This window comes from Halobacillus trueperi, assembly GCF_003386945.1.
GTDB lineage: Bacteria > Bacillota > Bacilli > Bacillales > Halobacillaceae > Halobacillus > Halobacillus aidingensis.
On sequence record NZ_QUAE01000003.1, the window covers coordinates 56,577 to 113,482 of the forward strand.

At 44.3% G+C, this 56,906-nt stretch carries 59 protein-coding genes, 1 tRNA gene, 1 other RNA gene and 1 pseudogene (1 of these 62 only partly in view); 18 read left to right on the top strand and 44 right to left on the bottom strand.

All coding sequences use genetic code 11. The features are described from left to right. Positions 1-47 precede the first annotated feature (47 nt). Both DYE48_RS05120 and DYE48_RS05125 read left to right on the top strand, forming a co-directional pair. A complete protein-coding gene (locus DYE48_RS05120; protein ID WP_115822689.1) occupies positions 48-587 on the top strand; it encodes a flavodoxin family protein in 540 nt (179 codons plus the stop codon). A gap of 83 nt (positions 588-670) precedes the next feature. Next, a complete protein-coding gene (locus DYE48_RS05125; protein ID WP_115822690.1) occupies positions 671-1,084 on the top strand; it encodes a VOC family protein in 414 nt (137 codons plus the stop codon). 30 nt (positions 1,085-1,114) lie between these two features. On the opposite strand, the gene DYE48_RS05130 is transcribed toward DYE48_RS05125, so the two are convergent. The 3 genes from DYE48_RS05130 to DYE48_RS05140 all read right to left on the bottom strand — a co-directional run bounded on the left by DYE48_RS05130 (position 1,115) and on the right by DYE48_RS05140 (position 4,604). Beyond that, positions 1,115-1,687 (bottom strand): histidine phosphatase family protein, encoded by a 573-nt coding sequence (locus DYE48_RS05130; protein WP_115822691.1) that lies wholly within the window; start codon positions 1,685-1,687, stop codon positions 1,115-1,117. A gap of 860 nt (positions 1,688-2,547) precedes the next feature. Further along, positions 2,548-4,248, bottom strand: a complete 1,701-nt coding sequence (ilvD, locus tag DYE48_RS05135) for a dihydroxy-acid dehydratase (protein ID WP_115822692.1) — start codon at positions 4,246-4,248, stop codon at positions 2,548-2,550. A gap of 197 nt (positions 4,249-4,445) precedes the next feature. Then, positions 4,446-4,604 carry a DUF1540 domain-containing protein gene (locus DYE48_RS05140; RefSeq protein WP_089651397.1) on the bottom strand — a complete coding sequence of 53 codons (159 nt, stop codon included), beginning with the start codon at positions 4,602-4,604 and terminating at the stop codon, positions 4,446-4,448. Between the two features lie 255 nt (positions 4,605-4,859). Between DYE48_RS05140 and murB the strand changes: the two genes are divergently transcribed. Then, positions 4,860-5,780, top strand: coding sequence for a UDP-N-acetylmuramate dehydrogenase (murB, locus tag DYE48_RS05145; RefSeq protein ID WP_115822693.1), 921 nt, complete (start codon positions 4,860-4,862; stop codon positions 5,778-5,780). A 121-nt stretch (positions 5,781-5,901) separates the two neighbouring features. Here murB and DYE48_RS05150 read toward each other — a convergent pair whose 3' ends face one another. After that, the gene (locus DYE48_RS05150) at positions 5,902-6,396 is read right to left on the bottom strand and encodes a lactoylglutathione lyase family protein (RefSeq protein ID WP_115822694.1); all 495 of its coding nucleotides are present in this window, start codon (positions 6,394-6,396) and stop codon (positions 5,902-5,904) included. A gap of 17 nt (positions 6,397-6,413) precedes the next feature. Then, a complete protein-coding gene (locus tag DYE48_RS05155) occupies positions 6,414-7,394 on the bottom strand; it encodes a zinc-binding dehydrogenase (protein ID WP_115822695.1) in 981 nt (326 codons plus the stop codon). 152 nt (positions 7,395-7,546) lie between these two features. On the opposite strand from DYE48_RS05155, the gene DYE48_RS05160 reads away from it, so the two are divergent. Then, positions 7,547-7,918 (top strand): winged helix-turn-helix transcriptional regulator, encoded by a 372-nt coding sequence (locus DYE48_RS05160; protein WP_115822934.1) that lies wholly within the window; start codon positions 7,547-7,549, stop codon positions 7,916-7,918. Positions 7,919-7,947: 29 nt separating this feature from the next. On the opposite strand, the gene DYE48_RS05165 is transcribed toward DYE48_RS05160, so the two are convergent. Next, positions 7,948-8,553: a YpjP family protein gene (locus DYE48_RS05165; RefSeq protein ID WP_115822696.1), complete on the bottom strand. Its 606-nt coding sequence runs from the start codon at positions 8,551-8,553 to the stop codon at positions 7,948-7,950. Positions 8,554-8,829: 276 nt separating this feature from the next. On the opposite strand from DYE48_RS05165, the gene DYE48_RS05170 reads away from it, so the two are divergent. The 3 genes from DYE48_RS05170 (at position 8,830) to DYE48_RS05180 (ending at position 11,597) form a co-directional block, all read left to right on the top strand. After that, complete coding sequence (locus DYE48_RS05170; RefSeq protein WP_115822935.1) at positions 8,830-9,456, top strand: spore coat protein; 627 nt, start codon at positions 8,830-8,832, stop codon at positions 9,454-9,456. Positions 9,457-10,161: 705 nt separating this feature from the next. Next, positions 10,162-10,779: a LysE family transporter gene (locus DYE48_RS05175; protein WP_115822697.1), complete on the top strand. Its 618-nt coding sequence runs from the start codon at positions 10,162-10,164 to the stop codon at positions 10,777-10,779. A gap of 62 nt (positions 10,780-10,841) precedes the next feature. Then, positions 10,842-11,597 (top strand): YqcI/YcgG family protein, encoded by a 756-nt coding sequence (locus DYE48_RS05180; RefSeq protein WP_115822698.1) that lies wholly within the window; start codon positions 10,842-10,844, stop codon positions 11,595-11,597. On the opposite strand, the gene DYE48_RS05185 is transcribed toward DYE48_RS05180, so the two are convergent. Further along, positions 11,586-12,902 carry an amino acid permease gene (locus DYE48_RS05185; protein ID WP_115822699.1) on the bottom strand — a complete coding sequence of 439 codons (1,317 nt, stop codon included), beginning with the start codon at positions 12,900-12,902 and terminating at the stop codon, positions 11,586-11,588. The genes DYE48_RS05180 and DYE48_RS05185 overlap by 12 nt on opposite strands. 121 nt (positions 12,903-13,023) lie before the next feature. On the opposite strand from DYE48_RS05185, the gene DYE48_RS05190 reads away from it, so the two are divergent. Further along, entirely contained in the window at positions 13,024-13,968 is a 945-nt protein-coding gene (locus DYE48_RS05190; RefSeq protein ID WP_425269289.1) for an arginine deiminase family protein, read from the top strand. A gap of 108 nt (positions 13,969-14,076) precedes the next feature. Beyond that, positions 14,077-14,514, top strand: a complete 438-nt coding sequence (locus tag DYE48_RS05195) for a YndM family protein (protein WP_115822701.1) — start codon at positions 14,077-14,079, stop codon at positions 14,512-14,514. 116 nt (positions 14,515-14,630) lie between these two features. On the opposite strand, the gene DYE48_RS05200 is transcribed toward DYE48_RS05195, so the two are convergent. From DYE48_RS05200 to smpB, 3 genes are all read right to left on the bottom strand, one after another. Next, positions 14,631-15,056, bottom strand: a complete 426-nt coding sequence (locus DYE48_RS05200) for a universal stress protein (protein WP_115822702.1) — start codon at positions 15,054-15,056, stop codon at positions 14,631-14,633. 341 nt (positions 15,057-15,397) lie between these two features. Next, positions 15,398-15,760: a transfer-messenger RNA gene (gene ssrA / locus DYE48_RS05205) on the bottom strand. A gap of 98 nt (positions 15,761-15,858) precedes the next feature. Continuing rightward, positions 15,859-16,323 carry an SsrA-binding protein SmpB gene (smpB, locus tag DYE48_RS05210; protein WP_089651385.1) on the bottom strand — a complete coding sequence of 155 codons (465 nt, stop codon included), beginning with the start codon at positions 16,321-16,323 and terminating at the stop codon, positions 15,859-15,861. 157 nt (positions 16,324-16,480) lie between these two features. Between smpB and DYE48_RS05215 the strand changes: the two genes are divergently transcribed. Both DYE48_RS05215 and DYE48_RS05220 read left to right on the top strand, forming a co-directional pair. Next, positions 16,481-17,353: a GNAT family N-acetyltransferase gene (locus DYE48_RS05215; RefSeq protein ID WP_115822703.1), complete on the top strand. Its 873-nt coding sequence runs from the start codon at positions 16,481-16,483 to the stop codon at positions 17,351-17,353. Between the two features lie 87 nt (positions 17,354-17,440). Then, positions 17,441-17,860 carry a Thoeris anti-defense Tad2 family protein gene (locus tag DYE48_RS05220; RefSeq protein ID WP_115822704.1) on the top strand — a complete coding sequence of 140 codons (420 nt, stop codon included), beginning with the start codon at positions 17,441-17,443 and terminating at the stop codon, positions 17,858-17,860. A 41-nt stretch (positions 17,861-17,901) separates the two neighbouring features. Here DYE48_RS05220 and rnr read toward each other — a convergent pair whose 3' ends face one another. The 4 genes and pseudogenes from rnr to secG all read right to left on the bottom strand — a co-directional run bounded on the left by rnr (position 17,902) and on the right by secG (position 22,066). Next, positions 17,902-20,190, bottom strand: coding sequence for a ribonuclease R (gene rnr / locus DYE48_RS05225; RefSeq protein ID WP_115822705.1), 2,289 nt, complete (start codon positions 20,188-20,190; stop codon positions 17,902-17,904). A 40-nt stretch (positions 20,191-20,230) separates the two neighbouring features. Further along, entirely contained in the window at positions 20,231-20,974 is a 744-nt protein-coding gene (locus DYE48_RS05230) for an alpha/beta hydrolase (protein ID WP_115822706.1), read from the bottom strand. 372 nt (positions 20,975-21,346) lie between these two features. Further along, positions 21,347-21,448: pseudogene (locus DYE48_RS21350) on the bottom strand (DnaA N-terminal domain-containing protein); the annotation flags it as partial. 384 nt (positions 21,449-21,832) lie between these two features. After that, positions 21,833-22,066 (bottom strand): preprotein translocase subunit SecG, encoded by a 234-nt coding sequence (secG, locus tag DYE48_RS05245; RefSeq protein ID WP_089651380.1) that lies wholly within the window; start codon positions 22,064-22,066, stop codon positions 21,833-21,835. A gap of 366 nt (positions 22,067-22,432) precedes the next feature. On the opposite strand from secG, the gene DYE48_RS05250 reads away from it, so the two are divergent. The 6 genes from DYE48_RS05250 to ytzI all read left to right on the top strand — a co-directional run bounded on the left by DYE48_RS05250 (position 22,433) and on the right by ytzI (position 28,268). Then, positions 22,433-23,182, top strand: coding sequence for a DeoR/GlpR family DNA-binding transcription regulator (locus tag DYE48_RS05250; protein WP_115822708.1), 750 nt, complete (start codon positions 22,433-22,435; stop codon positions 23,180-23,182). Continuing rightward, entirely contained in the window at positions 23,179-24,093 is a 915-nt protein-coding gene (gene pfkB, locus DYE48_RS05255; RefSeq protein ID WP_115822709.1) for a 1-phosphofructokinase, read from the top strand. The genes DYE48_RS05250 and pfkB overlap by 4 nt, the downstream gene beginning before the upstream one ends. A gap of 15 nt (positions 24,094-24,108) precedes the next feature. Then, positions 24,109-25,983, top strand: coding sequence for a PTS fructose transporter subunit IIABC (locus DYE48_RS05260; RefSeq protein ID WP_115822710.1), 1,875 nt, complete (start codon positions 24,109-24,111; stop codon positions 25,981-25,983). Between the two features lie 55 nt (positions 25,984-26,038). Then, the gene (locus tag DYE48_RS05265) at positions 26,039-26,305 is read left to right on the top strand and encodes a phosphocarrier protein HPr (RefSeq protein WP_035506024.1); all 267 of its coding nucleotides are present in this window, start codon (positions 26,039-26,041) and stop codon (positions 26,303-26,305) included. A 4-nt stretch (positions 26,306-26,309) separates the two neighbouring features. Further along, positions 26,310-28,028, top strand: coding sequence for a phosphoenolpyruvate--protein phosphotransferase (ptsP, locus tag DYE48_RS05270; RefSeq protein WP_115822711.1), 1,719 nt, complete (start codon positions 26,310-26,312; stop codon positions 28,026-28,028). Positions 28,029-28,106: 78 nt separating this feature from the next. Next, the gene (gene ytzI / locus DYE48_RS05275) at positions 28,107-28,268 is read left to right on the top strand and encodes a YtzI protein (protein ID WP_089651375.1); all 162 of its coding nucleotides are present in this window, start codon (positions 28,107-28,109) and stop codon (positions 28,266-28,268) included. 8 nt (positions 28,269-28,276) lie between these two features. Here ytzI and DYE48_RS05280 read toward each other — a convergent pair whose 3' ends face one another. The 11 genes from DYE48_RS05280 to DYE48_RS05330 all read right to left on the bottom strand — a co-directional run bounded on the left by DYE48_RS05280 (position 28,277) and on the right by DYE48_RS05330 (position 37,775). Continuing rightward, complete coding sequence (locus tag DYE48_RS05280; RefSeq protein WP_115822712.1) at positions 28,277-28,867, bottom strand: nitroreductase family protein; 591 nt, start codon at positions 28,865-28,867, stop codon at positions 28,277-28,279. 10 nt (positions 28,868-28,877) lie between these two features. Further along, positions 28,878-29,459, bottom strand: a complete 582-nt coding sequence (locus DYE48_RS05285) for a YdcF family protein (protein WP_115822713.1) — start codon at positions 29,457-29,459, stop codon at positions 28,878-28,880. Between the two features lie 90 nt (positions 29,460-29,549). After that, positions 29,550-30,836 carry a phosphopyruvate hydratase gene (gene eno, locus DYE48_RS05290; protein WP_115822714.1) on the bottom strand — a complete coding sequence of 429 codons (1,287 nt, stop codon included), beginning with the start codon at positions 30,834-30,836 and terminating at the stop codon, positions 29,550-29,552. A gap of 13 nt (positions 30,837-30,849) precedes the next feature. After that, entirely contained in the window at positions 30,850-32,388 is a 1,539-nt protein-coding gene (gpmI, locus tag DYE48_RS05295) for a 2,3-bisphosphoglycerate-independent phosphoglycerate mutase (protein WP_115822715.1), read from the bottom strand. After that, a complete protein-coding gene (gene tpiA, locus DYE48_RS05300; RefSeq protein ID WP_115822716.1) occupies positions 32,381-33,142 on the bottom strand; it encodes a triose-phosphate isomerase in 762 nt (253 codons plus the stop codon). Before tpiA ends, gpmI begins: the two co-directional genes overlap by 8 nt. Positions 33,143-33,161: 19 nt before the next feature. Then, positions 33,162-34,343, bottom strand: coding sequence for a phosphoglycerate kinase (locus tag DYE48_RS05305; protein ID WP_089651369.1), 1,182 nt, complete (start codon positions 34,341-34,343; stop codon positions 33,162-33,164). A 179-nt stretch (positions 34,344-34,522) separates the two neighbouring features. Next, positions 34,523-35,530 (bottom strand): type I glyceraldehyde-3-phosphate dehydrogenase, encoded by a 1,008-nt coding sequence (gap, locus tag DYE48_RS05310; protein WP_089651368.1) that lies wholly within the window; start codon positions 35,528-35,530, stop codon positions 34,523-34,525. A 38-nt stretch (positions 35,531-35,568) separates the two neighbouring features. Next, the gene (locus DYE48_RS05315; protein WP_115822717.1) at positions 35,569-36,597 is read right to left on the bottom strand and encodes a sugar-binding transcriptional regulator; all 1,029 of its coding nucleotides are present in this window, start codon (positions 36,595-36,597) and stop codon (positions 35,569-35,571) included. 151 nt (positions 36,598-36,748) lie between these two features. Continuing rightward, positions 36,749-36,970 (bottom strand): glutaredoxin family protein, encoded by a 222-nt coding sequence (locus tag DYE48_RS05320; protein WP_115822718.1) that lies wholly within the window; start codon positions 36,968-36,970, stop codon positions 36,749-36,751. A gap of 243 nt (positions 36,971-37,213) precedes the next feature. Further along, positions 37,214-37,438: a hypothetical protein gene (locus DYE48_RS05325; RefSeq protein WP_115822719.1), complete on the bottom strand. Its 225-nt coding sequence runs from the start codon at positions 37,436-37,438 to the stop codon at positions 37,214-37,216. Between the two features lie 261 nt (positions 37,439-37,699). After that, a tRNA-Arg gene (locus DYE48_RS05330) sits at positions 37,700-37,775 on the bottom strand. A gap of 950 nt (positions 37,776-38,725) precedes the next feature. Here DYE48_RS05330 and clpP point away from each other — a divergent pair. After that, on the top strand, positions 38,726-39,313 hold the full coding sequence (clpP, locus tag DYE48_RS05340; RefSeq protein ID WP_089651364.1) for an ATP-dependent Clp endopeptidase proteolytic subunit ClpP: 588 nt from the start codon (positions 38,726-38,728) through the stop codon (positions 39,311-39,313). A 100-nt stretch (positions 39,314-39,413) separates the two neighbouring features. Here clpP and DYE48_RS05345 read toward each other — a convergent pair whose 3' ends face one another. From DYE48_RS05345 to DYE48_RS05445, 19 genes are all read right to left on the bottom strand, one after another. Next, positions 39,414-39,668 carry an HPr family phosphocarrier protein gene (locus DYE48_RS05345; RefSeq protein WP_089651363.1) on the bottom strand — a complete coding sequence of 85 codons (255 nt, stop codon included), beginning with the start codon at positions 39,666-39,668 and terminating at the stop codon, positions 39,414-39,416. A 130-nt stretch (positions 39,669-39,798) separates the two neighbouring features. Next, positions 39,799-40,755 (bottom strand): DNA-binding protein WhiA, encoded by a 957-nt coding sequence (gene whiA, locus DYE48_RS05350; protein WP_115822721.1) that lies wholly within the window; start codon positions 40,753-40,755, stop codon positions 39,799-39,801. A 33-nt stretch (positions 40,756-40,788) separates the two neighbouring features. After that, entirely contained in the window at positions 40,789-41,742 is a 954-nt protein-coding gene (locus tag DYE48_RS05355; RefSeq protein WP_115822722.1) for a gluconeogenesis factor YvcK family protein, read from the bottom strand. Between the two features lie 3 nt (positions 41,743-41,745). Then, complete coding sequence (rapZ, locus tag DYE48_RS05360; protein WP_115822723.1) at positions 41,746-42,630, bottom strand: RNase adapter RapZ; 885 nt, start codon at positions 42,628-42,630, stop codon at positions 41,746-41,748. A gap of 16 nt (positions 42,631-42,646) precedes the next feature. Continuing rightward, positions 42,647-43,114 carry an 8-oxo-dGTP diphosphatase gene (locus DYE48_RS05365; protein WP_115822724.1) on the bottom strand — a complete coding sequence of 156 codons (468 nt, stop codon included), beginning with the start codon at positions 43,112-43,114 and terminating at the stop codon, positions 42,647-42,649. A gap of 368 nt (positions 43,115-43,482) precedes the next feature. Beyond that, positions 43,483-44,433, bottom strand: a complete 951-nt coding sequence (trxB, locus tag DYE48_RS05370) for a thioredoxin-disulfide reductase (protein WP_115822725.1) — start codon at positions 44,431-44,433, stop codon at positions 43,483-43,485. A gap of 117 nt (positions 44,434-44,550) precedes the next feature. Beyond that, entirely contained in the window at positions 44,551-45,567 is a 1,017-nt protein-coding gene (locus DYE48_RS05375) for a tetratricopeptide repeat protein (RefSeq protein ID WP_115822726.1), read from the bottom strand. 89 nt (positions 45,568-45,656) lie between these two features. After that, the gene (hisIE, locus tag DYE48_RS05380) at positions 45,657-46,280 is read right to left on the bottom strand and encodes a bifunctional phosphoribosyl-AMP cyclohydrolase/phosphoribosyl-ATP diphosphatase HisIE (RefSeq protein WP_115822727.1); all 624 of its coding nucleotides are present in this window, start codon (positions 46,278-46,280) and stop codon (positions 45,657-45,659) included. Next, positions 46,277-47,035, bottom strand: coding sequence for an imidazole glycerol phosphate synthase subunit HisF (hisF, locus tag DYE48_RS05385; RefSeq protein WP_115822728.1), 759 nt, complete (start codon positions 47,033-47,035; stop codon positions 46,277-46,279). Before hisF ends, hisIE begins: the two co-directional genes overlap by 4 nt. After that, on the bottom strand, positions 47,036-47,767 hold the full coding sequence (gene hisA / locus DYE48_RS05390; RefSeq protein ID WP_115822729.1) for a 1-(5-phosphoribosyl)-5-[(5-phosphoribosylamino)methylideneamino]imidazole-4-carboxamide isomerase: 732 nt from the start codon (positions 47,765-47,767) through the stop codon (positions 47,036-47,038). 12 nt (positions 47,768-47,779) lie between these two features. Further along, positions 47,780-48,409: an imidazole glycerol phosphate synthase subunit HisH gene (hisH, locus tag DYE48_RS05395; protein WP_115822730.1), complete on the bottom strand. Its 630-nt coding sequence runs from the start codon at positions 48,407-48,409 to the stop codon at positions 47,780-47,782. Continuing rightward, positions 48,409-49,002, bottom strand: a complete 594-nt coding sequence (gene hisB / locus DYE48_RS05400) for an imidazoleglycerol-phosphate dehydratase HisB (RefSeq protein WP_115822731.1) — start codon at positions 49,000-49,002, stop codon at positions 48,409-48,411. Before hisB ends, hisH begins: the two co-directional genes overlap by 1 nt. Continuing rightward, on the bottom strand, positions 48,999-50,273 hold the full coding sequence (gene hisD / locus DYE48_RS05405) for a histidinol dehydrogenase (RefSeq protein ID WP_115822732.1): 1,275 nt from the start codon (positions 50,271-50,273) through the stop codon (positions 48,999-49,001). The genes hisB and hisD overlap by 4 nt, the downstream gene beginning before the upstream one ends. Continuing rightward, entirely contained in the window at positions 50,273-50,908 is a 636-nt protein-coding gene (hisG, locus tag DYE48_RS05410) for an ATP phosphoribosyltransferase (protein WP_089651350.1), read from the bottom strand. The genes hisD and hisG overlap by 1 nt, the downstream gene beginning before the upstream one ends. Further along, complete coding sequence (locus tag DYE48_RS05415; protein WP_115822733.1) at positions 50,901-52,085, bottom strand: ATP phosphoribosyltransferase regulatory subunit; 1,185 nt, start codon at positions 52,083-52,085, stop codon at positions 50,901-50,903. Before DYE48_RS05415 ends, hisG begins: the two co-directional genes overlap by 8 nt. A 320-nt stretch (positions 52,086-52,405) precedes the next feature. Beyond that, entirely contained in the window at positions 52,406-54,067 is a 1,662-nt protein-coding gene (locus tag DYE48_RS05420) for an acyl-CoA dehydrogenase family protein (RefSeq protein ID WP_115822734.1), read from the bottom strand. Between the two features lie 12 nt (positions 54,068-54,079). Continuing rightward, positions 54,080-55,597 (bottom strand): class I adenylate-forming enzyme family protein, encoded by a 1,518-nt coding sequence (locus DYE48_RS05425; RefSeq protein ID WP_115822735.1) that lies wholly within the window; start codon positions 55,595-55,597, stop codon positions 54,080-54,082. Then, positions 55,594-55,986, bottom strand: a complete 393-nt coding sequence (locus DYE48_RS05430; RefSeq protein WP_115822736.1) for a MerR family transcriptional regulator — start codon at positions 55,984-55,986, stop codon at positions 55,594-55,596. The genes DYE48_RS05425 and DYE48_RS05430 overlap by 4 nt, the downstream gene beginning before the upstream one ends. Before the next feature lie 704 nt (positions 55,987-56,690). After that, on the bottom strand, positions 56,691-56,906 hold the 3' end of the coding sequence (locus tag DYE48_RS05445) for a hypothetical protein (protein ID WP_115822739.1). Its footprint extends 603 nt past the window's final position; only the last 216 of its 819 coding nucleotides appear in the window; the start codon falls outside the window, past its right edge; its stop codon occupies positions 56,691-56,693.

The window sequence follows — 56,906 nt, forward strand, 5'->3', positions numbered from 1 at the left end:
CATGTTCAATGATATACTCTTTCTAAAAGCAAAGGAGGCAGCACTGAATGAAAATATTGACTATTTTAGGGAGTTCCAGAGAGAACGGTAATTCTGAATACCTCTTCAAACAAGCAATGGAAGGAATTGAGCATACACAATTACGCCTCAGTGATTATAAAATACACCCGATCAATGACATGCGGCATACGGATGAAGGGTTTTCACCTGTCGATGATGATTATGAATCCGTGCTGTCTGAGTTTTTAGCTCATGATCTAATCATTTTTGTCACTCCTATTTACTGGTTTGCAATGACTTCCCACATGAAGTTGTTTTTCGACCGCTGGTCCCAATATATGCGTGATGATCGATTTGACTTCAAAAATCAGGTGCGCGGAAAGAAAGCCTATGTGATTACTACAGGCGGAAGTAATCCTTATGTTACAGGGTTGCCTCTGATTCAACAGTTCGGGCATATTTTCGATTTCGTAGGAATGTCATTCGAAGATTATGTTATAGGGAATGCCGTCAAACCTGGAGAAATTAAGGAAGATTTACTTGCCTTAGATAAAATGAATGCCTGGAACCATACCTTAAAAAAATAAACGAACAAATGTTCTTGTTTTATTTCTCTCAGCATCTTATAATGGTGGTGGATAAAAAATTCCAAAAGGAGTGTTTCAAGGCTATGAAGCATCAAGCAACCCCTTATTTTACCTTTAACGGTAACGCAAAAGAAGCGCTGGACTATTACAAGCAAGTCTTCCATGGTGAGATTATCAATCTCCAAACCTTTGGGGAGGCTGATTTTGAAACCCCGAAGGAAATGGACGAGAGAGTCATGCATGCACAATTCAGAAAAGATGCCTTATTCTTTATGGTCTCCGATTCATTCACAGACCAAAGTGTTCAGACCGGGAGCAATATTGCCCTCGTAATAGAATGTGAAAGTGCCGATGAAATTCAGACTTATTACGACCGGTTAAAAGATGGTGGAAACGTAATGATGGAACTACAGGACACCTTTTGGGGTGCTACGTATGCGAAAGTGAAAGATCCTTACGGAATCACTTGGGATTTAAACTACACAAAAGAACAATAAATAAAGCGGCTCACCTCTGAGCCGCTTCTCTCAATCCAAATGGATCGTACAATTAAAACGATCACAAAACCATTGTTCTTCTCTAAGATGAACTTCTGACAAAGAAGTGTTTTTCATATGTTCATCTCTAACATTTTCACTATCCAGTTCTCTCAATAAATGACTGATTAAAGCACCATGACTCACAACGATGACTTTCTTCCCTGCATGTTTTCTTAAAACATCATCCATAAATGCCATCCCCCTGGAAACAACGCTCTCAGGGGTTTCGATGCTCAAGTCCAAAGACCGCCAGTCCTCTCCCCATTTTTCGATCCTTTCAGGCTCTGTCGTTCCTTCTATCTGACCACCACTAGCTTCTACTATTCGAGAATCAAATTGAATGTCCAACCCTACTTTTTCACTGATGAATGCCGCTGTCTGTTTCGCTCTCTTTAGTGGGCTTGAATAAAGAACATCCCATGTTTCCTTATGTAAGCGTTCGGCTAATTTTCGAGCATCCGCCTTTCCTTCTTCGTCCAATGGAATATCAGAGCTTCCCTGCGCCCTTTTTTCTTTATTCCATGGTGTACTTCCATGTCTAACCCATGCAACCTTCGTCATTTCTAATCACCCTCCCTCCTCCTTTTTCTACAACAAGATGACCATATCCTTTAAACACTTTAATACAGTATTTATTACACATAAGAGCAGGATTGTGTAAGACTCGATTTCGAGATGTTCCGGAGTTCGTTTGCCGTGTTGAGCGTCAGGGTTGGCTGGGAAGCAGCTCGCTTTCCTGCGGGGATGACGGCAAGCCTCCTGGTGCTTCGCACTGCGGGGTCTCGCCAGTCAATCCATTCCCGCGGGAGTCTCGCAGCTTCCCAACCACCCCATTCGATGTAGTGTGAAACGAACCCCTTTACCAAGTTGGATTGTCTTCCACTATCCGACTGTTAGAAGCATAAAGAACTCTGTATCAAGCTTTCAGTATTCATAAACCTCGGCATAGGAGTTTATTCTTACACTCCCCTCAAGCCGGGTAGCTACTTATCCGAGAAGTGGTTTAGAGACACTGATATGGTAAAGGGGCGGAGGGAAACGGTGAGACTCCTATTTTTAAGTGTGGAGGCGCCTTGATCAGCGGCGTATGGACTGGACTGAGCTGGAGGAGATAAAGGAAACACGGAGAGCGTAGCGATTCGATGTTGACTTATCGTACAGAAGCGAGGGAAGTCTCACTAGCCGCTAGGCGCTGGAACCGGATAACTAAAAGGACGTGTGGGACAGGTGAGACCCCGCAAGGCGTAGCCTGAGGAGGCTCAGCGCCCGCCCCATGGAAAGCGAACTGTTTCCCGGAGCCCCTAAACTCCAACAACCACCTCGAAACTGACCCTTCAAAAAAGGGAGCTTTAGTGGAGGATTGTTGGGGAAAAATAGAAAAGCCCGGAACGGAGTCCGGGCTTTTCATAGAACATATGATTTTATTCATCAAGATCCAAATCTGTAACGGCGCCTTTGGATGAGGAAGATACGAGTCTGGCATACTTCGCTAGGACACCTCTCTTATGCTTAGGTTCTGGACGTTTCCACTCAAGTTTTCTGCGCTCATATTCTTCATCATCAACTTCAAAGTTAATCTGCTGTGTATCACTATCAATGGTGATCGTATCCCCTTCTTGAAGAAGGCCGATTGGACCTCCGACCACTGCTTCAGGAGCGACGTGACCGATCACGAAACCGTGTGATCCACCTGAGAAACGACCATCCGTAAGCAACGCAACCTTTCCACCCAGCCCTTTCCCTACGATCATGGCTGTAATAGAAAGCATTTCAGGCATGCCAGGTCCTCCTTTTGGACCTACGTTTCGTACGACGAGAACATCTCCTTCTTTGATTTCATCGTTGACGATTGCTTCCGTCGCTTCATCTTCACTGTTGTACACACGTGCAGGTCCTTCGAAACGGCTGATTTTCTGGCCGGACATTTTAGCTACAGCCCCTTCTGGAGCCAGATTTCCTTTTAGAACAACAAGTGGTCCTTTTTCTTTGATCGGCTGGTCAAAAGGAACAATGACCTTTTGGCCTTCTTTAAGAGAAGGAACTTCTGCCAAGTTTTCAGCGACCGTTTTCCCGGTGACTGTAAGGCAGTCTCCGTGCAGTAACCCTTCCTCAAGGAGCAACTTCATAACAGCCGGTACGCCGCCACTTTCATACAAGTCCTGCATGACGTATTTACCACTCGGCTTCATATCTGCAATATGAGGGACTTCCTGTCTTATACGCTCAAAGTCATCAAGATCCAGGTCCACTCCTGCAGAATGGGCCATAGCAAGGAGGTGAAGGAACGCATTTGTGGATCCACCTAAGGCCATAACCACGGTGATAGCATTTTCAAATGCTTCTTTGGTCATAATGTCGCGAGGGTAGATCTCTTTTTCGAGCAGCTCGATGACAAGCTCGCCCGCTTGTTTACATTCCGTTTCTTTATAATCGTTAACCGCAGGTGTAGAAGAAGACCCAGGAATACTCATCCCTAAAGCTTCAACGGCAGAAGCCATCGTATTCGCTGTGTACATTCCGCCACAAGCACCCGCTCCAGGACATGCATGACATTCAACTCTGTGCAGCTGTTCGTCGTCAATTTGTCCTTCATGGTACTTTCCTACAGCTTCAAAAGACGACACAATGTCAATGTCCTCTCCATCAAGCTTTCCTGGTTGAATCGTTCCTCCGTATACGTACACCGAAGGAATATTCAGACGGCCAATGGATATTAAACAGCCTGGTGTCGTTTTGTCGCAGCCGCCGATGGCAACCAGACCATCCAATCTTTCAGCATTTGTGACAGTTTCGATGGAATCCGCGATCACTTCACGACTTGGCAGGGAATAAAACATACCCTCGTGTCCCATCGCGATCCCATCAGCTACTGTAATCGTATTGAAAATCATCGGGGCTCCGCCATTTTCACCGGCTCCACTTTTCGCTTCTTGTGCAAGTTTATCGATATGTACATTACAAGGAGTAACCTCACTCCATGTACTCGCAATTCCAATCATCGGTTTTTTGAAATCTTCGTCTGTAAATCCAACAGCTCTCAACATCGAGCGGTTCGGGACTCGATTGACGCCTTCACTGATGTCTTTACTTCTTATTCTTAGATCTTTTTTCGTTTTCTCCATCCCTAACACCCCTTAAAAAATGGTCGAATCATTTCGTAAATGAATGAACTTACCATGATAATACTAACAAGTAAGGAGCATAGCAATGATTTTTCTGAATATAATAAACATTCCCTACAATTAAAACGCTTTCATCGAGAGAAAAAAATGAAAAAAAGGCCTGCTGAAAAAGCAGACCTTGATTTATAGGGGGAATCTTACACATTTGCAGGTTCAAATGTTTTACAATCCGTTTCTTCACTGTGGCTCGCTTTTTTGCCTTTATGACTGACAACGAAAATTTCATCCGCTCCGCAGGAAATTCCGTCATTGTTATGAACACAGTTTCGAACTTCACATTTTACATCCAGCGCCATCCTCTAACACCTCCCTATAACCGTTATTTTCTGCTGAACGGACGTTGAATATTCGTGTCAGTCCTCCCCACAAAGGTCTGAAGCAAAATCCTACACAATGACCACTCCGTTTTGTGATAGAATAGGAAGCGTGATTGTAAAAGGTCAAAATGAACTTTTCCCACGTTATTTCATAAATTGTATGAAAAGACATCGCTGGAAAAACTGATTGAGGTCCAATCAGAATATAATCAACTTATAATAGGACTGGTGTTTATGAATAAAAAGCAAAAGATCTATAATAAATTGTTGGAACTCGTAAAAGAGGAAAATGTGAAAGTGGATGAAATGCTGCGAGACCACTTATACACGAAGCTTGGCGGAAAAGCCGACTTTTTCATTACCCCAACATCCTACGAAGAAATTCAAAATGTCGTGAAGCTTTCGAATGAAGACAATATCCCTTTCACTTTGCTTGGAAATGGATCCAACTTAATTATTAAAGACGGCGGCATTCGTGGAATCGTCATCAACTTAAAACATCTGGATGCCATTTATTCTGAAGGCAACACAGTGGTCGCCCAAAGCGGTGCCCGTATCATTGACGCCTCTCGTTATGCTCTTGATAAAAAGTTATCCGGATTAGAGTTTGCCTGTGGTATCCCTGGAACTGTCGGAGGGGCGTTATACATGAATGCTGGTGCTTATGGTGGAGAAATCAAAGATGTGCTCGACTACGCGTATGTGGTAGATAAACACGGAAATCTCGTGAAGCGTCTCGCAGCTGAACTTGATCTTGATTATCGAACAAGTAACATATCTGATAATGGAGATATCGTAGTAGAGGCCACATTCCAACTGAAACCTGCGAAATATGAAGATATTAAAGAAGTGATGGACGACTTGACGTTCAAGCGCGAGTCTAAACAACCCCTTGAGTATCCTTCATGTGGGAGTGTCTTCAAACGGCCTCCGGGATATTTCGCTGGAAAGCTGATTCAAGACAGCAATCTTCAAGGCACCAATATCGGTGGTGCAGAAGTTTCTAAAAAGCATGCCGGGTTTATCATTAATAAAGATAATGCAACGACTTCTGATTATATCTCTTTGATTGAGCACGTTCAAAAAACGGTCAAAGATAAATTCGGAGTCGATTTGGAACGAGAAGTTCGAATCATCGGTGATGATAAAGACTAAAAAAGAGCCTGCGCAACGCGCAGGCTCTTTCTAATTCCCCACCTAAGTTCCATGATCTTGAAGACTCCGTTTCGAAGTTGGCAAAACGGCTCGTTTATGAATAAGGACATATCGTTATTCCTTAATAAGCACCTTTGGAATAGGTCAATTCATAACTGTGGGTGTAAATTTCGAAAACATTGCCGAAAGGATCTTCTACGTAAACCATCTTGTATGGTTTTTCCCCAGGGTAATATTCCCGAATAGGCATGCGCTGTTTTCCACCCTTGGCCTTCACTTTCTCGACAACGCCTTCGATATCCGGGTCTTGAATACAGAAATGGAATAGGCCTGTCTTCCAATATTCAAAGTTGTTTTCCGGCTCTTCCTGATTTGGGAATTCAAAAAGCTCTATGCCTATTTTATCTCCGGTAGATAGATGAGCGATTCTGAATGTGTCCCAGTCATTGCCGAAAACATCACGGCACATTTGACCGACGGGCGTATCATCGTTATGAACGTCTGATGGTTCCATAATGACATACCACCCGAATAACTCTGTATAAAATTCAATCGCTTTTTCTAAATTTGGTACAGACAAACCGATATGTGAAAAACTTCTTGGATATGGGTACATGGTTCAAAACTCCTTTTTCATGATGTTAGTTTCGCTACGATTTTACCTTTTACATGCCGTTCGGACTGTCGCTCAAGAGCCTGTGGAACCTTTTCCAATGAGATGGTCTCTTCCAGTAGAGACGAAAGTTTTCCTTCAACCATCATCTCCAGCATCTTATCCCCAATAACAGCAAGATCTTTTTGAGACTCAACATCTGCTTGATGGGTCGCTCCTAGAGCAACCTCATGGTAGGATACTACGTCGGTAAATGGCTTCACTTTAGCAAAGTCCGGCGCACCCGCGATGTAGACAAGATGACCCATAAAAGCAAGGAAGTCCAATGATGCGGTAGCATTGTCACGACTTACTGCGTCCACAACTGCATCGACACCTTTACCTTCTGTAATTTCTTTAACTCGTTGATGTACTTCTTCATTACGGTAATCAATGACGAAGTCTGCGCCTAACTTGCGGACATGATCGTGATTGTGGGCAGACGCTGTCGTAATGACCGTCTTTCCTGCCGCTTTTGCAAGTTGAATAGCAAAACCTCCGACACCCCCTGCTCCTGCGTGAATCAAAAGGGTTTTCACTTGATCCAGCGGAAGTTTACGGTGGATTGCTTGGTAAGCGGTATACCCAGCTGTCGGCAATGCAGCAGCCTCTTCAAAGCTGATTTCATCAGGAATTCGTGAGATCGTATGGGCTGTTGTTACAGTATATTGCGCATAAGCCCCTTTTCTGAGCAAATCACCATGGAAGACCACTCGATCTCCCTTCCTCCACTCAGTCACACCCTCTCCAATCTCAGCAATTGTACCCGCAGCATCCAGACCAAGGATATGAGGATACGTCCAATTGGGATTACCATTCGTTGCGGTTTTATAATCGACCGGGTTCAATCCAGCCGCATGGACCTCAATAAGAACTTCTCCTTTTTGTGGCTGAGGCTTTTCTACTTCCTCCACCTTCATTTCTTTCCATTGATTCTTACCTTGTAAAACAAGTGCTTTCATCCGTCTTCATCTCCTCCCTAAACAGTTTCCTTCAACATGCGAAACGATATACTATATACTAACGAGAGGTTCAAGAAGAAACAAGAAGGCACTTTTCAGTAACTGAGTTACTAAAGAGTAACCTAACCATGGTTAGAAATGAGGAAAACACAATGAAAGAGCTGCAATCGGAATACCAATGCGCCATCAATTTAGTGATTGATTTAATCGGAGGGAAATGGAAAGTGTTATTACTCTGGCATTTAAATGAAGGGGACAAACGGTTCAATGAATTGAGAAGAACCATCCCTGAGATCACCAGAAAAATGCTGACACAACAATTGAGAGAGCTTGAGGGACACGGACTTGTGAAGCGGACAGTTTTTGAAGAAGTCCCTCCAAGAGTGGTGTACTCTACAACGGACTTCGGCCGCAAGCTTCAGCCTGTGCTTTATGGAATGTGTCAATGGGGGGATGATTACGCTGAAGAACAAGGGATTCAGATGAACAGCTGTTGGACGGGCCAGGATTTTATGAAAAAATAAAAGCGACCTTGTAAGGTCGCTTTCTTGGTTTAAGACATCCATTTCGGTGGCGTGTTTTTCTCCCAATAAACCTCGCCTAGTTCGTGGTGTTTCATGAAGTCGTCCTCTTGCAAATGATAATGGAAATTAAACCAATATCCTTCTCCAGGCCGCTTGTCTCTGCGGACATGAAAACGAGCAACTTCTTCGCCTGTGTATTTGTTTTGGATATTAAAAATTCTTTCACCGTATCCCGGAGACGGATCTTCAGTAATTTCATAATAAGGAACTTCGTTTTCATCCGCAGATGTAAGTATCTCTTCCATGACCTCTTCGATTTTAGGTAGAATCGTTGTCGTCATGTCTTCATCTACTTTTTCAATAATTCGTGGCCCCATCTTTGTGATCGTCTGTGTCTTAGCTTGCTCCGTAATTGTTTCAATCCAGTCATCAGTGGTCAGAGGCTCTACCGATGATGGCGGGGTTATATCGAATTCTTCCGTTTTAGTGGTATGAGGTGACTCTTGAATATGCCGATCGGCCGATAATTCTTTTTTATCGGCTGCGTCTGTGTCGATTTGCATCGGCGGTACATAAAGGCCTAAAGTCATGACAGATATGAGTACAACAAATATTTTTCTCATTAGTGGCTTCATTTCAGACAATCTCCCTCTACTCCAGGATGACTTTATTTTACCATTTTCTTCGAAGTTGTCCATAAGTAAAAAGAAACCGTTTCCAGTTTGTCACATTTATATCTTTTGTAGAATATTCACCTGCAAAGCATGATCAGCTTCATTCACGTATCGATATCCTAGTACCTTCATCTGCCTGCCTCCTTTTCCTTTCGTTTATCATGTGGTTTTCTTTCCCTGTACATGAAACAAGAAAATAAGGAAAACTTAAAAGATGAAAAAGGAGGAGGTAAAGATATGAATCCAAATCAAGGTCAAAATCAAAACCAGCAAGGACAGCAAATGCCACAAAACATGATGAATCCCAACCACGGAGGACATGAGTTATTTGATGCTCATGAAGTCATCGCAAGCTTAATCAATATGCTTGATCAGTACCAGATGTATGCACAGCATATCCAGGACCCTGAGCTTCAAAGCATTCAGCAGCGTCAACATGCGTTTGTGACTCAAATGTACAATACTATTGTCCAGAGTTTCAGCACAGGTCAAGATCCAGCTCAAGATACTCAACAATATAAAATGCAGCAAAGCAACGAAGTCGTTTACGGAATCAAACCCGGCCAACCAAAGAAACCGAACCAATCGGTCAATGAACTCGCAGATAAAGGGCTCTCCGCCTATATGCTGGGACAAACAAAGACGCTTGCAACTTTATTGTCTATGACAGCGTTGGAAATGACGAACCCTGTCTTGCGCCGTGTGGTTGCAGACAGCGTCCCGAACTTCATCGAGATGAGTTATGAGATTTTCCTTTATCAGAACAAGCATGGGTACTACCAAGTTCCACAGTTGCAACAAAAGGACATGAACCAAATGCTGCAAAGCTATACAACCGCTCCTCAAGGAAACATGCCACACTAAACAAACAAGGACGCCTGCTTCTAAGCAGGCGTCCTTATTTAATTCAATTACATCTTAAGCTATATGGCAGGATTGTGAAGATTTGACTTCGAGATGTTTGTAAGAGTTTAGGGGCTGCGGGAAAAGGTTCGCTTTCCATGGGGCGGGCGGTGAGCCTCCTCAGGCTACGCCTTCCGGGGTCTAACCTGTCCCACACGTCCCATAGGACTCTTACCGTTTCCCTCCGCCCCTTTACCATATGAGGTTCTCGAAATCCCTCTAACAGTAACCTGGCGAGTTCAGTAATGAAGACCTGCTCACCCCGCAGTTATAGAGTCGTTTTGACCATAGATTCTCCACAAATAAGGCGTGGGAACAGGGTCTGGGAAACGTCCGCATGTAAACTTTACGGAGACAAGAACGTGTGTGTTTTTCTACTGACTGATTCAAAGCACTGCAAATCGTCGTTTCCCTGACCCCGTATCCATGGCCAGGAATTGTCATTCATTTTTTTAACTATGCAAGGCTTCCTTTAATGATGCGCGGTATGTGCTCCTTGCGTTCCCGCGGAAAGCAAGGTATTCCCCCATCCACTCACCAAAAGTCTGGAAACTGATTCTTCCACAATCGGGAAATTGGAATAAGGTGATTTGCGATTTTATTAATACAAGAAGCAGCGCTTTAATATAGTATAGGGACATACACCTATAAAGGAGGCCGTTCATCTTGCTTTTCAGTTATATTCTTCTCGGCCTATCATTATCCGCTCCGATTGGTCCCATCAATGCTGCCCAGTTGGACAAGGGTATTCGGTATGGCTTTTGGCATGCCTGGCTTGTCGGGGTGGGAGCGATGTGCGCGGATGCCTTATTTATGCTTATGATCTACCTTGGACTTGCTCAATACGTAGAACTCCCTCTAGTGAAAACGTTCCTTTGGTCTTTCGGAGCTTTCGTACTGATTTATACAGGCATAGAAAGCATGACTGCCTCCCACACAAAAGAAACAGCCCGCTCCCTTTCATCTACAAAAATGAAAGCTTTCCGAACGGGATTTCTGATGGCTTTATCCAATCCTTTGAACATTCTTTTTTGGATCGGCATTTACGGTTCCATTCTAGCTCAGATTTCTTCTCAATATGAACAAGCACAGCTGCTTGTGTACAGCGGTGGCATTTTTATCGGAATCATGTTGTGGGATCTGACGATGGCCGGAGCCGCTACCGGTGCTAGAAGATGGATGACATCAAGGTTACTTAGAGGTGTCTCTGTACTATCAGGGCTAATGCTGATTGGTTTTGGCTTGTATTTTGGATATCAAGCAATCAAGATGTTTGTTGGATAGACAGTCACCTATAACTCCTCTCTCCAATAGGATATGGATGTATCCTAGGAGGGAGAATTTTTATGTTGTACACCAAAGAAGATATAGAGAACCACGTCATTGACTTCGACCTCTGGCAGCACGAGGTCTACGAACAATTTTCGAGCATGATGAATCAGCGGGAAACTCCATATCCATGTGTACCCGGCATTCAAGGGTTCATGAAAAACATGTTACGTTTCGGGTTTGTGGATGATCCACGTACAGATGAAAGTACAAATCAGTTGGCTGAGTTGTTAAAAGAATATGGAGAAATTTCAAGAGACACGGGGAACTATGCTTCCCTCGTTATCTTTTGTGATACACGTGCCTTATTAGATGAACAAACGACCATCGATAGATATGAAGAGCTTTTCTGGAATATGCTCAACGAAACGCACAAAAAAGATACCACCCCCTGGCCTGAAGGTATTCCTAAAGATCCTGAGAACCCGGCGTGGGAATTCTGTTTTGATGGAGAACCTTACTTTGCTTTCTGTGCAACTCCTGCCCATGAAATAAGAAATAGCCGTCGTTTTCCTTGTCTGTTGCTCGCTTTCCAGCCTCGCTGGGTTTTTGATGAGATCAATGATTCTACAGCTTTTGGCAGGAGGATTAAAAAGGTGATTCGTAAGCGTTTGGTTGAGTATGACGGCATACCTACTCACCCTGCTTTAAAGTGGTATGGACAAAAAGACAACCATGAGTGGAAGCAATACTTCTTGAAAGATGACGAATCATCCCTATCCAAATGTCCTTTTATGGCAATGAAGAACAAATGGAAAAGTTTACGCCCCTGAATGGGGTGTTTTCTTTTGCTTCACCAATGTTGCGAAGCCAATCAAGACAAGGAAAGCTAAGCTTACAAAAAAACCGATACGAGTCATGGAATCAATCCACGTACCTGTTACCGCTACAAGGATTAGACTGATCCCGATGAGCACGAGTATAGTCCCCTTTACCCCTTTCACCATCAACTTCTTGTAAGACAGGAGGATGAAAGCCCAGTTGTATAATAGCATCAATCCTGCTGCCGTTGTTACATATTCAAATATCCGATCAGGAAGCAGGACGGCAAGAATGATAGAAAGAATGACCACACCGATTGTCAGAAGAAACGCAGGCTTTGAGACTTTACCTTCTTCTTTTTCTACGAATATCCTAGGGGCATCCCCTTCCTCACTCAACGTCATCATCATCGTTGTAACCGCATAAAGGGAAGCGACCATCGTTGAAAAACCAGCAATGATCAAGACGCTATTGAATACATGAGGGACCCATGGAAGGGAATATTCGGTTAAGGCTGTAAGAAAAGGACTTTCTTCTGTGGAGATATTCTTCCACGAGGTAAGAGTGATAACAAAATAAAAGGCGGCCAGGTAAACACCGGTGAGCACGATGAGCATCAACGTTCCAGACTTCGGCGCATCTTTTGGATCTTTCAATTCATTAGCCATCAATCCCATGACTTCAATCCCCCCAAACGCATAAAATGCATAGAGCAGGGCGATCCAAAGTCCGGACCACTTTCCATCAAAAAAGGAAGACATCGGGCTTGTCATAGCCTTCGGTTCGCCTCCACCGATGACTCCAGTCAAAGCAAGAATGGCGATAAGAATGAACATGACGATTGCAGATATTTTAATTAGTCCAAAAACATTCTCCATCCGCTCTACTTGCTGTACACCAAGCCAGATGACCAAGAGGCCGAGGACAGCAAAAACACAGGCCAACATCCACAATGGAATCTTCTCAAACCAAAACTGTGCAAAAATGGCGAGGGCTGTCAGCTGGCTTCCCATGATCAACATTTCTGAGGACCAGTAAACCCAGCCGTTACTGAATCCTGCCCATCGCCCAAAGGCTTGTTTGGCATACGTCCGAAACGACCCTTTTTCAGGGTGGTTCGCGGTCATGGCGGCCAGCGAACGGAAAACGATATAGGTCCCTATCCCCGCCAATAAATAGGCGAGCAATACAGTTGGTCCCGCTTTTTCGATGGCAATGCTGGATCCGAGAAAAAACCCTGTTCCGATAATACATCCAATTCCAATGAATGAAAGCTGCCACCAAGCCAGCTTTCCTTTTTTATGTACGTCAGCCATTCCCACCCCTCCTCCTGCATTTAGTTTGAAATGATTTGTCAGGATTATGTGCGGGGAAGCAAGAATGTTTTTTTGTGATGGGGAGAAAGTATCAAGAGATGAAAAAAGGAGCGTGGCATTCTTGATTACATTGACCCCTAATTGCTGGAATGAATTCGACGAGCTTAAGAGTGTCGTCGTTTGTACACCCTCTGCCCTCCATGTCCCTGATAAACAAACCGCAACGGATCTCCGTTGGGAAAAGACAGCAGATAGCAATAAGATGAGACGATGTTTCACCAAAATGGTCGACGCCATGAGTAACGCGGGGGTTCAAGTTGTTGACTATTCCAATTTCCTCAAAGATGAGGAAAGGGCTTTCCATGAACAGTTGATCAACCGCGTCTTTGTCCGTGATCTCGCCTGTGTGTTCGGGAATCATGTAATCCCTGGGGAAGCGGGAACCACCATGAGGAGACCTGAATATATTCATGCACATAAGGTTTTTGAGCAATGGTTTAATGAAGCACATTTTTCCATCCACGAAAATGATACAGCAAATGCGCTTGAGAATGGGGATGTATTTGTTTTAAGCAAGGATGCGGTTTTTATCAATGTGGGAATGCGGTCAAGCTATGAAAGCGCAAAAGCGTTAAAAGATAAATTAATCCCTCTCGGTTTTTCTGAGATCGGTGTCATCGACCTTCCCCGTCGTGGAGATACGATGCATTTAGATATGAATTTCAATATTGCTGGAGGAGGACTAGCTTTAGCTAAAAGTTATATGCGCTATTTTCCTGTCGAAATTTTATCTGCAAAAGGATCCACGTATGTCATGATGCACGAATTCCTTCATCGTCATGGATATGAGATCATCTGGACCGATGAAGTGAAACATACGGTGGCAGATATCAACTTCTTGAACCTGGATCCAGAAACGTTACTCATCAGCACGAAAGCTCACAAAAAAATCTTTCGCCATGAGCGTTTGATAAAGAAGCGGCTGATTGAAGTGGATGTTGATGAATTGGAAGCTGGCGGGGGCGGAATTCGCTGTATGACCTTGCCTATTGAGCGTAGAAGTTAGAAAGCATGTGTATGCGTGCTCTCTTCTTCTGAACGTTACAACATTCGTTTTCTCTATACGAATGACAAATAAAGTACTGAGAAAGGATAAGATTAGGAGGTGTTTATTATGGAACATCTTAAATTATTCGCAATGAAATTCATCTTCACGTTTGCGATCCTTTTCATTCTTTTAGGTGCTGGTTTTAATATCCCTTTTGGAGATGTTTTTCTCATCAGCTTAGTTCTTAGTCTAGTGGGCTATGCTGTAGGAGACCGAATCGTTCTTGACCGTACTAAAAACACAACAGTCACACTAATCGATGTAGTGTTAATTTTCGGTTTTGTCTATTTTATGACAGAAGCCCTTACAATCGGGGATGGAGTTCTCACCGCTTCCTTCCTTTCTGCACTCTCTTTAGCCATATTTGAGTACTTCTTCCATCAATCTGTCGTCAGAACCATGGAAGAAAATGAAACCGACAACGATGCATTCACTCCAGCAGGAGAACTGCGCACAGAAGCCTCCGAAGAGCTGACGCCATATGAAGATAATGATGAGATATAATAGAAGACCTGGTCACTCTATATCAGGGACCAGGTCTTCTATTTTATGGTCATTTCATTGTCGCATGTGACAGATAACAGCTATGAAAGAAACTTATGATTGCTTCTTGTTTTTACTTATTTAACCATTGTGACTGGACAGGACGCTACATGTAGGACATTAAAACTAACACTGCCCACAATCTTACTTTTAATCGCACCTAATCCACGAGACCCCATTATGATACTATAGACATTCGATTCTTTTGCTTCTTTAGCAATTTCATAGTCTGGTGAACCAATTCTCATTTTTGTGTGTACGGTTACCTCTGAATTTTCAACTACTTTCAGTGCACCATCAATCACTTCTTTGGCACTTTCCTGCTGATATTTACGCACTTCTTCTCTGCTTACAAACCGATTAATATTAGGGGAATTGTAATTATATTGAACATTTAAGAGGAGAATCTCTGCATCCATTGCTTTCGCTATTTCCATTGCATGTTGTAAAGCTCTTATCGAGAAATCTGAACCATCAATCGGCACTAAAATTTTTTGTGACATTAGAATTCGCTCCTTCAAAGAAATATTTATGAATAGAATAGCTTCACAATAAAATTGAAAACGCTTCCGGTTGTTCTTATAAAAAAAGACCCTAGCTTTTCGAAGATACTTTTCCTTCGCTCGTTTTGCTAAAAGTTTCCTTAAGAATATTTTATCAAATTTATTCTGTTATAAATACAAAAATTTCATCTAACTAATGAATGGGGTAGAATGAAAACCATTTTTCAACAATAAATGAGTAAGAACGCAGGAGAAGATTTTCTTTAGGGGCTATCATGAATGACACTTGAAAAAGACCATACAAGAAAAATAAAGCATAAAAAAACCACCAATGTATGTATTGGTGGAGACGGTGGGAGTCGAACCCACGTCCGGAGATATCGGCACTCGGGCTTCTACGAGTGTAGTTGATATATTATAGTTCACTGCCTCTTCAGCCTACCAACAGGCTTCCGAGGAGCTAGCCTGATTGTTCTCTTCGTTTTTCCTCAGGCGGTGGAAAAACGCGTAGCCCACTTTAGTTTGAGACCCTTCATCTAGCACATGGGCGATGCCAGGAAGGATCAGCTATAGTCTACTTACGCAGCTACAGCTAGGTTTTCGTTAGATTCGCCAGTTATATTTAGGCAAATGACGGTTTTACGAGGCGTCGCTCGACTCGCAACCCGAGCTCGACCTATCCCCGTCGAATCCGTAACGTCCCCGTTAGGATTAAGGGATAACAGTCAAGCTGTCAATCCATGTCGTGTTGACGACAAATACTATTATAGCAGAAATATAATATTTTTCAAGGGGGTATGCGTCAGCGAAGGCTGTCCTTAATTGCACGGTCGATCTCACGCTTCTGTTGTTTACGCTTCAGATCTTCTCGCTTATCATATTTCTTCTTGCCTCTACCAACTCCAACAAGCACTTTAGCCACACCATTCTTAATATATACTTTCAATGGAACTAAAGAATAACCTTTCTGCTGGGTTTGACCAATCAGCTGGTTGATTTCCTTTCGGTGCAGCAACAGCTTACGTGCCCGTGTTGGTTCATGGTTGTAAATATTCCCCTGCTCGTATGGAGAAATGTGCATGTTGTGTAAATACACTTCCCCTTTATTGATGCGGGCAAAGCTGTCTTTCAAGTTCAAACGTCCATTACGGATCGATTTGATTTCTGTCCCCTGTAAAACGATTCCTGCTTCAAATGTTTCTTCTATGGCAAAATCGTGACGGGCTTTTTTATTTTGAGCTAACGTTTTTCCATGTCCTCTTGGCATACCTTTTCCTCCTCTGTTGCGTCCCTTCATTGTACCAAAACTCATTGTCATTTCCAATTGATATCAAACGGATGAAATCTGATCTGTCTGAATAGACTTTTTCTGTCAGCGTGTGAGAATATTAAGTTGCACATGCTTGATAAAGGAGATACAACGAATGGAACAAGTCATGAACGTAAAACCATTAACGATAGAAGACTACCCCGCCCTCAAAGAAATGGATACAGGGATAGAAGACGACTATGTGGTACGGATTTTTGATCGTCTCGTCACTTCTGGCAGTCATGAACTCTTCGGACTCTTTCAAAATGGACGGATGCTTGCTGTTGGCGGCTACAGCTTATTTGGTCAGGATAAATTCGCTATGCTCGGCCGGCTGCGAAGTGATCGCCGCTTTCATATGAAAGGAAACGCCACCGAATTGCTCAAGCCTGTCGTTGATCAATTGAAAAGAGATCCAAGAGTAAGCTGGATCGGCGCGAATACACACCTTGGAAATTTACCTGCAAGACGTGTCCTTGAAAAACTCGGGATCGATCAAGGGCCAATCATCCATTACCTGACTTTAAAACGCCCCGATTTGTTGACAGGACACACGCCAGGTCCTGTATGGAATCCTGTCCATGATTTAAAAAGAAAGCGCGGCCTGTTGACCCGTTTGGAAGAAAACTATTTAGGAACTTTTCCATACGAATGCTACTATCCCTTCCCTTTTGACGAGGCTCTATTCACCGATGATTATTTACAGGCGTGCTCCTTTTTTGAGAATCCCGATCAAAGCCGGTTTGTCATCATAAAAAATGATACAAAGAAATACGATTATTCTCATGTCAAATACTTTTGGGACGATCATTATGCTCAACCCGGCTTGTTTGAAACCATCCTCCATCATTGGAATAACAACCCGGATAATGTCGGTTGCTGGATTGATTTTTCCGACCAGGGATTTAAGAACATTCCTGAACTGACCGCCTATGATGTCCAGGAACCATGGATTCTTTATGGTTCTTGGAAAAAGCCACAATTATGAAAATTCTCCTGCATATATTGACAAGCTCCTTCATAGTATTTAGAATCCTCTAAGGAAAAATTTTAACGCAAGAAAGGATTAAAGACTATGAACTTTATGCAAGCCGTACAGCTGTTAGATGAAGGTCATGCTTTGGAACGTCATACATGGAAGAATTCCGGATATATCGTAAAAGATGAAAAAGGAAAAATTATTTTCTTTGATCATAATGAACCTACTTTTTATTCTTTAACGACAGAAGATGCTCTCGCATCTGATTGGGAACAAACAAGCAAAGATCAATGGACGATCGTTTCGGTTTCTCACGATCGCGAATTGATGCAGGGGAAACTTTTTGTTTCTTATCACATTTGCTCTGAAAACGGAGGCAGCATCATGAATAACCACCTCGTGGAAGCCGATGAATTGTCTCAGTGGTCCCGTTTCGTAAATCTGGACCTTACCAATTCGGCACGCTATTTGAATGAACAAGATGTAGCCACTGTTCAAAATACGATCAGTGCATAAAACTTCACTAAAAAACGCGCGAATGATTTCGCGCGTTTTTCTTATTTTTTCTTTTTGCTTCCTTTTTTAGAAACGCCTTTGTTTCTGTAAAAAGGTTTGTTTCCTTTTTGTTTGTTTTTCTTCTTCTCTTTTTTGCGATCCGGTCCTTTGGACTTGATCTGTTTCGGACGCTCTGGGCGTTTCCGTTCTTTCCTCGGTTTCATGCCATCAATTTCGAAATCAACCACTCGCTCATCAATATTGACATTCGTCACCTTGATGGTTACTTCATCACCGATACGGTAAACATTCCCTGTGCGTTCACCAATCATGGCATACTGTTTTTCATGATAGTGATAATAATCATCGGTCAATGTACTGACGTGCACCAGTCCTTCAACGGTATTCGGAAGTTCGACGAACATTCCGAAACTGGTCACTGAACTGATGACACCTTCATATTCTTCTCCGATTTTATCCTGCATGAATTCAGCCTTTTTCAGATCATCCGTTTCTCGTTCCGCATCCACTGCCGCTCGTTCCATTTCGGAAGAATGGCGGGCGATTTCAGGCATTTGATCTTTCCAATGCTTCCGTGTCTTGTAATCCAGCTTCTCTTCAACCAAGTAAGTGCGGATCAAACGGTGGACGATCAAGTCCGGATACCGACGGATCGGGGAAGTGAAGTGAGTGTAAAAATCTGTGGCCAACCCGAAGTGACCGAGACCTTGAGGGTCATACTTCGCCTGCTGCATGGAACGCAGCATCAGCTTCGAGATAATCATATCTTCCTGTGTGCCCTTCACTTCTTCCAGCACCTTCTGCAAAGCCTGCGGATGAACATTGTCTGCCGTTCCTTTTACTGAATACCCCATATTGGCAACGAACTCAAAAAAGTTCTGGAGCTTATCTTCATCCGGATCCTGGTGAATACGGTGAATGAACGGCACATCCATCCAGTGGAAATGTTCAGCTACGGTTTCGTTCGCAGCCAACATGAATTCTTCAATCAAACGCTCTGCGACAGAACGCTCACGCAAGCGGACATCGACAGCTTTACCTTCTTCATCAACGACCACGCCGGCTTCTTTAAAGTCAAAATCAATGGCTCCGCGACCCATTCTTTTTCCTCTCAAAATACTCGCCAGCTTCTCCATATCTCTGAACATCGGCACGAGCTCTTCATATTTTTTGATCAATTCAGGATCTTCGTCCTGTAAAATGCTGTTCACATCTTTATAGGTCATTCGTTCATTGGTCTTAATGACACTTTGGAAAATTTCGTGGTTCACGACTTCTCCATGGCTGTTGATTTCCATTTCACAAGTCAATGTCAGACGATCCACTTGTGGATTCAAGGAACAGATCCCGTTGGATAAACGGTGCGGGATCATTGGAATAACACGATCCACTAAATACACACTCGTCGCACGTTCCCTCGCTTCCTGATCGATCGGAGAGCCTTCTTCAACATAATAGGTGACATCAGCAATGGAAACGCCGAGTTTATAGTTGCCGTTATCAAGCTTTTTGACCATGACGGCATCATCAAGGTCCTTAGCGTCCGCTCCATCAATCGTAACGATCATTTCATCACGCAGATCGCGGCGGTTTTTGATTTCATCTGGGTGGATTTCATCCGGCGTGTCTGCCGCTTGTTGCAACACTTCCTCAGGAAAGTCCACTTTGATGCCATGCTTATAAATGATGGAGATGATATCAATGCCAGGGTCATTTTTATGGCCGAGAATTTCTACGATTTCCCCTTCAGCACTCATACGATCTTCCGGGAACTTCGTTATATTCACGATCACTTTATGTCCATCGATGGCGCCATTGTTCTGACTCTTAGGAATGAAGATATCATTTGGAATACGCTTATCATCAGCGATGACAAAACCGAAATTGCGGCTGGATTCGTATGTTCCAACGACACGCGTCGTGGCCCTTTCCAAAATACGGATGACCGTACCTTCCGGCCGCGTCCCATCCTCTTTCCGTTTTTCAATACGGACGAGAACTTTATCATTGTTCATGGCTGAATGAAGGTCGGAATGATGAATGTACACATCATCCTTGTCTTCCTCATCAGGGATTAGAAAAGCGAAGCCTTTCGCATGCATTTGAATACGTCCGCGAATCAGGTTCATCTTCTCCGGAAGACCAAAGCGGTTTTTACGCGTCCGCACAAGCTCTCCCTCTTCCTCAAGCTCATTCAGTACCTTCATGAGGTCCTTGAATTCATCAGAACTCCCAAGTTCTAATGTCTCTTCAAGTTCTTGTACAGATAGTGGTTTTGATGCTGTTTCTTTGAAAAAGTCTAAAATTTGCTGTTTTAACTCTATACTCAATTGTCTTACCTCCTTTTAAATGAAGGACAAGACTCCGGCGTCATGACCAGTCCAGAGACTCAAGGAAAGCGAGGACGTCTTCGTGCAGCTGCTCTTTTTCCTTATCCATTGTGATCACGTGACCAGAGTTTTTGTACCATTTAATATCTTTTTGATCGGCTTCTACTTGTTCATAAATATAGTTTGCACTTTCTGTGTTAATCATTTCATCATTTTCTGCTTGTACAACAAAGGTAGGAGTATAAATTTGATCGACTTCGTTATGAACCTCTGTAATAAATCCGCCCAACTGCTTGAACATCTCTTTTGATTGATCCAGAAGATCCTCTACTTCGCGATCGATCGTTTCTTTATCTTTTCCTTCTAGTTGTTTATACTGCCTTGCTTTGAATTCAAAACCTTGGGTTAATTGTTTCTCATTGTCAAAAAACATCGGGGAACACATCGTAATGATTCCTTTGATTGGTTCCGAATAAGCAAGTTTCAGGCCAAGGACGCCTCCAAGTGACAATCCGGCGACAGCAATTTTCTCATACCCAAGCTCGCGCAAATGGTTCAAGGCGTTTTGAACATCCGCCCACCAATCTTCAGGCCTTGCCTCGATCAATGCCTCAAGCTCTTGTCCATGCCCTGCATAAATAGGTGCATGTGTCGTATAGCCGTGCTTTTGTAAAAACCGGCCAAGCATCCGCACATCGGCAGAGTGACCAGTAAAACCATGTAGTAATAATACCGCACGTTCTCCTTCCTCAAACGTAAATGGCTGAGGTTGTTTAATTTTCATGTCATTCTCTCCTTACTTCATCTATGTCCTGTTTTTAAGATTTCATTCTAAAGTGCAATGTATTCTATTTTACCAAAATTAAGTTCCCCTGGCACATTTTGAACCTGAATAACCATTTCCCCCTATTATGAAACGAAGTGGCAGGATTGTGTAAGACTTGATTTCGAGACTTATGTGGGAGTTTAGGGGCTACGGGAAAAGGTTCGCTTTCCGTGGGCGAGTGATGAGCCTCCTCGAGCTAACGCTCTGCGGGGTCTGGTCTCATCTACCACGCACTTCCCACAGGAGTCTCACCTTTTCCCTCCGCCCCTTTGCCATATGAGGTTCTCGACCTCCCTTCAAATGGATCTGCCGAGATTGGCAGGAAAGTCACTCATATAAAGTTTCCATAATAAAGCTCTCATATTGATTTTCAAGCCAATCTCTTGCGAATTCATTCGGAGCAACGATCGTCAGCGTATTTTCATTAATAGTCGTTCCAACCATTAGAAACTGCACTAATAAGGCGAGGGAACAGGGTCTGGGAAACGTCCGCATGAAAAGCGAAAGGAGACCTGAACGTGTGTGTTTTTCTACGAACGGATTCCAAACACCGCAAATCGTCGTTTCCCTGACCCCGTATCCATGGCAAGGAATCCGTCATTCATTGCTTCAACCAGACAAGGCTTTCTTCAAGGTTACTTGGGAGATCCTCCTGGCACCCTCGCGGAAAGCGGGCCATCCCCCGACGTCCCAATCCACCTCACAAACATTTCGAAACTGAGCCTTCCACAATCAGGAGCTTTAGCGCTAGTTAAGATTTGAATTAGGAGAACATAAAAAAACTGCGCTTCATTTTATGAAGCGCAGTTTTTTTGATTAACCGAGGATATATGCAGTTAAGAAAGCTAAAACAAAGAAAAGAACGCCTGTTACTACCGTTGCTTTGTGCAACACTGCGTCAATTCCCCGTGCTTTCTGCTTCCCAAATAGTTGTTCCGCTCCGCCAGAAATCGCTCCTGAAAGACCGGCACTCTTTCCAGATTGCAATAGTACAAGGACGATCATTGCAATCGTGTTGATGGTTAGTAAAGTAATTGCAAGTGTTTCCATGATGTGCCCACACCTCCTAAAAACGTACAGATAACTAGTTTAAATGTAGCATAAAAGCCTTTCATCAGCAAGCTTATTCTAAATTCATAAAAGGTTTATACACAGGTAATGGACGAACTGAAAAGAGAGAGAATGTCGTATAGGAAATAAAACTTATTTAATGATAGAAAGGACAAATTATTTTTGCAGAAGATTCTTTGGGTACGGACCCCTTCTTAAAGGATGATATAAAATCTAAATCTTATTCAATCTGCTCATCTTTGAACAGATATGAATGATTTTGATTGATTTTGAAAGTTTATGGTTGATTTTTGTAAGGGTTTTCTTTTATTATAAATATAGAGAACAAGCAAGGAGTGTAGGAACATGCTTACACCAGAACGACAACAACTTATATTAAAAACAGTCAAAAACGATCATACATCCAAAATCAAACGTTTAGTTGAAGTGACAGGTGCATCAGAATCGACCATCCGCCGTGATTTAGATCAGTTGGAAGAACAAGGACTCTTAAGGCGTGTCCATGGGGGAGCGTCATTGAGAAGCTCCGCGAGTGAAGAACCGACCATGAGGGAAAAAGTCACAAAGTTTCACAGCGAGAAACAGGCGATCGCCCAATTCGCCGCCTCCCTCGTGCAGGAGGGAGACTGTATTTTCATTGATGCTGGTTCGACCACTTTTGAAATGATTCCTTTCCTTAAAGAGAAAAATATCATTGTCGTAACGAATGGTTTGAGTCACCTGGAAGCCTTGAACACCCATCAGATCAAAACCTACGTCCTTGGCGGTCTTGTTAAACACCAGACAGGCGCGGTCGTCGGAGCCGGTGCGATTCAAAACCTTCAACAATACCGCTTCGACCAATGTTTCATGGGAGCGAACGGGGTCACTCTAAAGGATGGGTACACAACACCCGATCCCGAAGAAGCGGCGATCAAACAGATGACGTTGAACTTATCGAAGAATCGTTACGTCCTTGCCGATCATTCCAAATTTGAGAAGGTCGCTTTCATGAAGTTCTCTAATCTGTCAGAAGCAGAAATCATTACAGATTATAATGGTGCATCAATTGAAGACTATCGTAAGAAAACCAATATAAAGGTTGTGACAACATGATTTACACGTGTACATTAAACCCTTCCATCGATTACATCATGAACGTTGAAGCATTTGAAGCAGGGGCTTTGAACCGGGCAAAAGAAACCTTCTATTACCCTGGAGGGAAAGGGATAAACGTTTCTCGTGTCATGAACCGCCTTGGTGTCAAAACCAAAGCGCTCGGGTATATCGGCGGCTTTACAGGTGCTTTTGTCCAACAGTTTTTAAATCAGGAAGCTATTGACCATGCTTTTATCGAAACATCACAAACGACAAGAGTAAACGTGAAGTTGAAAAGTAACAACGAAACAGAAATTAACGGCCCTGGAGCGGAAATATCAGAATCTTTACAGGAAGAACTTTTAGAGCAAGTGAGAAATCTTTCAAATAAAGACACACTTGTACTAGCTGGAAGTCTTCCCTCTTCCCTGCCGTCCGACTTTTATATAACCATGGCTTCAATCTGTGCTGAAAATGGAACAAAAGTCGTTGCTGATACGTCAGGGAAAGCATTGGAACAATTGCTCGGCCACCCGCTCTTCCTCTTGAAACCGAACCATCATGAATTGGGTGAGCTTTTCAACGTTGAGATAGATACAAAAGAAAAGGCAGCCCTTTACGGAAGGAAGTTAATCCAACAAGGCGTTGAGCACGTGATTGTATCCATGGGCGGAGAGGGCGCTGTTTATGTAGGGCGAAACCATGAAATGTTCGCCAATGTACCTCAAGGTCATGTAAAAAACTCTGTCGGAGCGGGAGATTCCGTTGTATCGGGTTTTCTAGCAGGACTGGAAACTGACGAACCAATTGAACAAGCTTTCCGTTATGGTGTGGCTTCAGGAAGTGCCACAGCTTTTCAGGATGATCTTTGTCAAAAAGAAGATGTAGAACGGTTGCTGACTGAAATCCACGTTTCCAATATAAACTAAGGGGAGTGAATCACCATGAAAATTACAGATTTACTGACGAAAGAAACCATCGTATTGAATATGTCTGCCTCTTCCAAGCCAGAAGCAATCGATGAGCTTGTCGGTCAATTGGACCGTGCCGGTAAGCTGAATGATCGCGATGATTTCAAGCAAGCCATTGAGGCTCGGGAACAGCAAAGCACCACAGGAATTGGAGAAGGAATTGCCATCCCGCACGCGAAAACTTCTGCCGTAAAGAATCCTGCCATCGCTTTTGGCAGGTCTCAGGATGGATTAGATTACGAATCGTTGGACGGCCAGCCGACGAACCTCTTTTTCATGATTGCAGCTTCTGAAGGCGCTAACAACACACACTTAGAAACCCTGTCCCGTCTTTCTTCCTTTTTAATGGATAACAAATTCCGTGAACAACTGGAAGCAGCCAAATCGGAAGCTGATGTCATCGAAGCCATTAACGCAAAAGAAGCAGAAGAAGATGGTGATGAAGATACGGCAGATCAGCCAGCAGGAAAGATTCTGGCCGTCACTGCATGTCCAACCGGTATTGCTCACACCTTTATGGCCGCTGATAAATTGAAAGCTACTGCAAAGGAAATGGGTGTGAACATTAAAGTGCAAACCAACGGGTCTGGAGGTATAAAAAACCGCCTGACCAAGGAAGATATTGCAGAAGCGGACGCCATTATCGTTGCAGCAGATACGAAAGTCGATATGGAACCATTCAATGGCAAGCCCGTTATTGAAGTTCCGGTCGCTAAAGCGATTCACGAACCAAAAGAATTGATTAACAAAGCAGTAAATAAAGATGCTCCTGTTTATCAAGGTGGAGGAAGCAATAAAGATACATCAGATGAAAAAGGCCAGCGCAAAGGCGTCTATAAACACTTAATGAATGGTGTTTCTAACATGCTTCCATTTGTTGTCGGGGGCGGAATTTTAATTGCCATCTCCTTCTTCTTCGGTATCGAGTCAGAGAATCAGTTCGCACAAATGCTAAGTACTATTGGCGGAGATGCTGCCTTTTTCTTACTTGTCCCTGTATTGGCCGGTTTTATTGCGATGAGCATCGCTGATCGCCCTGGCTTTGCCCCTGGTATGATTGGTGGTTTTATTGCTATCACGCAAACAGTCGAAGGTGCGGGTAATGGATCTGGCTTCTTAGGCGGTCTCATTGCCGGTTTCTTAGCTGGTTATCTGACATTGCTTATTAAGAAATGGTTAGAAGGTTTACCAACAATCCTTGATGGTATGAAAACGGTCCTTTTCTATCCGGTCCTTGCGATTTTCGGAACAGGAATGATCATGTTACTAATTAACCCTGCGTTGACTAGTGTTTACACGGCTCTATTCGGTTTCTTAGAAAGTATGAGCGGATCCAACTTAGCTCTGCTTGGATTAATTGTCGGTGGCATGATGGCTGTTGATATGGGAGGTCCAGTAAACAAGGCTGCCTACACATTCGGAATTGCGGCACTTGATGCAGGGAACTATACATTTATCGCAGCTGCGATGGCTGGTGGCATGGTTCCACCCCTTGCGATGGGCTTAGCCACGACCCTTTTCAAAAATAAATTTACCAAACAAGAGCGTGAAACAGGGAAAGCCGCTTACCCGCTTGGAGCTTTCTTCATCACAGAAGGAGCGATCCCATTCGCTGCAGCGGATCCCGCCCGTGTCATCCCTTCCATGGTCGCAGGTAGTGCTTTGACTGGTATGTTGACCATGTTATTCGGAATCGGGCTGCGTGCCCCGCACGGCGGTATTATTGTTGCCCCGCTTGTAGAAGGTGGGTTTATGCAAATTGTTCTTTATCTTGTGGCAATCATTGCCGGTGCAATTCTTTCAGCAATTGTTGTAGGATTCTTGAAAAAAGACCTTCAAAAGGCTTAAAATAATAAAGTTAGGGTAAGTCATAAACAATAGCATGTTTTAAGGAGGAATTATAATGGTAGAGAAAACGTTTAAAATTACATCGTCCGACGGTGTTCACGCTCGTCCAGCAACAGTACTTGTACAAAATGCAGGAAAGTACGAGTCTGATATTAACCTACATTACAAAGAAAAATCCGTAAATCTTAAGTCCATCATGGGAATCATGAGCCTTGGGATTCCTGCAGACGCTGAAGTTAAAATCACAGCGGAAGGCAGTGACGAACAAGAAGCGATCGACCATTTGGAAACAACAATGAAGAACGAAGGCTTGGGGGAATAACAGCATGACACAGCTTCAAGGTATTGCAGCTTCCAGCGGAATTGCGATTGCAAAAGTGTACCGCTTGGAAGCTCCGGACCTTTCTTTCGATAAGAAAGATATTGAGCAGCCGGAACAAGAAGTCAAACGCCTGCATGAGGCTCTGGATACATCAAAATCAGAGCTGGAAAAAATTAAAGAACACACAAGAAAATCTTTAGGTGATGAACACGCGGAAATCTTTTCTGCTCACCTATTGGTATTGAGCGATCCAGAATTAATTCAACCGATTGAAGATAAGATCAAGAGCGAAAATGTTAACGCAGAAGCAGCACTTTCTGAGACTGCAAACATGTTCATTGACATGTTCAAAGGCATGGATAATGAATACATGCGCGAACGTGCGGCAGACATCCACGACGTAACAAAACGTGTAATGGCTCACCTTCTTAGTGTGACATTCCCGGATCCTGCGCTCATCAATGAAGAAGTTGTCATCGTCGCAGACGATCTGACACCTTCCGATACCGCTCAATTGAACAAACAATACGTAAAAGGCTTCACGACTGATATCGGAGGCCGTACGTCTCACTCGGCCATCATGGCTCGTTCTCTTGAGATCCCTGCAGTCGTTGGAACGAAAAATATCACTTCCCAGGCTGGAAAGGATACCATGATCATCGTCGATGGAATCAATGGTGATGTCATCATTGACCCTAGCGAAGATCAAATTGCAGAATACAAGCAAAAGCAGGACGATTTCGAGAAGCAGAAACAAGAATGGGCGAAGCTTAAAGATGAAGCGACCGTCACTTCTGAAGGCGACCACGTAGAACTTGTAGCCAACATTGGAACTCCTGACGACGTTGAAGGCGTTCTAAACAACGGTGGCGAAGGTGTCGGCCTTTATCGTACAGAATTCCTTTATATGGGCAAAAGCCAGCTTCCGACAGAGGAAGAGCAGTTCGATGCTTACTCTTCTGTGTTGAAGCAAATGGGAGACAAGCCAGTCGTGGTACGCACACTGGATATCGGTGGAGACAAGGAGCTTGACTACTTGGATCTTCCTGAGGAAATGAACCCATTCCTTGGTTACCGTGCGATCCGTCTTTGCCTGGAGCGCGACGATATTTTCCGCGTTCAGCTTCGTGCTTTGCTACGTGCCAGTGTCCACGGAAACTTAAAAATCATGTTCCCTATGATTGCTACGCTGGAAGAATTCCGTCAAGCTAAAGCAATCCTTGACGAAGAGCGCGCGAACCTTAAGGAAGAAGGTCATGATGTTTCAGATGAAATCGAAGTCGGAATGATGGTTGAAATTCCTGCAACAGCAGTGATTGCCCGTCAGTTCGCTAAAGAAGTCGATTTCTTCAGTATTGGTACCAATGACTTGATTCAATATACAATGGCAGCGGACCGTATGAACGAACGCGTGTCCTACTTGTATCAGCCTTACAACCCGGCGATTCTCAACCTCGTCAACAATGTGATCGAAGCAGCACATGCGGAAGGCAAATGGGCTGGCATGTGCGGGGAAATGGCTGGAGATGAAATTGCCATTCCGCTTCTACTTGGACTTGGTTTGGATGAATTCAGCATGAGTGCAACATCCATTCTGCCTGCCCGTACGCAGATCAGAGATCTATCCAGGAAAGAATGGACTTCTTATAAAGAAGAAATTCTTTCTATGGGAACAGCAGAAGAAGTTGTCGCTTTTGTTAAAGAAAAAACACAAACGAAGTAGTATTTGTACGATGAGTGTGGGACAATAGGTGTGTGCCGACTTCCTTTCGGCTAGTTCATGAGAAAGAGATGTGTTTCCATGACATTTACTGTGATCTTGATTGTATGTATTGCCATTGTTTTAGGGATTGCCGCCATGTTCGGTATGGCTGTCTCTAAAGGCTACGATTACAAGCACACCGTTGACCCGTTACCAGACGACAAACATCATAAAGATGAGCATAAAAAAGCTGACGCTTAACCATAGCGTCAGCTTTTTTCTTTTCCATCATACAGGGAAAGTTTTTTCTGTATCGGTGTGCGTATCTTCGGCTTCGGAATTCTTTTAGGGTAGCCCATCTGTAACACAGAAACCAATTTAAAACGCTGGCTGTCCAGCCCAATATCTTGATAAAATTGATCATCATGCAAATATGGACTCGTCGTCCAAAGAACGCCTACGCCTGCTTCCCATGCCAAAAGCTGAACATTTTGTATATAGGCACAAACAGCGGCATAATCTTCTTCATACTTCCGAATATCCTCATCTCTTTCCATATAAATCAAAGCGTGATGAGGAATAATTAATAAGAAGTCCTGAATTCCGTCCTGCAGTCTTTGAGTTTTGTTTATGTCATAGCCATCAAAGAACCCTTGCCTTTGATAACTTTTCATTACGGCCTGGGCATACGCTTCTTTCCCTTTATCCTGGTATAATCGTATATGCCACGGCTCTTTCATCCGATGGTTAGGCGCCCATGCAGCTTCAGCGAAAATACGTGCCAGTACTTCATGATCCACTTTTTCCTCTTTATATTCATGAATCGAGCGGCGGGTCTGAATCGCTTCCATCAATTCCATCACGTACACCTCACAACATAATCAACTCTGTCACAGGTTGTCCCATCCAATAGCCCCATTCACGCAAGAAGAATGGCACTTTCGTTTCCATACTTTTATATGCTGAATACTGAGTCGGGACACCTTCGACCTCCATATCCAGTTGCTCGGCCATAGCCACAGCTCTTTTCAAATGAAATTGGTCGCTGACAATTAAAAAAGAACGAATCCCTTTTTCATGACTGACTTCTTTCGCATTACTCAAGTTATCTTCGGTGATTAGTGATCGATCCTCAAACAGAATATCCTCTTCTTTTACTCCATGATCCATCGCATAGTCTTTTCCTACTTCTGCTTCAGAGGAGGCTGCTTGTTCACTTTTACCACCCGTGAGAATCAAGTATTCAACTTGTCCTTCTTTATACAACTCAATCCCCTGCTTCAAACGCCCCTCAAAAACCGGACTTGGCTTTCCATTCCATTGGGCGGCACCGAGGATGATGGCTGCATCAGCTTCTGATGCTGTTTCATCTCCATAGGTCCACACGGAATACCCCGTGTATAATGCATAGCCTAGCATCAAGAATAAAATGATCTGAATGAATCTTTTCATATCTCCTGGCTCTCCTACTCCCTGAATATATGTTCCATCATATCATAGAAAAAAGCCTCTCTGAATCATCAGAGAGGCTCATTTTAAAACTTATTTATTCAAGTTGTAGAATGCTTTCTCGCCAGCGTATGTCGCTGTTCCAAGCAGCTGGTCTTCGATACGAAGAAGCTGGTTGTACTTCGCGACACGATCCGTACGGGAAGGAGCACCTGTTTTGATTTGTCCTGCATTTGTCGCAACAGCAATGTCCGCGATGGTTGCATCTTCTGTTTCACCAGAACGGTGAGAGATGACAGCTGTGTAACCTGCGCGCTTTGCCATTTCGATCGCTTCAAATGTTTCTGTAAGTGTACCGATTTGGTTCACTTTGATTAGAATGGAGTTGCCAACGCCTTCTTCAATCGCACGGCCCAGCTTCTCTGTGTTTGTTACGAACAGGTCGTCACCGACAAGCTGTACGCGGTCTCCAATACGGTCTGTAAGAAGTTTCGTTCCTTCCCAGTCGTTCTCGTCAAGACCGTCTTCAATTGAAACGATTGGGTACTTGTTCACAAGCTCTTCATACCAATCAACCATTTCTTCAGACGTACGTACAACACCTTCACCTTTCAGGTTGTACTTGCCATCTTCATAAATCTCAGAAGAGGCAACGTCCATCGCAAGCTTGACTTCAGCATCAGGCTTGTAGCCAGCAGCTTCAATCGCTTCGATGATAGTAGATAGAGCTTCTTCGTTAGAACCTAAGTCTGGAGCGAAGCCACCTTCATCACCTACGCCAGTGTTATATCCTTTGCTGGAAAGAACTTTCTTAAGAGAGTGGAAAATTTCTGCTCCCATACGTAGGGCTTCTTTGAATGTTGGTGCACCAACAGGCATAACCATGAATTCCTGGATGTCTACGTTGTTGTCTGCGTGCTCTCCACCATTCAGAATGTTCATCATTGGTGTTGGAAGAGTAGCCGCTGTGAAACCTCCAAGATACTTGTAAAGTGGAAGACCTACAACGTCTGCAGCCGCATGTGCAACAGCCATGGATACACCAAGGATTGCGTTCGCTCCAAGGTTTCCTTTGTTTTCTGTACCATCAAGTTCTCTCATCATTTGGTCGATGATCACTTGTTGAGTCACGTCCATACCTAGAAGGTTTGGAGCAATTTTTTCGTTTACGTTATCCACAGCGTTTTGTACACCTTTGCCAAGGTAACGTTCTTTGTCACCATCACGAAGCTCTACTGCTTCGTATTCACCAGTAGAAGCACCACTTGGAACAAGTGCTGTACCGAAAGCTCCTGATTCTGTATAAACTTCTACTTCAACAGTCGGGTTACCACGAGAGTCAAGGACTTCACGTGCATATACGTCAGTAATGTAAGGCATGAATATCTCTCCCTTATTTTTTAATTAGTGATTTTCCTGTCATTTCTTCAGGTTGTTCAATGTTCAAAAGTTCTAGCAATGTTGGTGAAAGATCACCAAGGATTCCTCCATCACGGAGTTCCACCCCATCTTTCGTTACAATGACGGGTACAGGGTTTGTCGTATGAGCTGTCATAGCGTCTCCATCCAAGGTCGTCACCTCATCAGAGTTCCCATGGTCAGCTGTAATGATCGCATGCCCACCTTTTTCATGGATCTTATCTACGATCTTACCTAAGCATTCATCTACGGCTTCAATCGCTTTAATGGTCGGCTCAAGCATCCCTGAGTGTCCAACCATATCAGGATTGGCAAAGTTTAAAATAATCGCGTTGTGTTTCTCTGCATCCAGTGCCTCAAGAAGTGCATCTGTAACTTCATAAGCACTCATTTCCGGCTGCAGGTCATACGTCGCAACTTTCGGAGAATCGATGAGGATGCGCTCTTCCCCTTCGAATTCTTTTTCACGACCGCCACTCATGAAGAACGTCACGTGTGGATACTTCTCTGTCTCTGCAATACGCAACTGTTTCATATCATTATCAGCGAGAACTTCCCCGACGGTGTTTTTTAAGTCATTCGGTGGGAAAGCAATCTTACTTTTGACCTGGTCGCTGTATTGAGTCATCCCCACAAAGTGAAGATTCTTCGGTGCTTTGTCACCAAGCTCATAACCATCAAAGTCGTCGTTTGCGAATGTACGAGAAAGTTGGATGGCGCGATCCGGTCGGAAATTGAAGAAAATAACACTGTCTTCATCTTCCACCGTGCCGATAGGGTTGTTGTCCTCATCTGTTAAGACAACAGGTTCAACAAACTCATCGTACACTTCCTGCTCATAAGAATCATCAATTGCCTTGATTGGATCCTTGTACGTCGGACCCTCACCGTAGGCGATGGCATCATAAGCTTTTTCCACACGTTCCCAGCGATTGTCACGATCCATCGCATAGTAACGTCCGGAAAGGGTAGCGATTTGCCCTACGCCTACTTCTTCAATCGCTTCTAGCGCCTGTTTGATATAAGTCTTCGCCGATTGCTGACCTACATCACGGCCATCAAGGAAGGCATGAATATAGACTTTTTCAAGACCTTCTTCTTTAGCCAGTTTCAAGGTAGCAATCATATGGTCGATATGGCTGTGAATCCCGCCATCAGATAAAAGACCGAAAATATGAAGAGCTTTACTTTTCGCCTTCGCTTCACGAACCGCGTTCAGCAACACTTCATTTTCAAAGAAGTCCCCTTCACGGATGGAAAGGTTAATTCTTGTCAGACTTTGATAAACGACACGGCCTGCGCCGATGTTCAAGTGTCCGACTTCAGAGTTACCCATTTGACCTTCTGGCAGTCCGACAGCTTCCCCGCATGCCGTTAATTGAGAATGCGGGAATTGGTTCCAGTAACGATCAAAGTTTGGTGTGTTCGCTTGTTTGACAGCATTGCCTTTCTCTTCATCACGAAGAGCGTAGCCGTCAAGGATGATTAAGGCAGCAAGGTTCTGCTTACTCATTCTTACCTGCCTCCACTAGTTTTAGGAAAGAATCAGCTTCAAGGCTGGCTCCTCCTACTAGAGCACCATCGATGTCGGACTGAGATAGTAGTTCATCAACGTTTGCAGGCTTCACGCTGCCACCGTATTGAATGCGAACAGCTTCCGCTGCTTCCGCACTTACATAATCACTGACGACTTTACGAATGTGTGTGCAAACTTCATTCGCTTGTTCAGATGTCGCTGTACGACCTGTACCAATCGCCCAGATCGGCTCATAAGCAATGATTGTCTCTGCACATTGGTCATTTGTCAGACCGTCCAATGCTTTTTTCACTTGTGTTTCAACGACGTTCATCGTTTCGTTTGCTTCACGTTGTTCTAGAGATTCCCCTACACAAATGATTGGTGTCAAGCCGTGGTTAAATGCCGCATGAACTTTTTTGTTTACCTCTTCATCGGTTTCCTTGAAGATTTCACGACGCTCGGAGTGGCCAAGTACGACGTAAGAAACACCAAGTTCTTTCAGCATGACTGGGCTTACTTCACCAGTAAACGCACCGCTTTCTTCAAAGTGCATGTTTTGAGCACCGATTTTAAGACTTGTGCCTTCAGTTTCTTCTACCAGTTTTTGTAGAAAAGGAAATGGAGCACAAACAACCGATTCTACCTGCTCAGAGGAAGGAACTTCGTTTTTAGCTGTTTGAATAAAATCTTCCGCTTCACGATGGTTTTTATTCATTTTCCAGTTACCAGCAATTACTTTTTTACGCATATGGTTTCACCTCTCCTTTTTATTTATCGTTCAACAAGGATACACCAGGAAGATCTTTACCTTCCATGAATTCCAAGGAAGCCCCGCCACCTGTGGAGACGTGGTCCATGTCATTTGCATATCCGAATTTCTCAACGGCTGCTGCAGAGTCGCCTCCACCGATGACCGTGTAGCCATCTGTTTCAGAAAGAGCGTTCGCTACAGCTTTTGTACCGTTAGCAAAAGATTCGATTTCAAAGACGCCCATTGGTCCGTTCCAGATGACCAATTTAGAATCTTTAATGACTTCTGCATATTTTTCTCTCGTTTTCGGACCGATATCCAGTGCTTCCCAGTCGGCTGGGATGCTGTCGATTCCGACTTCTTTCTTGTTTGCAGAATCAGAGAAATCATCAGCAACGACGACATCTTCAGGCATAAGGAAATTGACGCCTTTTTCTTCTGCTTTCTTCATATATTCTTTAGCTAGATCAATTTTATCTTCTTCCAGTAGAGACTTACCGATTTCGTGACCCAGGGCTTTTACGAATGTGTAGGCAAGACCTCCACCGATGATCAAGTTATCGACTTTATCAATCAAGTTGTCAATAACGCCGATTTTATCTTTCACTTTCGCACCACCGATGATGGCTGTGAATGGACGCTCAGGATTAGACAGCGCCTTACCTAGAACGTTGATTTCTTTCTCCATCAGGAAACCAGCAACGGCAGGAATATGCTCAGCAACACCTGCTGTAGAAGCATGCGCACGGTGGGCAGCACCGAAAGCATCGTTTACATAGAGGTCAGCCATGTCTGCAAAGGCTTTGGCTAATTCCGCATCATTCTTCTCTTCGCCAGGGTTGAAGCGTACGTTTTCGATCAGAAGAACATCGCCGTTTTCCATTTCAGAAATGGCTTTGTTCACTTCACCGCCGTATACTTCATCCGTTTTTGTAACGGTTTGTCCCAGAACATCGCTCAGACGCTTGGCTACAGGATCAAGACGAAGGTCTTCGACAACTTCCCCTTTTGGACGTCCAAGGTGACTGGCAAGAATGACTTTCGCACCGTTTCCAGTCAGGTGCTTGATTGTAGGGAGGGCAGCTTTAATTCGAGTGTCGTCTGTGACCTCTCCCTCGCTCATCGGTACGTTGAAGTCAACACGGCAAAAAACGGTTTTCCCGTTCACTTCAACATCGCGGATTGTTTTCTTATTCATAGAATGACAACCTCCTTGGTTTGTGGTCAGGTTCATCGCCTGCCCTTATGTACGTTTCCACAGTTTCATTGTGCAGAAACGCCGATAAGCAGGATGCGAAAAAACATGGATAAAGGAGGAGGACCTGAGACCTCCTCCTTTCCAGCTTTTTCATAGTATTTTCTAAAACGGCTCAGATATTACAAGCCTTGGTTTTTAAGGTATACAGCCAAGTCTACACAACGGTTGGAGTAACCAGTTTCGTTGTCATACCAAGAAACAATTTTAACCATGTTGTTTTCAAGGATTAGTGTAGAAAGACCATCAATGATAGAAGAGTGAGTGTTGCCATTGTAGTCCGTAGAAACAAGTGGCTCGTCACTGTAGCCAAGGATTCCTTTAAGGTTACCTTCAGCTTCTGCACGAAGAGCTTCGTTCACTTCTTCAGCTGTTACATCTTTATCAAGCTCAGCAACCAAGTCTACGATTGAAACGTTGGATGTTGGTACACGCATAGCCATACCGCTAAGCTTGCCATCAAGGTGTGGAAGAACTTTTGCAACGGCTTGTGCAGCACCAGTTGTCGTTGGGATGATGTTCTCAGCAGCTGCACGAGCACGACGGTAATCTTTGTGTGGAAGATCAAGGATCTGTTGGTCGTTCGTATAAGAGTGAACAGTTGTCATCATACCGCGCTTAAGACCGAACTTCTCGTCAAGAACTTTTGCGTATGGAGCCAAGCAGTTCGTTGTGCAAGAAGCGTTAGAGATAACGTGGTGAGAATCTTTGTCGTACTGGTCTTCGTTTACACCCATAACGACTGTAAGGTCTTCTTGCTTCGCTGGAGCAGAGATAACGACTTTCTTAGCACCTGCATCCAAGTGTTTCTTCGCATCGTCACGCTGAGTGAAGCGACCTGTAGATTCGATAACGATATCTACGCCAAGATCTCCCCAACCAAGTTGAGCTGGATCTTTTTCAGAAAGTACTTTAACTTCTTTTCCGCCGACAATCAGGTTGTCACCATTTGTTGTCACTTCTTGCTCAAGCTTACCGTGTACAGTATCGTATTGAAGCAAGTGTGCAAGCATGTTTGCATCTGTCAAGTCGTTAACCGCTACTACCTCTACTTCATTGTTGTTCAAAGCAGCACGGAAAACATTACGTCCAATACGTCCAAATCCGTTAATACCAATTCTTACTGTCATGCAAAATTCCTCCTTAGGATGATTGAAATCATATTTATTTAAAGGGATAAACCCCTTATTAACTCTTGGGCTGCACCTTCATCAGTGATCAGGACATTACTCTGGCCCGGTTGGAAATAAGATGAGATGGCTTGTGCTTTTGAACGACCTCCAGCAACAGCAATGACATGTTTCGCACGCTTCAGGTCTTCTAATTGCAGACCGACCGTACGAACTTTGTGAACGATCTCACCCTCCACATTGAAATAGTAACCAAAAGCTTCGCCTACCGCGTTGTGCTTTTTGATCAATTCCAATTGTTCAGGGGAAGTCTTTCTCCGTTCTGCCATCGTGAGCGCATCACCGACTCCGTGAATGACGATTTCCGCGTTTCGGATGATGTCCAACACTTCTTTGATCGAAGGTTCTTCTTTTATCGTCTGATAGGATTCCTCACTGAGAGGATCGGGTACATATAAAAGACGATAATCACCCCTAGCCTTTTTCGCCATTTCCGCGCAAATCGTGTTGGCCTGGTTTTCAACTCTTTCACCTAAGCCTCCACGCGCAGGAACGTATAAGCACTGATCAGCTCCAGACAGCGGCGTCATCACTTGTGCGACGGATGCCATCGTTGTTCCGCCTGTAATGGCAATCACCTGATCCGGCGACATATGTTCTTTCAAATATTGGACACATGCTTTTCCCATCTCTTGTTTTACCCAATTAAGCTCATCGCTATCACCTGGAACAACAACGATATGGTCTAAATTTAATTTATCCTTTAATTGTTGTTCTAAAACCTTAATCCCAGAGACCTCTTTAATAAACTCGGCTAGCTGTTCAAGAATGTTCTGCCCTTCATAACTTAAGTGCATACCTCTTGAGGTAATCTCTACAGCTCCTTGTTTGTTCAAAAAGTCCACTTCGCTTCGAACCGTACGTTCAGCAAGCTCAACACTTTCAGCTAGCGCTCTTCGGCCCACAGGCTGCATGATCTGGATGTAATACAACAGCTGATAACGGCGCTGTATAACGTCCAGGACATCCGGGAATAATTTTTTTTGTAAGTCGATGAACGCTCTCATGGAAAAAGCCCCTTCTTTGAAATGGTACCAACCGGGATGTATTACGTCCCAGCTAGTCATATTATGTCCCGCTCGGAGCAAAAAAATATCTTATCTCAATTTTATATTAACAGTGGGGTAGTCCACGTGCAAGCGAAAACCTAGACGTTTTTCATTGTAAACGCTTCATTAGTTCGAAGTAATCAATTTCACGATAATCCAACTCTTCCTCACCGATTTTCAAAACCGGTATCTCGAGCATATACTTCTCAAGCAATGCAGGATCGCTTTCAATATCAACCAATATTACTTTGACATCAAACAAAGACAACAAGTCCTTAACTTCATCGCATAACCCACAGTTTTCTTTTACATATAATATAACTTCAGACATATAGAGTCCTCCCTGAACTTTCATTTTCATCATATCAAAGGGAGCTTACCCCATCCATCCCGGAAACCCAGGTTCTAGATACTTAGGGGCCCGATATGTTTGATAGCATTTGGAGATCCCTGGAATCAACGTTGACTCTTATTAAGGTAACGAACTCTAGAATCTCGAAATATATCCTACACTATTCAGCCATTTACTTTGAATAACTTGCTGACTAAAATTAACAAACAAAAAAGACATGCTTCAGGAAGCATGTCCTTTTTTATCATAAAAACCATTATCGATTTTCAACTTACGTTTATCCAAGAAATGAGCTAACTCTTCGCCTACATAGTTTTCAGGTGTTCGTTTCAATGACTCATAGTTGAAGGATAACTTTTGCTGCTCCTGCATGTCGAACACATGAATCCGCCTGTCTTCAGAAACTTCTTCAGTCGACAACATTTTGTAACGGATTAGTTTTGTCATATATACCCCTCTTCTAAATAAAGCGAAAAGTCTGACTTTATTTATTCAATAATAACATAGAAAAAGGCCGAAATAAATACATTACGATACTATAAACCAAATAAGTGTTCGTATAATTCTTGTGATATTTCTGTCTAATCCATATTTAAATAACACTGATGTAACCGCAAAGGATTCTACAAGTATTAATATATTAATATAATGATATTCCTGTAAAAAATAGGACCTCCCTTACATTTAAGGAAGGTCCTTCTAGTTTAGCGCGCCCGAGAGGATTCGAACCCCCGACTGACGTAGAACCGGAATCTACCGCTCTATCCAACTGAGCTACGGGCGCAAAAGCGACATGCATTTAATATTATAAGGAGAATCGCCCAAAAACGCAACCCATTTTTATAGTCTTCCACAAAAGCTCCCGATTGTGGAAGACTCGATTTCGAGTCTATTGTTGAGTGGATGGGGGCTGCGGGGAATGGCTCGCTTTCCGCGGGAGCGCGGTGAGCCTCCTCAAGCTTCGCTCTGCGGGGTCTCACCATGCACTTTTTTCCTCTTAGTTATCCGGTTCCGGCGCCTAGCGGCTAGTGAGACTTCCCTCGCTTCTGTACGATAAGTCAACATCGAATCACTCCGTTCTTCGTGTTTCCTTTATCTCCGCCTCCCCTCCGCCCTTTTACCATATAAGTGTCTCGAAAGCACTTCCGGAATAAGATGATTTTACTCACAAGGAAAGTGGAGCAATATGAATTTCCATAACCGCTATTCTGGATAAAAGGTTGCTATAGAGCGCTTTATTACTATAGATCAGGAATTGTGTAAGACACTCATCCTCAGCAAAGGGGTTCGTTTCACGCATACATCGAATGGGGTGGTTGGGAAGCTGCGAGACTCCCGTGGGAGAAGGAGATAGGCGAGATCCCGCAGGACGCAGTCCGAGGAAGCTCGGCGCTCCCCCACAGGAAAGCGAGTAGCTTCCCAACCGCCCCTAACGCTCAACACGGCAAACGAACCCTGAAACATCTCGAAATCGAGTCTTACACAATCCTGCCATATAGCTTAATTATAGGTTCAGACGTTTATATAGGTAAATTTAGGGTATGATGGTAGAAGGAATTGGAACACATCATATAGAACGAATAAGAATAGCCGTTTTTCATACTTAAAAGGCGTAACCACCCTTGATGAAATAAAGAATAAAAGGTCGATTGTTTTTGTTTGACCTTTATTGACCTTATAGGTATGATGAATGTATTCCATCATTATTAATTTGATGTTAAGGAGGAATTTCAAATGAATTTAGTCCCTACAGTTATTGAACAAACAAACCGCGGAGAACGTGCCTATGATATTTATTCCCGCTTACTTAAAGACCGTATCATCATGCTGGGAAGCCCGATTGATGATAACATCTCAAACTCTGTTGTTGCGCAGTTGCTCTTCCTTGCGGCTGACGATCCAGAAAAAGATATTTCCCTATACATCAACTCTCCTGGTGGATCGATCACAGCAGGTATGGCGATTTATGATACGATGCAGTTCATCAAACCGAACGTATCCACGATCTGCACAGGTATGGCTGCATCTATGGGTGCCTTCTTGCTGAACGCTGGTGAACCTGGTAAACGTTATGCACTACCTAACAGTGAAGTCATGATTCACCAACCGCTTGGAGGAACACAAGGCCAGGCTTCAGATATCGAAATTCACGCAAAGCGTATTATTAAAATGCGTGAGAAGCTGAATAAGATTCTTGCTGAGCGTACTGGACAGCCGATGGAAGTCATCGAACGCGACACGGATCGTGATAACTTCATGTCTGCCCATGAAGCTGTTGACTACGGCTTGATCGATAAAGTCATGGAGAAAAACGAACAATAAGAAAAACACAAAATCCGCTGTGATGACACAGCGGATTTTTTTGTACTGTATGAAACCGTTCCCTTATTGGAGAACGTTCATTTTTTCACATAAACAATGATTACTCATTCTTCACGAAGTCAGTAAGCACCTGAACAGCTTCTTCCTCATCAGAACCGTCTGCAATTAACTTAATGTCTTCATCGGTTCCGACAGCAAGACTCATTAACCCCATAATACTTTTGGCATTCACACGTTTCTCACCTTTTTCGATAAAAACATCAGCGGTGAACTTGTTCGCTTCTTGTACGAATTGTGCTGCTGGTCTTGCCTGTAAACCTGTCTCAAGCTCAATCGTTATCGTCCTCTCAATCACCTGTCATTCTCCTCTCATTCTATATTTCAACTTCTTTGTAAGCGGATTCAATACTGAGAAAAAAGAACGCTCTCTTGTAGAAAGCGTTTATAATTGTATTTCATTATAGCATGAATTTGTTAAGGAAACATTAATTTCTTGTGTTTTCTATGACTTCACCTTTTCTAACTTTTTCGGCGAACTCGTCGATTTTACGCAGGCGGTGATTGATGCCTGATTTACTAATCGACCCACCAGAAACATACTCCCCAAGCTCTTTCAAAGAAACTTCCTGGTGCTGCAGCCTTAAAGATGCAATCTCCTGCAATTTATCTGGGAGGGCTTCTAAGCCAACTGTCCGTTTAATGAATTTTATGTTCTCCACTTGGCGGAAAGCTGCACCGATCGTCTTATTTAAATTAGCTGTCTCACAATTGACGAGACGATTCACCGAGTTTCTCATATCCCGGACGATCCTCACATCTTCAAACTTGAAAAGAGCTTGGTGGGCTCCGATATTGCTGATAAGCTCCGTGATTTTATCCGCTTCTTTCAAGTACGTGATGTATCCTTTTTTACGACTGAGCGTCCTTGCATGTAACCCAAAACTATTCATAAGCTTACACAACGCCTCGTTGTGTTCCTCATCTGAAGAATAAATTTCAAGATGATAGGAAGAGGTTTCTGGGTTGTTGACGGAACCGCCCGCAAGAAATGCTCCCCGTAAATAAGCCCTTTTACAACATGTATCGTTCAAATACTTTTGAGGGATGTCTGGATTAATGGATAGAGGACCTTTCAAGATTTCAAGATCTTCAAGAACGACATTCGCTTTCTCCTTCATCCTTACAATATAAACATTGTTCTTTTTCAACCTCATTTTTTTCCGAACAAGGAGTTCTACCGGGTAGGGATAAAGCTTTTTGATTAACGTGTAGATCCTTCTGGCAATCGCCGCATTCTCTGTTTGTACGTCCAGAATATATTCACGATTGGAAAGGGAAAATGTGCCGTTCATACGGACAAGGGCAGCCAATTCCGATTCCATGCAGCAAGTATCTGCTTCTACATTCGTTAATTCTTTTTTGATCTCTGATGCAAATGACATGATGTACACCCCCTTCTACCTACCACGCAACACCTAAAGCATGGAGTGCAATAACTTTGCTAATTTTTCTGTGTCATGACGTAACATAGGCTTGCTGTGGTCGATGATATCTTCTTCTATGACTTTCAATCCCATGGATTTAATTCTTTCAATATCGTAAATGACGGGCTCCGCATTTTCTTCAGCATAAGCAGCCCTCACCCCTTGATCGATCGGTTGATTATGCACAATCACTGACTGTAACACACCTTCTCCAATATGATCAAATAAGGCCTGGATATGATCAGCTGCCGTGTAACCAGAAGTTTCCCCCTCCTGTGTCATCACGTTGCATATATAAGTGACCATCGCTTTCGTTTCTTTCAATGCCTGCCCGATTTCCGGGATGATGATGTTCGGTAATATACTTGTGTAAAGACTTCCCGGAGAGATGACAATCAAATCCGCGGATTTGATTGCCTCTACAGCTTCTGGCAAAGGCTGAATCGGCGTAGGGCTTACGTACACCCTTTTTATTTTCTTGTTCTGTTTCGGAATACTTGACTCACCGGTAACAACCGTTCCATCCTCCATCTCCGCATGAAGGTTCATGGAATGATTGGCAATCGGATAAATATGACCGCGCACATTCAGGACTCTGGAGATTTCTTTTATCCCTTTATAAAAGTCTCCCGTCATGGATGCCATCGCAGCTAGCAAAAGGTTTCCCATGGAATGACCAGACAAGCCGTTACCCGCTGCAAAACGATGCTGAAAAAGCTCAAGGAGCATAGGCTCAGCATCGGAAAGGGCAGCCACGACATTCCTGATATCCCCCGGCGCAGGAATAGCCATCTCGTTACGTAAGCGGCCGGAGCTTCCACCGTCATCAGCAACCGTAACAATCGCTGACAGGTCAATCGGTAAATTTTTCAACCCGCGCAAGAGCACAGGCATCCCGGTCCCGCCACCTACAACGACGACACGCGGCTTGGTCTTATGATCCATCCGTTACAAACCCTTTCTTTTATCAATGTCTCTGTGAGTGACATGGGTCACGAAGTCAGTAGAGAAGTATTCCGATAAATGTTCAGCAAGCGCTACAGAGCGGTGTTGACCGCCTGTACAGCCGACAGCAACGACAAGCTGACTTTTTCCTTCACGTTTGTATTGAGGAAGCATGAATTGAAGCAAGTCCTTCAGCTTTTCAAGGAACTTCTGGGTATCGCTCCATTTAAAAACATAAGAAGATACTTCTGTGTTCAACCCTGTCAACGGACGCATATGTTCGACATAGTGCGGGTTCGGCAGGAAACGCACATCAAACATCAAGTCTGCATCAATGGGAACGCCGTATTTAAAACCGAAGGATACCATTTGAATAGAAAACACCTGTTGTTCCTTCTGACGGTATTTTTCAATGATGCGCTCCCGCAGTTCTTTTGGTTTCAATGATGTCGTATCAATGATCGTTTGAGAACGGCCTCTCAGCTCATCCAGCATTTTTCTCTCTCTACGAATACCTTCAAGCGGCAGCCCTTCTTTAGCAAGGGGATGAGATCTTCGTGTTTCTTTATAGCGGGAAACAAGCGCTTGATCTTCTGAATCAAGGAAAAGAATATGTTCTTGCAGCCAGTCCTCTTTTCCCAGACGGTCAAGAGAATCAAAGAGCGCATCGAAAAATTCTCGTCCACGTAAATCCATCACTAGAGCCACATTTTGGATATTGTTGCTGGAATCTTTCATCAGTTCGAGAAATTTCGGAAGCAGGGCCGGTGGTAAGTTATCGACACAAAAAAAACCGAGATCTTCAAAGCTTTGAACAGCTACGGTTTTCCCTGCCCCTGACATCCCTGTGATGATTACTAACTGAGTATCGTTGGCATTTACTTCCATCTTTCATCGCTCCCCATTAGTCAGGTCGTGACGGATCCAAATCTTGATCGATCAAGCGGAAGTCCGTCGTATATACAAATGTTCCATATACTTGCTCTTCACTACTTAAGATGTGCTTGAAAATTCTCCGATCTCCCTCTGCCATCGGCTTTTGAAGAACTTCTTTAACTGGAACCCACTCCAGTTCACCTTCTTCACTTTCATCAAGCAAATCCCCTGAATAGCTCGTACTGTAAAAAGTAAACATCATCCATTCTTGAGCGGTTTTCTCTTCTTCCCGCATGACGAATGTAAAGGAACCACGAAGCTCTGGGTTTTCGATTGAGAGCCCCGTTTCTTCTTTAAACTCCCGGACGACGGAATCTTTGATATTCTCTCCGGCTTCCATCTTTCCGCCAGGGGCTACATACCAGCCTCTGCGTGGTTTTTTTAACATCAATATAGAATCATCAACTCTCAAAATACAATTCGCTACACGCTGCATCGTTATGGTCACCTCATTTTCTTTCTAGAGGGCATCTCCACCCATTATACAATGAATACACAGGTTGCTACAATATTATGTTCCACAGCCGTTATTGAAAACTATTTCCTTTAAACTTATTTGGAAAAAGATTTTCTTGATTATGTTGAGAATGAATGGAACGAAACCTTAGCTAAAAATTAAAGGAATATCTACTAATAAGAGTTCTGCATTTCAAAAAGTCCATTTATAAAACAAAAAAAGACACAGATGACGAGCACCTGTGCCTCATAGAGATTAATCTATTAAAAGGGGGTCAATTAATCATTTCCATCGTAACAGGAAAATATTTCATAGGTGTTACACCCGAGTTAAAATGGTGTTTCTTTTTAATTGACGACCTTCAATTCCTCTAAAAGATTTTCAATATAGTGCTGGGCAGATTGTGCGGCGATACTTCCATCGCCAGTGGCTGTCACAATTTGACGCAATTCTTTTTCACGGATGTCTCCGGCAGCGAATACGCCCGGTACTTTCGTTTCCATATTCTCATCTGTTTCGATATATCCTTGTTCATTCGTGATGCCTAGACTTTCGAATGGTGTGGACAATGGAATCATTCCGATATAGATGAACGTACCATTGGTATCGAATTCGTATTCTTCATCTGTTTTTTTATTGTGAAGCGTGACGCTTCCCACTTTTCCATCTTTTTCATTGATGGATTTGACAACGGTATCCCAGATGAAGTCGATCTTGTCGTTATCAAAAGCGCGATCCTGAAGAATCTTTTGTGCGCGTAATTCATCACGACGGTGAACAATCGTTACTTTGCTTGCAAAGCGTGTAAGGTAGACGCCTTCTTCGACTGCAGAATCTCCTCCGCCTACAACGACTAGTTCTTTATCACGGAAGAATGCACCGTCACAAACCGCGCAATAGGAAACACCGCGGCCGCCGAGTTCTTTTTCACCTTGCACACCAAGTTCTTTATATTGAGCACCTGTCGTTACGATGACGGCACGTGCTTTGTATTCTTTGTTGCCGGCTTTGACCGTCTTGTATTCCTTGCCATCTACGACTTCTTTGATGTCGCCATACGCATATTCTGCGCCGAATTTTTTCGCGTGGTCGAACATTTTGTTAGATAAGTCTGGGCCAAGAATACTTTCAAAGCCTGGGTAGTTTTCAACGTCTTCCGTGTTCGCCATTTGACCACCTGGAATGCCACGCTCGATCATAAGCGTATCCAGGTTGGCACGAGAAGTGTAAACAGCTGCTGTCATCCCAGCAGGACCTGCCCCGGCAATAATGACATCATAAATGCGATCTTCACTCATCAATCTTCACTCCTTATGAATCCAAATAATCTCAGTTGCAATTCCTGTACATATCATAGTAAATCATACGAAAACCGTCCATTAATGTGCTTACTGGTGAAAGAAATGCATGTTTACCTATTCCTGCTCCCAGGGTCCGCCTTCGTTCCCCATCTTCGGGAACTGCTTGCATCCCTTTTCCCATAGTTGCAACGCTTTAGATGGATTACCTGTATGATAAACAGAGATGCTGTACCATTTGTAGTAAACTCTGCGGCGAGTAACCTGCTTATCACGAAGCGACCTGAACCGTTCGACCGCTTCTTGGTAATAGCCTGCTCTTGCAAGAGTCTCAGCTACGGCTAGTTTTTGCTGTTCATGCATAGGAAATACATTGCGGAGCCGTTCAATATGAAATGCCGCTTCTTCCGTCATACCCTGCTTCAGATAAAAAGCAGCCAAATTCACGTCACAGTGAATGTTCGCCGGTTCTTTTCCCAAGGTCTCTTTTTCAAGCTGAATCGCTTCTTCACGGTCTCCGTTCATGAACAATGCGTAGGCGTATCGATGTTTGGCGATTTTGAATTCCGGGAAAAGCTGCATCATTTCATCAAGGACACTTAACGCTTCATCCCACTCCTCTTGCTCTAAATGGTAAAAAGCTGTTTCCTGATAGATGATCAGCTCATCTTCATCTTCAAATGCCCAATCATCATCTTCATCTTCTTCCTCTAGAGAATCCAACATATCCTTCAATTGTTTAGCCGCTTCTTCAAACTCGCCGTCCCCTGGTTGTTCTAAATAGGTATCGACATATTTTTTGGCATCATTAAGAAGACCGAGGTGTGCGTAATTATTGGCCATCAGGTAGTAACAATCGACGTATTCTCTGCCGTGTTCAGCCAATACCTCGGTGAGTACCTGATTGGCGGCATGATAAGAGCCAACTTCCGTATAAACAACAGAAAGTTGGCATGGGTATAATGGTTCTTCGGGAGAAGCTTCAATCGCCTTTTTCAGCCACTTGACAGCAGCACTGAAACGACGCTTTTGAAAAGCCTGAATCCCATGAGAAAAATAAAATGAACCTGTAGGTACAAATGGGATAATGTTCGTATCCTGTTGTGCTGTAGTTCCTTTAAGTGTAGTCGTCATGACTGTCCCCCTATTTCCGTTTCAAATCTCACTAATTATGCAGTATAACATAAATGGTCACAGAGAAATAGGAGAAAAATGTAATCTATTTACGAATGACGTTTCTCCAAAACATCCAGAACATCATCCAGTGGGACTTGACGATCAGTCAGGATTAATAAGAGGTGGAATAAAAGATCCGCAGATTCCAAAGCAAGTTCTTCCGGATCATCATTTTTTGCAGCAATGATGACTTCCCCCGCTTCCTCACCGATCTTCTTCGCAATCCGGTCGACCCCTTCCTGGAAAAGTGTGGATGTGTAAGACCCTTCAGGAAGAGTTGCTTTACGGTCAGCCAATACGGTTTGAAGCTCATCCAAAATTTGATAGCGATTTTCTTTTGGCTTAGTTTCAGAATCGGTCAGTTCTTCAGAAAAACAACTATAATCCCCTTTGTGGCACGCTGGACCCGATGGCACCACTTGGACAAGCAAGGCATCCTGGTCACAATCGTAATGGATGCTTCTCACTTCCTGTGTATTTCCGGAAGTCTCCCCTTTGTGCCATAACTCTTGACGGGAGCGGCTGTAGAATACTGTTTCACCGATCTCCAACGTTTTTTTCAAAGATTCTTCGTTCATATAGGCTAAGGTCAGGACAGCTTTTGACTTGGCATCTTGCACAATCGCTGGAACGAGACCTTGTGCATCGAATTGAATGTCATCGATATTCATCGGACAGGCACTCCTTTTTCCTTCAAATACGCTTTCACGTTTTGCACAGACGTTTCTTTATAGTGAAAAATCGATGCGGCTAGTGCAGCATCTGCTTCAGCTTCCGTAAATACATCATAAAAATGTTCACTGGACCCTGCCCCGCCGGAAGCGATGACAGGAACATTCACAACTTCCTGTACGGCTTTTAATAAAGGCAGGTCAAAGCCGGTTTTTTCTCCATCTTTATTCATCGATGTAAGTAGAATTTCTCCCGCACCAAGTTTGACTGCTTCTTTCGCCCAGTCCGTCACGAGCCAATCGGTTGGTGTCCGCCCCCCATGCGTATAAACACGCCAGTTCGCTACCTCTTCATCATACTTCGCATCAATCGCGACAACGATGCACTGACTTCCGAAGTAATCTGCTCCTTCCGTGATCAAGGCTGGCCTTTTCACAGCGGAAGAGTTCAAGGATACTTTATCTGCTCCATTACGGAGAGTTTCCTTAATATCCTCAAGCGTCCGAATTCCGCCGCCAACTGTAAAAGGAATGGCAAGTTCAGAAGCAACGGAACGGACGACATCAATCATCGTTTTCTTTCCTTCGTGACTGGCGGAGATATCGAGAAACACAAGCTCATCCGCCCCTTGTTCATCGTACACTTTTGCAAGTTCAACAGGGTCACCGGCATCGCGGATATCCACGAACTGTATGCCTTTAACAACACGGCCTTCCTTTACATCCAGGCAGGGAATGATTCGCTTTGACAGCATTCAGTCCACCTCCACATCGAGCGCTTCTTTTAAAGTGAATTGGTTCGTGTACAAGGCTTTTCCGACTATCGAACCAATGACATTTCGATCCTTATATTCTTTCAGCTCGACAAGGTCATCCAGGCCTTTGATACCCCCAGATGCAATCACATCCACACCTGTTTCTTCAGCCAAACGGACGATTTCCTTCGTATTCGGACCTGAAAGCATACCGTCTTTTGCGATATCTGTATAAATGAACGTCTTCGCGCCCGCGGAAGCGAGGTCTTTTCCTAAATCAACCGCCTTCACTTCCGATTGTTCCAGCCAGCCTGCTGTCGAAACAAAACCGTCACGCGCATCCAGACCAATCGCAATTTGCTCCCCATACTTTGAAAGAAGCTGTTTGGTTGTTTCCACATCGCGGACAGCAAGTGAACCGATGATGACACGATTAACGCCCGCATCCAAGTAAAAGCGGACATCCTCTTCTGAGCGGATACCGCCGCCAATCTGCACGCGACAGTCCAATTCTTTCGCCACTCTCAACACATGCTCTGCGTTTTGCTTGGAACCTTGTTTCGCTCCATCAAGGTCGACCATATGGATCCATGAAGCCCCTGCTTCTACAAATTCCTTTGCCACTTCAAAAGGGTTCTCTCCATAGATAGTTTCTTTATCAAAATCGCCTTGTTCAAGTCGCACACATTTTCCGTCACGCATATCAATCGCTGGATAGATCGTAAAGCTCATCATTAAAACTCCTCACTGTTTGCACATTACTTTACAAAAGTTCTCTAATAACTGCATGCCGGCTGTCCCGCTTTTTTCCGGGTGGAACTGGCTGGCTACAAGATTTTCTCTTCCGATAATTGCAGGCACTTCCATATGATAATCAGATGTCGCATATAAAATAGAAGGATCATCTGTCTTCACAACGAAAGAGTGAACGAAGTAAACATGGTCTTCCTTTACATCTGTCATCAACGGTTTATCCGGCTGATGGATGTCAAGTTCGTTCCATCCCATATGCGGAACTTTGTAAGAACGTCCTTGATCATCCATCCCTGGAAAACGAGAAATGATGCCAGGGAACAATCTTAAACCTTCCGTAAGTCCGCCTTCTTCACTGCTCTCGAATAACAGCTGCATCCCGAGACATATGCCGTAGACCGGTACACCTTCGGCCACTTTATCTTTTATAAAATCAATGAATCCATGCTCTTGAAGTGCTTTCATCGCATCCGGAAATGCTCCCACCCCAGGAAGGATGTAACCATCACAGGCTCCCAATGACTGTGGCCGGTCCCCGATTTTATAGTCCACTCCAAGTCGTTCAAGCGCTTTTGAAACACTAAATAAATTTCCCATTCCATAATCGATGATGCCTATCATTATAAACTTCCTTTCGTACTCGGAACTCCTTTGACACGTGGATCGATTTGAGTCGCTTCATCCAAAGCACGTGCGAAGGCTTTGAACATCGCCTCAATAATATGATGGGTGTTATGCCCATGATGTAAGACGATATGTAAATTCATCCGAGCTTCTACAGCAAGCTTCCAGAAAAATTCGTGAACATTTTCCGTATCAAAGGTACCGACACGATCTTTCGGTAGCTCTGCGCGCCACTCGAGGTGCGGACGGTCACTCAAATCAACCGCTACCGTGACAAGCGTCTCATCCATCGGAAGAGTCATGGATCCGTAACGCTTCATGCCGTATTTATCGCCGACCGCTTCTCGCAGCGCCTGTCCAAGACAAATCCCGATATCTTCCGTTAAGTGGTGATCATCCACTTCCACATCGCCTCTTCCGACAACGGATAAATCAAAGAGGCCGTGTTTTGTGAACAATTCCAGCATGTGAGAAAGAAAAGGAACCTGGACATCCAAGTCCGCTTTTCCCCCTCCATCGATGCCAAGTTCAAGCTGAATATTTGTTTCTCTCGTTTTGCGTTCAATTCTTGCCGCTCTCGTTTCTGTCATTTCCATCGCTCCTTACGTGTCTCTACTGCGCGCGCATGGGCTTCCAACCCTTCCAATCGGGCGAACCTGGCAATTTTGTCAACGTTCGTTTCGAGGGCCTGTCTGCTGTATGAAATGACGCTCGATTTTTTCACAAAGTCATCCACGTTGAGAGGACTTGAGAAACGCGCCGTTCCATTCGTTGGCAGCACATGGTTCGGTCCTGCAAAATAGTCTCCGACAGGCTCACTGCTGTAAGGTCCAAGGAAAATCGCGCCCGCATGCTTGATCTTACCTAATTCCTGAAAAGGATCTTCGCTCACAATTTCCAAGTGTTCGGGTGCAATTTCATTGATTGTGTCCACCGCTTCTGCCCATGTTTCACAAAGGGCAATCATTCCATAGTCTTCCACGCTCTTTCTTGCGATATCAGCACGAGGCAGGGAATCCAGCTGTGATTGCACTTCTTTTTCCACAGCCTTTGCAAGCCTCTCACTCGTTGTCACAAGTACGCTTGACGAACGGGCATCGTGTTCCGCTTGAGAAAGAAGGTCAGCAGCAATTTCTTCCGCGCGAGCAGTTTCATCAGCAAGGATCGCGATCTCACTTGGTCCAGCGATCATATCAATATCAACATCCCCAAACACTTCTCTTTTCGCTAGCGCAACAAAGACATTGCCCGGACCTGTAATTTTATCAACCGAAGGGATCGTTTCTGTTCCATAAGCAAGAGCAGCAATCGCCTGTGCGCCCCCTACTTTGAACACATCTTCAACGCCAAGGATCTGTGCAGCAAGAAGGACACCATCAGGTACTTTCCCATCATGCCCGGGAGGAGTCACCATGACGACACGCTCTACGCCTGCTACTTGTGCCGGAATCACATTCATAAAGACAGAGGAAGGATAAGCGGCCGTCCCCCCAGGCACGTAAACACCTGCGGCATCAATCGGGGTGATTTTTTGCCCTAAGAGGGTACCGTCTTCCGAGCTGTCAAACCAGGAGGTGGTCTTTTGCTTTTCATGAAAAGCTCGGATGTTGTCCGCGGCCTCCTGTAAGATTTGGACGAACTCTCCATCGAGAGAGGCATACGCTTGTTCAAACTCTTCTTTAGAAACTTTGAAGGTTTCTAAAGTAGCTTGGTCAAAACGCTCCGTATATTCTTTGACCGCCTCATCCCCACGGGTCTTCACCTGTGCAATGATGTCCTGGACGGACTTCCGCTGTTCTTCCGTACCTTGATCGACGGAACGCTTCAATGACTTTAAATCTGACTTATTAATGATCTTCATCAGCGCTCCCCTTCCATCACTTCACTTAGTTTGCTTACCATTTCCTCAATCTCGGTACTCTTCAACCGGTAACTGACAGGGTTCACAATCAAACGCGACGTAATATCTGTAATCTTCTCGTACTCTACCAGTCCATTTTCTTTCAACGTACGACCTGTCGATACGATATCGACAATGCGATCCGCCAATCCAATCAGGGGCGCAAGCTCAATGGAACCATTCAAAGGAATGATTTCAATCTGTTCGCCCTGCTCACGGAAATAGTCAGATGCGACTTTCGGATATTTCGTAGCAATTTTCGGCGCAATCCGGCTCAGCGGTTGATCAGGCAATCCAGCTACGGCTACATAGCAAGGGCTGATTTTCAAATCGAGCACTTCGTACACATCCCGGTCCTGTTCAAGCAGGACGTCTTTGCCGGCAATCCCGATATCTGCCGCTCCATACTCCACATAAGTGACGACATCCATCGGTTTGGCCATCATGACGCGGATGTTCTGTTCAGGAAATTCCAAGATTAATTTTCTAGACTCATCCATGTCCGCTTCAAGCTCATAGCCCGCTCTTTTCATTAGTTCCGCCGCTTCTTCATAAATACGGCCCTTCGGCATGGCAATGGTCAACGGCTTACTCATCGCGCTCACCTCCGCCTTTTGTCAAATCGATCGTTTCTGATAATTCCGCTTTGAATGCTTGCAAGTCCGGAATTTGGTCCACGTGTTGTAAAAGAACCGCCTGACCATCCTCACGGTAGTGTTTCGCTTCCTGCAATCCTTGTCCGTAACTATCATCGTCGACGATGACACCGATGCGCCCGTCATCCGACTCCTGCTCGTTTAATGCTTCGACCAAGCGTTCCAGGTGGACGGCAAAACCAGTGGCCGAGGCACTGAGCTGGAAAGAAGGCAGCAACGTATCATAGCGGCCCCCGTTACAAAGAAGGGCCCCGAGGTTTGGCGCATAGCCTTCGAACAAAATCCCCGTATAATAATCCATGTGGCTGATCAAGTTCAGATCAAAGTGAATATACTTTTCAACCTCATACTGTTGCAGCAGACGATACAATTGCTTCAATTCATTCACCGCCTGCATGCAAGCTTGATTCCGCGCAAGCGAGCGGCTGCTATCAAAAATTTCTTCGCCGCCTTTCAGTGTGAGCAGCTGAAGGAGAGCATCTTTTTTATCCTTTGGAACAGATAACTCCTTTACCGCTTCCCTGTAACCGACGTAATTTTTGCGATATAAGTAGTTTAAAAGGTATTCAATCGTATCTTCATCATCACCAAGCAAATCTGTGAAGAAGGCTTTCACATAACCAATGTGACCGACCGTGATGACAAAATCGTCAAGTCCTGTCTGTTTCAATGATTCGACGAGAAGAGCGATGACTTCTGCATCTCCATAAGAGGAATGGTCGCCAATCAATTCCGTTCCGACCTGTTCAAATTGAGCCGGCTTCCCTCCCTCTGTCTGCTGGGCACGGAACACCGGGCCTTCATAAGCGAGACGAAGCGGAAACTCAGCGTCCTTCAGCTGAGAAGCAGCCACCCTGGCAATTGGTGCAGTCATGTCCGGTCTCAATACAAGTGTGTGTCCCTGCTGATCCAAAAGCTTGAACAATTGCTGATCAAGCGTCGCACTCACTTTTCCTACCGTTTCGTGATATTCCATGATCGGCGTATCCATGAACGAATATCCGAACGAAAGAATCGCATTTGATAATTGTTGGCGCGCTTTTGATTTTTGGTTATAAAAAAAGGGAAGCGTATCCCGCATTCCCAGTGGTTTTTCAAACATCAGGCGTTTAACCAATGGAATTCATCCTTTCCTCAAATCCTTTAGCTTGCTAATATGCTAACATGATAAAGATAGAGCGTCAATGAAGAAACTCATTAGCTTTGTTCCCCTTCTTATCATAGCAGAAACCGCTTCATAAATACGGACTCATAGGGAGAGCTTTTTTCAGCTCGAGTACAATGAATCGGCGATGGAGGACGTTAAACATCCGATAGAGGACATCGGAGGGGGATCGAGGACGTTAACCAATCGTTAGGGGACATTGACAGCGAGTTAAAGGACATTAGATCTCGCCTAACGCAAAAAAAGACGCACAAAAGTGTGCGCCCGTTTGGTCAGGTTAAAGCCTTATTCAAATGGAGAATCTCATCAGCGTAACGAAGAGCGAGTGGTTCGGCATTCGGTTCCTCTTTTTGCATCTGCTGGTGAATGAACAGTCGCCCAACCTTTTCAAATCGGGCTCCCTTTTCCATCATCTCCAAAGCAACGACGGCTTCATAAAGCAAAGCCATTTTTTCAGCCAGGGATTTACTGTAATAGGTTTGCACTTCAGCCGGCTGTTTTAATACTTCATCTGCATATGGGATGAAGTTCAGTACACCCTCTTTCACGAGTGTGTACTCTTTCCCTTTATTCGTAACCATGTTCAAGCGTTCTTGAACATGTTGAACGAACAACTCATGACCTTGATATTTATTGAAAAGTTTCAAGACTTCAAGGCCGAGAATGTTCGCAGTTCCTTCCCAAACCGTCAACACTTGAGCATCACGCAAAAGTCTTGGTGTAACAAAATCTTCAATGTATCCATTCCCTCCGTGCATCTCAATCGCTTCGTGTGTAAAATGGACGGCCTGTTCGGCTGTTTCTTTTTTCATGATGGCAATCCGAACCCGATTTAGGATATGTTCTTCAATTCTCGCTTCTTCCGGTTTACGAGCCACTTTTTCAAAGGGTTGGATCAGATCGAAAACAGCCCTCGTCTCCACTTCCTGCTTCACCGTCATGGAAACAAGCGTATCCTTCACCATAGGATATTGTATCAACGCCTGGCCGAACGCATTTCTTTTAGTGGCATAATCCTGGGCTTCCGTTAAAGAACGCCGCATAATTCCAATAGAAGCAACCGCATTACAAACACGGGAAAGGTTCAAGGCTTCCATCATATAATAGAACCCACGTTCCGCTTCTCCTACCATAAACGCTTTTGCCCCGGTAAATTCAACCTCAGCGGATGGAACAGCACGGACGCCTAATTTATCTTTCAGTCTGCGAATTTGAATGCCATTCAAGTCCCCTTCTTCATTCCTCCAGGGAACGAGAAACAAACTGAGACCTTTCGTTCCTGTTGGAGCGCCTTCTACTCGGGCAAGAACCATGGCTACGCCACAAGCACCCGCATTACTGGCAAAATACTTTTCACCATGGATTCTATAATGATCTCCTTCTTTAATGGCTTTCACTTCATTGGCGCCCACATCAGAACCGCCCTGGCGTTCCGTAAGAAAAGTCGCGCCTTCATACAACTCCACATCTCCCGTCGATAACACATGCGGTAAATATTTGGCTTTCAACTCTTCGTCCGCATAATGATCGATTAAATAGGCAATGGCCATCGTTAACGTCACCGGGCAGTAAAAACCAGGCTCTGTCTGGGAGAGAAGATAACCTTGAGCATACGAATACATGTAGTCGCCTTTTTGTCCAAGCTCAGGGATGTCCTTATGCAGATAACCGACGATCCCTTCGCCATACGTTTCTTCTATTGTTTTTTTGTACCCTTCGTTCAACCACACTTCTGAAATGTCGTTGCCCATCTTGTCATACTTGATCAACTTTGGCTGCCCTTCACGATCGGTGTGAACCGCCCGTTCATCGATCTCCTTTGCACACTTCCCACCGAAAAACCGGAGTCGATCATCTGCCCACTGGTAAAAAGACTCGTCCCACACTTCCTTCAAGAGATCTTGAAGATTCACATCTCTTTCGTAAAAGTTCATTCCACCACCCCCTTAGGCTTGACGCGCCTGTTCACGCAAACGATGCTTCAACAATTTCCCTGTGGCGTTCCTCGGTAGCTCGTCCATTTCCTCATAGAGTTTCGGAATCTTATAATCCGCCAGGTGTTCTTGCAAAAAGAGACGGCATTCATTTTCCACATCTGTCATTTGCCCGGTTTGAACGATGTGCGCTTTCACGGTCTCGCCCCAATCTGGATGTGGAACGCCTACGACAGCCACATCTTCAATGTGTGGATGCTGTAACAAAAGCTCTTCTACTTCGCGTGGATAAATGTTGACACCACCCGAGATAATCATATCCTTTTTCCGGTCAATGACCCACAAGTAGCCGTCCTCATCCTTTTCGCCCATATCCCCTGTAAGCAGCCAACCATCACGGAAGGTGGCGGCCGTTTTTTCTTCATCTTTATAATAGCCTTTCATAATTCCTTCACCTTTTAGTGCGATTTCGCCCACTTGGCCGTTTCCTACTTCTCGCCCATTTTCATCAACAATACGCACTTCACAATGAAGCGCCCCACGTTTCCCTACACTGCCGGCTTTTTCATCATGCTCCTGTGGAAGCAGCAACGTCCCGCTTGGTCCCGCTTCCGTCAGACCATATAAACAGCAGAGGCTGTCCGTTTCAAACTGCTCTCTCACAAACTGGACTTCTTTTTTAGACAGAGGCGCGCCTCCATATGTCCAATATTTCACCCAGCTCAAATCCGTTTCCTTCACTTTTGTATGCTTGGCCGTCATTAAATAAGCGACAGGTGCTCCGAAAAAGTGTGACGCCCGTTCACTCGAAGCAAGCTTAAGCAATAAGTCTGGAGTAAAAGTAGGAGCGATGATGTGCGTAGCACCGACGAACGTGCCCCCTGCTAAAAAGAGATGCAAAGGCGCGGAATGACTGAATGGCATCATATGAAGCATACGGCTGGTTGGCTTCATTTCCAGTTCCACAGCCATCATCGAAGAGACCGTCAAAATATTTTTGTGGGTAAAGACAACCCCCTTCGGCTGCCCCGTTGTCCCTGATGTATATAAAATCGAAGCTTCTTCATCTTCATGCGCTTCGTTCACCATTTCCAGTGGTTCTTCTTTTGCAAGGATTTCAGAAAATGAGTGCCATGCCCCGTCCGCATTCCCTGTTTTTATGAATGTGCCCTCTCTTTCATCTGCAAGTCCTCTCACTTGATCAATAAGCAAATCATGTGTGAGCAAGGCGACGGCATCACTGTGGTCGTAAATATACGTAATTTCATTCAATACTAATCGAGCATTAATCGGGACGACGATCGCTCCAAGCCGGTGGATGGCAAAGTAACTGATGATAAACTCCTTCGTATTCGGCATATGGATGATCACCTTATCTCCAGCCTGAATCCCTGCCCTCATCAAACCTCTGGCAAACTGGTTCACCTGACTGTTCCACTCTTGATAGGTCAGACGTTCTTCAGGTGTAACAATCCCCTCTTTTTCCGGGTATTTACGAGACTGGTAAGCTAATAATTCAGAAAGATTCATACAGGATCTCCTCTCCGTTCCTTCAATTCTTCTTCGAATTTGTCGAGCCAGTGACCCATTTCCGCTTTTAACTGTTCCAACTCCCGAATCCGGTCGTCCACCTCCTGCATCTTTCCTCTGCCATAGGCAAGCGTCCGTTCAAGCTGACGGACACCTGAGGGGTCCTGGTCGAAAAGATGGATCATCTCTTTGATTTCATCAAGCTGGAAGCCATACTTTTTCCCACGAAAAACAAGCCCGAGGCGTGTCAGATCCTTCGGAGAAAAAGAACGGTGCCCGCCCGAGCTGCGGGAAGGTCTGACCAGCCCCAGTTCTTCATAGTATCGGATGGTCCGCTGAGTGACATCAAATTTTTCGGCCACTTGTTGTATAGATAAACGTCCTGTCATTCGATCCCCTCTCATTGAATGAAAATTCTAACAATTTCACTATACCATTAACGTTAACGTAAAGTTCAACTATAAAAATATGGAATTTCCAATAAAAAAAGCACCTTACTATAGGAAGATGCTTTCTTAAAGTATAGCTCCCGATTGTGGAAGACTCAGATTCGAGACTTTTGTTGAGTGGATGGGGCTGCGGGGAATAGCTCGCTTTCCGCGGGAGCGCGGTGAGCCTCCTCGGACTGCGTCCTGTGGGGTCTCACCATGCACTTTTTTCCCGCAGGAGTCTCGCCATTCCCCTCCGCCCCTTTGCCATTTAAGTATCTCGAAACCACTTTCGGAATTAGCTGCTTTTATGCACATGGTTATTGGAGGGGAATCAACTCCTAAGCACACTATTCTGCATGCAATAAGCTTGTTATAGAGCGCTTTTTGCGTATAAGACCAGGATAGTGGAAGGCACCCTCCCACAGTAAATGGGTTCGTTTCTCACTTTCATGGTATGGGGTGGTTGGGAAGCTGCGAGACTCCCGTGGGAGAAGGAGATAGGCGAGATCCCGCAGGACGCAGTCCGAGGAAGCTCGGCGCTCCCCCACTGGAAAGCGAGTTGCTTCCCAGCCACCCCTTACGCTCAACTCAGCAACGAACCCCGAAACATCTCGAAATCAAATCTTCAACAATCCTGCCATATTATTTAATAAAGAAGGTAGTTATCTTTCTTTGGAGTGGAGGAGGAATAGAAAAGCTAGGAGGGAGGCTGGGACGTTGTCGCGGATGTTCCATTCGACCAAATAACCGGGCATGTCTTCAAATCGCTCCGCAGCTTCACGGGGAATAGCCCCTCTTTTAATAACTGCCCATAAATTCCCTTCATGGTCTCTAATCTTAAAATGTCCGATGAAGTCGTCACCTTCTGCGCTCCAGCG

Excerpts from the sequence above, each read along its gene's own strand:
- DYE48_RS05120 (WP_115822689.1), top strand. The coding sequence starts at position 48 with ATGAAAATATTGACTATTTTAGGGAGTTCCAGAGAGAACGGTAATTCT.
- DYE48_RS05125 (WP_115822690.1), top strand. The coding sequence starts at position 671 with ATGAAGCATCAAGCAACCCCTTATTTTACCTTTAACGGTAACGCAAAA.
- DYE48_RS05130 (WP_115822691.1), bottom strand. The coding sequence starts at position 1,687 with ATGACGAAGGTTGCATGGGTTAGACATGGAAGTACACCATGGAATAAA.
- ilvD (WP_115822692.1), bottom strand. The coding sequence starts at position 4,248 with ATGGAGAAAACGAAAAAAGATCTAAGAATAAGAAGTAAAGACATCAGT.
- DYE48_RS05140 (WP_089651397.1), bottom strand. The coding sequence starts at position 4,604 with ATGGCGCTGGATGTAAAATGTGAAGTTCGAAACTGTGTTCATAACAAT.
- murB (WP_115822693.1), top strand. The coding sequence starts at position 4,860 with ATGAATAAAAAGCAAAAGATCTATAATAAATTGTTGGAACTCGTAAAA.
- DYE48_RS05150 (WP_115822694.1), bottom strand. The coding sequence starts at position 6,396 with ATGTACCCATATCCAAGAAGTTTTTCACATATCGGTTTGTCTGTACCA.
- DYE48_RS05155 (WP_115822695.1), bottom strand. The coding sequence starts at position 7,394 with ATGAAAGCACTTGTTTTACAAGGTAAGAATCAATGGAAAGAAATGAAG.
- DYE48_RS05160 (WP_115822934.1), top strand. The coding sequence starts at position 7,547 with ATGAAAGAGCTGCAATCGGAATACCAATGCGCCATCAATTTAGTGATT.
- DYE48_RS05165 (WP_115822696.1), bottom strand. The coding sequence starts at position 8,553 with ATGAAGCCACTAATGAGAAAAATATTTGTTGTACTCATATCTGTCATG.
- DYE48_RS05170 (WP_115822935.1), top strand. The coding sequence starts at position 8,830 with ATGAATCCAAATCAAGGTCAAAATCAAAACCAGCAAGGACAGCAAATG.
- DYE48_RS05180 (WP_115822698.1), top strand. The coding sequence starts at position 10,842 with ATGTTGTACACCAAAGAAGATATAGAGAACCACGTCATTGACTTCGAC.
- DYE48_RS05185 (WP_115822699.1), bottom strand. The coding sequence starts at position 12,902 with ATGGCTGACGTACATAAAAAAGGAAAGCTGGCTTGGTGGCAGCTTTCA.
- DYE48_RS05195 (WP_115822701.1), top strand. The coding sequence starts at position 14,077 with ATGGAACATCTTAAATTATTCGCAATGAAATTCATCTTCACGTTTGCG.
- DYE48_RS05200 (WP_115822702.1), bottom strand. The coding sequence starts at position 15,056 with ATGTCACAAAAAATTTTAGTGCCGATTGATGGTTCAGATTTCTCGATA.
- smpB (WP_089651385.1), bottom strand. The coding sequence starts at position 16,323 with ATGCCAAGAGGACATGGAAAAACGTTAGCTCAAAATAAAAAAGCCCGT.
- DYE48_RS05215 (WP_115822703.1), top strand. The coding sequence starts at position 16,481 with ATGGAACAAGTCATGAACGTAAAACCATTAACGATAGAAGACTACCCC.
- DYE48_RS05220 (WP_115822704.1), top strand. The coding sequence starts at position 17,441 with ATGAACTTTATGCAAGCCGTACAGCTGTTAGATGAAGGTCATGCTTTG.
- DYE48_RS05230 (WP_115822706.1), bottom strand. The coding sequence starts at position 20,974 with ATGAAAATTAAACAACCTCAGCCATTTACGTTTGAGGAAGGAGAACGT.
- secG (WP_089651380.1), bottom strand. The coding sequence starts at position 22,066 with ATGGAAACACTTGCAATTACTTTACTAACCATCAACACGATTGCAATG.
- DYE48_RS05250 (WP_115822708.1), top strand. The coding sequence starts at position 22,433 with ATGCTTACACCAGAACGACAACAACTTATATTAAAAACAGTCAAAAAC.
- pfkB (WP_115822709.1), top strand. The coding sequence starts at position 23,179 with ATGATTTACACGTGTACATTAAACCCTTCCATCGATTACATCATGAAC.
- DYE48_RS05260 (WP_115822710.1), top strand. The coding sequence starts at position 24,109 with ATGAAAATTACAGATTTACTGACGAAAGAAACCATCGTATTGAATATG.
- DYE48_RS05265 (WP_035506024.1), top strand. The coding sequence starts at position 26,039 with ATGGTAGAGAAAACGTTTAAAATTACATCGTCCGACGGTGTTCACGCT.
- ptsP (WP_115822711.1), top strand. The coding sequence starts at position 26,310 with ATGACACAGCTTCAAGGTATTGCAGCTTCCAGCGGAATTGCGATTGCA.
- ytzI (WP_089651375.1), top strand. The coding sequence starts at position 28,107 with ATGACATTTACTGTGATCTTGATTGTATGTATTGCCATTGTTTTAGGG.
- DYE48_RS05280 (WP_115822712.1), bottom strand. The coding sequence starts at position 28,867 with ATGGAATTGATGGAAGCGATTCAGACCCGCCGCTCGATTCATGAATAT.
- DYE48_RS05285 (WP_115822713.1), bottom strand. The coding sequence starts at position 29,459 with ATGAAAAGATTCATTCAGATCATTTTATTCTTGATGCTAGGCTATGCA.
- eno (WP_115822714.1), bottom strand. The coding sequence starts at position 30,836 with ATGCCTTACATTACTGACGTATATGCACGTGAAGTCCTTGACTCTCGT.
- gpmI (WP_115822715.1), bottom strand. The coding sequence starts at position 32,388 with ATGAGTAAGCAGAACCTTGCTGCCTTAATCATCCTTGACGGCTACGCT.
- tpiA (WP_115822716.1), bottom strand. The coding sequence starts at position 33,142 with ATGCGTAAAAAAGTAATTGCTGGTAACTGGAAAATGAATAAAAACCAT.
- DYE48_RS05305 (WP_089651369.1), bottom strand. The coding sequence starts at position 34,343 with ATGAATAAGAAAACAATCCGCGATGTTGAAGTGAACGGGAAAACCGTT.
- gap (WP_089651368.1), bottom strand. The coding sequence starts at position 35,530 with ATGACAGTAAGAATTGGTATTAACGGATTTGGACGTATTGGACGTAAT.
- DYE48_RS05315 (WP_115822717.1), bottom strand. The coding sequence starts at position 36,597 with ATGAGAGCGTTCATCGACTTACAAAAAAAATTATTCCCGGATGTCCTG.
- DYE48_RS05320 (WP_115822718.1), bottom strand. The coding sequence starts at position 36,970 with ATGTCTGAAGTTATATTATATGTAAAAGAAAACTGTGGGTTATGCGAT.
- DYE48_RS05325 (WP_115822719.1), bottom strand. The coding sequence starts at position 37,438 with ATGACAAAACTAATCCGTTACAAAATGTTGTCGACTGAAGAAGTTTCT.
- clpP (WP_089651364.1), top strand. The coding sequence starts at position 38,726 with ATGAATTTAGTCCCTACAGTTATTGAACAAACAAACCGCGGAGAACGT.
- whiA (WP_115822721.1), bottom strand. The coding sequence starts at position 40,755 with ATGTCATTTGCATCAGAGATCAAAAAAGAATTAACGAATGTAGAAGCA.
- DYE48_RS05355 (WP_115822722.1), bottom strand. The coding sequence starts at position 41,742 with ATGGATCATAAGACCAAGCCGCGTGTCGTCGTTGTAGGTGGCGGGACC.
- rapZ (WP_115822723.1), bottom strand. The coding sequence starts at position 42,630 with ATGGAAGTAAATGCCAACGATACTCAGTTAGTAATCATCACAGGGATG.
- DYE48_RS05365 (WP_115822724.1), bottom strand. The coding sequence starts at position 43,114 with ATGCAGCGTGTAGCGAATTGTATTTTGAGAGTTGATGATTCTATATTG.
- trxB (WP_115822725.1), bottom strand. The coding sequence starts at position 44,433 with ATGAGTGAAGATCGCATTTATGATGTCATTATTGCCGGGGCAGGTCCT.
- DYE48_RS05375 (WP_115822726.1), bottom strand. The coding sequence starts at position 45,567 with ATGACGACTACACTTAAAGGAACTACAGCACAACAGGATACGAACATT.
- hisIE (WP_115822727.1), bottom strand. The coding sequence starts at position 46,280 with ATGAATATCGATGACATTCAATTCGATGCACAAGGTCTCGTTCCAGCG.
- hisF (WP_115822728.1), bottom strand. The coding sequence starts at position 47,035 with ATGCTGTCAAAGCGAATCATTCCCTGCCTGGATGTAAAGGAAGGCCGT.
- hisA (WP_115822729.1), bottom strand. The coding sequence starts at position 47,767 with ATGAGCTTTACGATCTATCCAGCGATTGATATGCGTGACGGAAAATGT.
- hisH (WP_115822730.1), bottom strand. The coding sequence starts at position 48,409 with ATGATAGGCATCATCGATTATGGAATGGGAAATTTATTTAGTGTTTCA.
- hisB (WP_115822731.1), bottom strand. The coding sequence starts at position 49,002 with ATGACAGAAACGAGAGCGGCAAGAATTGAACGCAAAACGAGAGAAACA.
- hisD (WP_115822732.1), bottom strand. The coding sequence starts at position 50,273 with ATGAAGATCATTAATAAGTCAGATTTAAAGTCATTGAAGCGTTCCGTC.
- hisG (WP_089651350.1), bottom strand. The coding sequence starts at position 50,908 with ATGAGTAAGCCGTTGACCATTGCCATGCCGAAGGGCCGTATTTATGAA.
- DYE48_RS05420 (WP_115822734.1), bottom strand. The coding sequence starts at position 54,067 with ATGAACTTTTACGAAAGAGATGTGAATCTTCAAGATCTCTTGAAGGAA.
- DYE48_RS05425 (WP_115822735.1), bottom strand. The coding sequence starts at position 55,597 with ATGAATCTTTCTGAATTATTAGCTTACCAGTCTCGTAAATACCCGGAA.
- DYE48_RS05430 (WP_115822736.1), bottom strand. The coding sequence starts at position 55,986 with ATGACAGGACGTTTATCTATACAACAAGTGGCCGAAAAATTTGATGTC.